This is a genomic window from Methanoculleus chikugoensis, assembly GCF_900095385.1.
GTDB lineage: Archaea > Halobacteriota > Methanomicrobia > Methanomicrobiales > Methanoculleaceae > Methanoculleus > Methanoculleus chikugoensis_A.
The window spans coordinates 1-57671 of the sequence record NZ_FMID01000028.1; the positions used below are offsets into that span (position 1 = coordinate 1).

The window sequence follows — 57671 nt, forward strand, 5'->3', positions numbered from 1 at the left end:
TCTACCGTCTACCTGCACTTTGACGGTGTAAGCCGCGAGACGAACTCGAAACTCGCGAGCGATCAGCGGGCGATAGAGAACTGCGCGGCAATCGGCCTCGGGGTGGTGCTGGTGCCCACGGTCATCAAGGGCAGGAACGACCATGAGGTAGGCGCCATCATCAAATACGCCGCAGAGCGCATCAAGGTCATCCGTGGCGTAAACTTCCAGCCGGTGGCGTTTACCGGGGCTGCAAGCGAGGATGACGTCAGGAACGAACGGATCACCATCCCGGAACTTGCGGAACGGATCGAGGAGCAGACGGACGGCGTGATCAAGAAGGACTACTTCTACCCGGTGCCCTGCGTCGTCCCGATCTCCGAACTCGTCGAAGCCTACACGGGCAAACCCCAGATCACGTTCACCACGCACCAGCACTGCGGCGCAGCGACCTACGTCTTCGTCACCGATGAAGGGATGGTTCCGGTCAACAAGATGGTGGACGTCGACGCCTTCTTTGAGTCGGTCGAGAAGATGACGGCGAACCTCGCGAAAGGCGGGTCGCTCAACAAATACGTGACCCTCGTCGAGGGGGTCAAAGACCTCTACTACTCCACGAGGAGGGCGGAGCAGAAGAACACCGGGGAGTTCATGAAATTGATTGGGAAGGCTCTCATCATGCAGAACTTCGAGGCCCTGCGCGAGTTCCACTGGAACGCCCTCTTCATCGGCACGATGCACTTCATGGACAAGTACAACTACGACCTCTGCCGGGTGCAGCGGTGCTGCATCCACTACGCGACCCCGGACGGCCGCCTGATCCCGTTCTGCACCTACAACAGCGGCCCGGTCTACCGCGAACAGGTCTGGAAGGCCTTCGCGCAGCCCGGGACGGAAGAGTAACTCGCCTGCCCACGCGGAGACGGAGGAGGATCGGTCAACTTCCTCCCCGGCGGTTTTTTTTGTGTATCCTATCTTTTGCGCGAAGTATTGGGGATGGTAACTTCACTGATTCTGGTGGGGGCTATTGAGACAGGGAGGGGGGATGCTCCCCCTCTCCCCGCGAGTCGCCTCCCCCGATGGCGATACTCCCACGGTTCGCTGAACGGGAAGATCTCGGAAAAGGACGATTTTCCGGCTAGTTCCCGGGACACGGCTTCCCACCGGGTATCGCCACGCACTGCCCCCGCCCCCTTGGGGGCGGGGGAGGAGGCCGAAGGCCGGGCGGGGTGGGGGTTACAGATATACCGAATTGGTGGGGGATACCGGGAGAAACCATATGCGGTAGAGACAGGTGAGGGGGGCACGCCCCCCTCCCCGTCAGCCCCACCCCCAATGGCGATATCCCACGGCCCACAGTATTGGGAGGTGCCGGGAAATGTGGTGTATGCGTCCTGGAGCCATGTTTTTCCACCGGCTATCGCCATTACTGCTCCCTTCCAGCGTGGGCGGGGGAGTGCCGGGCGGATTTCTCCCCCTATGAGGCGGAGGCAAGCTTGGCAAAGACGGGGTCATCTTCATTCGTACAGCATGGACACCCAATCATCTGGCCTCGTGCAAGTGTCAGGGGAACGGCAGTTCGTACTCCCCCTCGTCCCGCAGGATGAGGGCGGCGATGGCGAGGTCCTGGATGGCAAGCCCGGTGGAGTCGAAGATCGTGACGACGTCCGGGGACGACCGTCCTTTCTTCCCGATGACGACCTCGCCGAGGGTTCCCGCGATCCGGGCGGGGTCGTAGTGCCCGGTGCTGATCGGGACGTTGATCTCGCCCGAGTGGGCCGCCTGGCCGGGGTCGTCGACGAAGACCTCGGCTCTTTCGAGTATCGCGGGGTCCAGTTCCTGCTTCCCCGGGGCATCCGCGCCGATCGCGTTGATGTGCGTCCCTTCACGGATCCAGTCCGCCATTATGATCGGTTTCGTCGACGGCGTCGTCGTGGTCAGCACGTCGCAGTCGCAGGCACGCTCGATCGGGACGCTCCGGGCGTTGTAGTCGGAGTAACGCGCTGCAAACGCCTCTGCACTCTTCTCTGTCCTGCTCCAGACCAGGATCTCCTCGATCGCGAGCGAGGCAGCCGTCGCCTCGACCTGCGCCTCTGCCTGCCGCCCGGTTCCCACGATCCCGAGGGTGACGGGGTGACGGGGCGCGAGATACTTCGCCGCGATGGCGCCCGCTGATCCGGTGCGCAGCGCAGTGAGTTCGGTGGCGTTGATGATCGCCGTCGGGATACCGGTCGTTATATCGATGATGATGGTGAGCGCCATGACGGTGGGAAGGCCCCTTGCGCGGTTATGGGGGTGGACATTGACGATCTTCACCCCGGCAATCCCCCGGGCCGGGAGGTATGCAGGCATCGTCCGGAAGTCCCCGTTCTCAACGAGCGTCACGTAGACCTTCGACGGCATCTGGACGTTGCCTCTCCCGTGCTCGGCAAAGGCCGCTTCAATCGCCGGATTCACCTCGGCATACGGCGGGTATCCGGCATGAACCGGGTAATATTTCATAGGGCGATCCCCCCGCGAGGGCAGGGTCGCCTCGCCGTTCTCTTCGATCCGATGAAGAGATGCATAGGACTACTCCGGCGGGCGGAGATATCAACTGTTTGGTGCGTTCGTGCGCGCTCCGGGAGATCCTGCAATGCGGCAAAAATGAGTGCGTACGGGTTCTCCCGTACATGGGCCCCGCACGCACCGTCAAAACGGTTCGCCGGGAGAGAGGGGAGTGCCGGAACCGTCCCTTCTCTCACCCGGGGTTATCCTGCATCCCCCGTATCGAGAGCCGGATCAGGCCGAGGTTGGCATCCGGCTTTGCAAGGATGCAGAGGGAGAGATCGCCGTAGGGTGCGATGATGAGCTTCCCCGTCGGTGTCTCGAGGATTATCTGGGAGAGGCCGCCCATCTCCATATCGCCGGTGATGCGGGTGCCGGCACGGAGCAGGTCTTCGGAGACCGCGGCCACCTGCTCGAAGTCCCCGGATCCGAGCGATTGGAGGGCAAATCCCTCGTGGAAGACCGAGACGGCGACGACACCCGGCTGCCGTGCGATCTGGTCGAGGCAACTCGTCTCCACCGACCCAATCCGGGAAGATGGCTTTGCACCGCCCTCGGTGATCAGGCACCCGGCCTCACGGGAGGCTTCCCGGGCCACCTCGGTCTCCCCGGCGGTGTAGGCGATCAGTTCGGATTCAAGCGACGGCCGATCAAACAGGTATCTGTACGCTTCGTCTCCGCTGAGCAGCAAACCTTTGCTGCCGTTCTCGAACGCGGCTGCATAGGGCTTTCCGGTCTGAACCAGGACAAAACCGGTTCCTCCGGTCTCGTTGATGCGGACCGCTCCGGTGAAGTGAGGGCTGATTGAAGCAAGGGCCGAGAGAGGCCCCTGCAGTCGTCCAAGTGAGATGCCGTCGGGTAGCATCGTCTCACAGGGCAGCAGTTATCCGATCCCTGTTCTTCTTCAGTTCGTAGCGGATTCTCCCGACATTAACGTTCGCGTTCGCCACGATAGCGATCAGCTCGTCCTCCGAGAGCGGGGAGAGCAGGATCGGCCCGTTCTCCAGTTCGATGAGCATCTGGCTCATCTCACCCTTCCCGAGTTCGTCGCTCATGGCTTCGGACGTACCCATACCTGTCGACGCCATGGCGCCCAGGGCTTCGACGTCCACGTCCCCGGCAACGACGCTCTCGATCACAAAGCCGTCCCGCCCCGCCACGACTGCGGCGGTAACCCCATCAAGTTTCAGGAATTCTCCCAGAATCTGTTTAAGCATGGTCTATCTCCTCACGTTCTCCGAACGCACTCTATCTTGAGGGGCATCCTCCCGATCGCGTGCGTTGCGCACGAGATACAGGGGTCATACGCCCTGATGATCATCTCGATGCGGTTTGCTGCCCCTTCGGTCAGCGCTCCGTTCTCCACCACCCGGCGTGCCATATCCTCCACGCCGCGATCCATCCCGTAGTTATTCTGGCAGGTCGCCACGATCAGATTGCACCGCTCGATGATGCCGTTCTCATCGACGGTATAGTCGTGGATCAGGGTGCCCCGGGGAGCCTCGATGATCCCGACGCCCCGGCGGTTCACGACCGCTCCCACCGGCGTCCGGATCTCTGAGCCGGTGATGCCCGGGTCGGAGAGCAACTGGACGGCCCGCTCGCACAAGGCGAGGAACTCGATGTAGCGTGCCAGGTTGTATGCGAGCGTGGCCTGGGTGAGGGTGCCGAACCGCTCGCGGTACTCCGCGAGAGCGGCGTCCGCGTGCTCCGTGCCCATCTTCTGCACGATGTTGAGCCGGGCAAGCGGCCCGACCCGGTAGTAGTTTCCGCCTTTGAACCGGGCGAACTTCAGGTACGACCAGTCTTCCGAGTACTCCTCGATGAAGTTCGTGTAGTCCTGACCCGAGAACGAGCCGAGTTGGTTCCCGTCCGGGCCGAGCATCATAGCAGGCCCATCGCAGGTCGAGTAGACCCCGTTGTTGGCCATGCCGAGGAACCCGGTCGTTACTGCCCCGAACTCCGTGTCGACGCCGTCGAGGAGACCGCGAGCGAGATCCCATCCCTCGCGCGCGATCCCGAGCGCCTCATTCGCCATGGTCATCAACTCGTTTCTCTTTCCTTCCGTGAGCGGCGTCGACATCCCGCCGGGCAGCGCGTTCGACGGGTGAATGGGTTTGCCGCCGACCGCCTCCGTCAGGCGCTGACCGAACTTCCTGGCCGCGATCGCCTTCTTTGCGAGATCCGGCGAGTGGCGAGCAAGCCCGATGACGTTCCTGCTCTCCGCTGGCGCGTCGTGTCCCAGGATGAAGTCCGGAGCCGCGAGCATGAAGAAGTGGAGGGCGTGGGAGTGGATGAACTGCCCGATGCTCAAGAGTTCCCGGAGTTTCTTCCCGGTCGCGGGCGGTTCGACGCCGTAGATCTGGTCGGTCGCCTTCGCTGCAGCCAGGTGGTGCGCCGAGGGGCATATCCCGCATATGCGGGGCGTGATCCGGGGTGCCTCCTCGATCGAAGCGCCGATAAGGAACTTCTCGAACCCCCTCAGTTCCACGACCTGGAAGTGGGCCGAGTCGACCTCTCCCCGGTCGTTGAGGTAGATCCTGACGCCGGCATGCCCCTCGATCCGGGTCACCGGGCTGATCGTGATCTCTTTCATCTGCTCCTCTCCTTTACCAGATCCCGGATCTTTGAGTTCTCCTTGTCTTCCATGATCAGACTCCCGATGGTGAAGGCATACATCGTGTGTGCGACGTCGTAGAGTTCCTTCTCCACCTCTTTCTGCGGCTTATCGGTGAGATCCGAGATTCTTCGCACCATCATGCCGTAGATGTCCCGACAGGGCTCGCGAAGGATATCGAGCGAGGGGCCGTTGCACCCGTGGCACGGGACGTTGTTTTTCGGACACGACGCGCCGCATCTCCCGAAGGTGACGCTCCCGAGGCAGAGATAGCCCTGCCCGAGCAGGCAGTGCTCGCGGTCGGGAATACCCTCGTGCCGGCGCTTGAGCGTCCAGTTCTCGACCTGCCCCATCTTCCTGTCGCATTCCGAGCAGACGGACTTGCGCGAGAGTTCGAGGGTGTCTCCCGCGACCATTGCCGGGAGAAGTTCTTTCAGGAACGCCTCTTTCGGCGGGCAGCCCGTGACGTAGTAATCGATCTTCACGAGATCGCCGACCGCGAACGCCCGATAAAGGAACGGCGGCACATCCGTCGGGATAACCCCGTCGGGCTTCGTCGTCGCCGCCTCCCGGTAGACGCAGGAGAAGATGTCCTCGTTCGAGCTCAGCATCGAGAGGCCCGATACGCCCCCGTAGCAGGCGCAGGTCCCGAGTGCGACAAGCGTCTTTGACCGTTTCCGGATCTTTTCGAGGCGCTCGCGGTTCTCTTCGTTTCGGACGGCTCCGGTCACGAACGCGATATCGATATCCTCGGGAGGCTCCTTGACGTCCATGATCACCGGAGAGTAGACGATGTCCGCTTCCGCGACGATATCGAGCAACATCTCGTGGAGGTCGAGCACCGCGATCGTGCATCCCGAGCATCCCGCGAGTTCTTCAATAGCAATCTTCATCGTCCTCGCCTCATTTCAGGATCAGTTTCTTCAGGCAGGCGTTCGGGCCGGTGTGAACGATCTCCAGTTTGGCTTTCCTGCCGGTGATCTCCTCGACCGCGCCGACGACGTACCCGAAGAGGGTCTGGCAGAGCGGGCCGCCCTGGTCGAGACCGTTGCGCCGGAGCGTCTGGCGGACGATGCAGTCGTGGAAGACGAGGTAGATGAACGTCTCGCCGTTCTCCTCGATGATGAACGTCTCCTTGTCTTCGGGTTTCCAGACCTCGAACGAGTACTGGCCCCGGAGCAGGTCGGAGAGTTCGTGAAGCGCTCCTTCCACGTCCTCGCGCTTCTGGAAGTACTGGGCGACCTCGTGACCGAACTTCTTCCCGGCACGGTAGGTGACGGCATTTGCCCCGCGGCCGGCGATCTCCTCAAGCGACCTGATCACGAGGCCGTTGAGTTTCATCACGCCGTGGAGCGTATGTTCCAACTCTTTTGGTTTCGGTGAACACTCGAGGGGAATATCCTCGGCACGGTAGATGAGATCCGAGTGAAAAGCCTCGTGCATCTCATCGATGTATCCAGCGCTCATCAGACCACCTTTCGAAGCATTTCACAGACCTTGATGTCGATGTAGTGTCTCCGGGCAGCGTAGATGCCCCGGTGTTCGAGTGCCTGAGCCGGGCAGATCTCGTGGCAGGAAAGGCATCCCATACAGTTGTTCGGCCTGACCGCGACACTCACGTTGTCCTGGAGTTCGTACACGTGCATCGGGCAGTCCTTGACACAGAGACCGCACCCTACGCACGCGTTCTTATCCACATGTATCTCCATTGCGAGCCTCAGAAGGTGGTTAACACTTCCTGCTATTAAAAGTATATAGTTTGTTCGCTAAGAGCATCTCTCAAGCAGAAGAATATTTCTGATTTTATGCAGTTTTACTCCACTCCGGGGTTGTACAGGGCGTTTTAGAGTTCCTGCAAAAATAACCGTGCCGGCGGCGGCGACGGGAAGGACGCTCTCTCCCTGACGCCTTGCGCAGCCGGAACCGGTATCGGCGGGGTCGGCTCCGCATTGCTCTCCGTGCGAAAACGGATAGATAAAAGGGGGTGATGAGCGTGATAGGCCGTGCCGACCGCAACGATCACGCTTTCGCCCGGAAGAGGGCACGGGCAAGCCGGTCGACAAAGCCTTCCCGGGAAGGTTTTGTCTCTTCCTCGGTATACTCGATGCCGGCTATATCGGCGGAAAGGCGCTTGAAGGCACGGGATGCACCGGACGAGGGGTACTTCACCACGATCGGCGACCTCCCGGCAGATGCGCGCCGGATGTTCGGGTCTTCCGGTATGATCCCGAGCACCCGGACCCCGAGGAGTTTCTCCATCTGTGCGCTGTTGAAATCGTTCCCGGCGGCCGCGACCCGGTTGATGATCGCCCCTTCGACATGCCCGCCGACGGTCTCGGTCAGGATCTTTGTCTTTAGTGAGTCGACGATCGAGGAGATCTCGGGGTTTACGATGAGGATCACCCCGTCGGCAATCGTCAGCGGGATGACGCCGTCTTTGCTGATCCCTGCAGGAGCATCCAGGATCAGGATGTCGAACTCGCTCACGAGGTCGGTCATGATGTCCTTGAGCCGGTCGGGGTTCGATTGCTGGAAGCCCTGCAGGGAGAGCCCGCACGGGACGACCTTCACGCCGAACGGCCCGTCGTAGATGGCGTCCCGGACGCGCGCTTTGCCGGCCAGCACTTCGTGCAGGGTCACCGGCAGGTTTTCAAGCCCGAGAACAAGCCCGAGGTTCGCCATCCCGACGTCGGCATCCAGGATGCATGTCTTCTTTCCGTATTGGGCAAGCATCGGGCCCAGGTTTGCTGTGACCGTTGTTTTGCCGGTACCGCCCTTACCAGACGCAATCGTGTATACTTTTACCATGGTGATCACTCGCTGTTTTGCTCTCTTTGGTCTTACACCCAGTGCTGCAGGGTTTCCCGGATATCCTGCTCGAGTGCGTTCGTCTGTTCGCTGGAGAGCCGCTCCGGCGGATGGGCGATGCCGACCACGGTCTCTCCGCGATAGGAGACGCCGAGGAGTTCCACTCCTTCCTCTTCGTGCAACCTTCCCTGCGAGTAGAGGTGGCTGTATCGCGCGGCCTCGCCCTCGCTGCCGGGCCTCGTCGATCCGATCAAAAGACCGTCTGCGGTTGCCAGCGTCAGGGATGCAAGGCTGTATTTCTCGCTGATCGCACCGAGCGTCTCCCCAAGGCTCCCCATCTTCGCGGGCTCGATCGGCGTTGCGGGAGGCGCGGAGATGAGTTCGGCATAATCCGGATCCGGGGATTCCTCCGGTGTTATGGGAGCCTCTGGAGAACTCTGCCGGTTGAGTGCCCGGGAGATCTCTGCAAGGTAGTACGTAATGCCGGTGAAACCGGCTACCGTTATTATCGTGAGGAGGATGAGGATAAACTGGGTAATGCCTGTTGAATCCATTCTGTTACCAGCTCCTGAAGGTTAGGTCTCTTTGTCCTTGATGAGGTGGTCGAGATGGATCTTCTTGAGCATGTCTCTGCAGTTCAGTTTGAAACTGCCGACCAACTGCTCGACGTCCATCTCTTCCATGTTCTGGACGAGCTCATTGATCTCGTCACCCCCCGATTGAGGCGCTTCGGCCTTTTCCTGCGCGGGTTTCACTCCCGGCATGGGGATATGATGCACCTCTGCGGCCGGCTCTGGGCGACGCCTGGATGAAGAGGCCGCATCGGCACTCTTCGGTGTGGCGGGCGCCGCTCTTCCCGGAGCGCCTTTCCCTGCCGACGGCCGACCGGATCTTCCGGGCGTCTCTATCGCAAACAGGGGATTGAACTCCAGGGCGAGCCGCACCTGTTCAGGCGTCAGAAGGTTCAGTTCTGCCGCCACCTCGTCTTCTTCACCATCCAGCACCGTCTCCAGTGCGTGCTGCCCTTTCATGCCCCCATATTCAGCAAGCACAACCTCACCGTCGTTCAGCACAAGGGTAGCGCTCTCGCTACGCAGAACAATCGTGCAGATCCCGGTGAACCTTTCTGCGTTGATCTCATTTGTCAGGGCACGGGTTGTCGTGGATTTGATTAGACGATGGAACCGGCCGCGTGGCAGTTGCATTCAGAGTGTTTTAGCCTAGTGGTATATGATAAATCTTGTTATTTATTCCCCTCGTAAGAGGCGCCGATATGTAATATTCCAGGTAGTATGGCGATGTCTATCTAGGATCTGCTCTCCTGATCACCTGTCCACTCCCTGAGGATGGTGAGGATCGTCTGCTCGGCAGCCCGGATCCCCTCTTCAACCTCCTGGTCGATATCCTTGCTGAACGCCTGGATCTCGCCTACTTCAATCCCGACGGTCACGATATCCCGGGCATATCCGAGTTCCCGGGCGATCGTCACCACCTCGCCGATCCCGATGTCGTGGAGCGCGTATGCCGGAAGGTCCCACGACGGCGGGGCATCGAACACGATGACCTCCCCGATGCGGTCGCCGACACCCACCATCGCATCGACGATCACCACTTTCTCGTACCCTTCCATCAGAGGTATCAGGCCAAACCCGCCGGTGCCGCCGTCGATGACGTCCACCCCAGGCAATCTCCCGTCAAATAGGTGCATCACCGAGATTCCCGCCCCGTCGTTCCCCATGAAGGGGTTTCCGCACCCGATGATGCATACCCGGTTCTTCTGCATGCTCTCGTCCCTACCGGTTATATCCGTCAAGGTACAAAATGGTACTGAATATTCCCCGACCGTGAACGGGCCGCTCCGGGAGCGGGATGTGAGGCACATGATCTACATCGTACCAAAACCGACCGATACGCCGGACGACAACTCGACCGGCGCTGTTATGCGGGAACTGGAGAAAGCCGACGCCCGATACGGGGTTCTCGATCTCGGTGAAGTCGACCCCCTCGATTCCGGGCTTGAGAACGAACTGATCTGGGTCTGCGGTATCCGGCAGGACGGACACCAGTTCGAGACGTTGAACGTCCTCTCGCTCAATAACCGGGTGATCAACACACCTGCAAGCATTGTTGCCTGCGCATCCAAGGTGATGACGACGGCACTCCTCCTCGCGAACAATGTGAGGACGCCGGATACGGCCTACACCCGGTCGGAGGAGCGGGCGCGGGAGTTCCTTTTGCGGCACAAAAAGATCGTCTACAAACCGCTCTACGGGTATGACGGAAACGGTATCCGGCTCGTGACGGAGCCCGGGGAACTCGGGCCGGGGCCCTGGTACCTGCAGGAATACGTGAAGAACGACCGGGACTTCCGCGTCTTCGTCCTCGGGGGCGAGGCCGTCGGCGCGATAGCCCGCATCTCCGATACCCTGACGCACAACATCCATCAGGGCGGGATCGGGATGCCGGTCGCGATCGACGAGGAGATGCGCGCCGTCGCCGAGGCGGCGGCGGCGGCGATCGGGACCGACTACTGCGGGGTCGATCTCCTCCTCGATCGCGAGGGTTATACCGTCCTCGAGGTGAACGGAACGCCGAACTGGCACTGTATGGCGGCACCCATCCCGAACCTGCTCGCTCGATACCTCATCGAGCGCGAGCGCGAGATGCGTGCCTGAAGGAGAGGGAGCCTTTGGTCCCGGCACCGTATCGGGGGTACGGTGCGCGGATACGGGATCACTGGAGATACTCTATCTCTTTCAAGGTCTTCTCGGCGAGTTCCTTCATCCGGGCGGAGATCCGGCCCGACGACGAGAACTCCACGTCCTTCATGGCGTTCGCAATCTCTGTCCCCAGGACGAATATTGCGTATTTATGTTCCATTTTGCTCTTATGCACCTGAGAAGGCTCTATCTTCAATGCGTAATATTGCGAAAATTTCAGGTCCGGGTTCTGCAACTCAAAAAAGTCTTTAATCTCGGTAAGAATCCCATGTAAGGCTATCAACTCTTCCTTGTGCATATTCTCTCCCAGATATAAAAATGGTGAATATAAATATATATAAATTTGCACCGGGGATAACCGTCACCCTATCTTAATGAGTCTGATGGAGAGCGGGCGCTTTATTATACCTTTAAAGTCCCGGGCAGCCACGAACTCGAAGTCTCTCCCCCCAAACTGATCGAGGAGTTTCTGGTCGATGATACGATCGACGACAACCCCCTCGATGTCGCCGTTCAGGTTCTGGAGTGCGCCCTCGACGTCGGTTGCGTTGGATTCCAGGAGGACGGTGTAGTCCGGTGAGAGGAACCGCGCAATCTTCTTGTCCCGGACGTCGGCCATATGCTCCCCGAGCGTCGAGGGGGGCTTCTGACCCCATTCCCGGAGCGACGGCTGCTCGTCCTCTTCCACATCGGCCGGAGCCCGAATCCCGGTGCGGGCCGCCTGCCCGGGCCGCTCGATCTTCTCCTCGGCGGGGGGCTGGTCGATGACCCCCACCGCAGGCACTTTGTTCCGGAGTGCCTTGACGATCTCCTTGCGGCTCATCTCCTCGACGCTCTTCCCCCGGGGACTGTAGGCCACGAAGTCGATCTCGGCGACCTGGAGGAGTTCGCGAAGGATCAGTTCTCCGCCCCGGTCGCCGTCGAGCAGGGTCGTCGCGGTCTTCTCCTTACAGAGTTCGATGATGATGCGCGGGATGTTGGTTCCTTCGACCGCAACGGCGTTCTTGATCCCGTAGCGGAGCAGGTTGATGACGTCTGCCCGCCCTTCGACGAGGATGATGGCGTCGGAGTCCATGGCGTTCGGCCCCGCGTGCACCCTCTCTTCGCCGAGGTACTCGAGTTTCTCGATCCGGATCGTCTCCCTGACCTCGTCGAGGATATCGTCGCTGTTGATGGAGCCTTCGTCGAAGTCCTCAAGGAGGAGTTCTTTGGCGCGCTCGATGATCCTGCGCCGCTTGGTCACCCTGATGTCCTCGATGCGGTCGACCTTCACGTGCGCCGTGCACGGGCCGACCCGATCGATCGTCTCGAGTGACGAGGCGAGGAGCGCGGTCTCCGCCCGGTCAAGTGAAGACGAGATGAGTATCTCGCCTTTAGTCTCTCCTCGTTTCGTGGTGATCTGAACATCGATCCGGCCGACGCGGCCGGTTCTCTGTAAATCGCGCAGGTCGAGGTCTTCGCCGAGCAGCCCTTCGGTCTGGCCGAAGATGGCGCCCACTACGTCGGGTTTATCTACCACCCCCTCGATCTGCAGGATAAGATGAATAAGATACTTTGTGGTATCCGGTGAATACATGGAGTCTGGCCTCCTTCAGTATGGGTAAGTCTGATGCCGTATCCGCACGGATTCTGGCCTGCGCGGACGTACGGTTAATCATATATCTAGAGTGCAATTACTTAAATAAGATGGCGGGTTCGGCGCAAGATTTTTGTAAAGATGAACCTAAACCCATGGCCCCAAAAGAGAGCATTCGGGCATACCCTGCTCTATCGCCTGTTCACGACAAAGACCGCCCTGCCATGGGTATCCCGCTTTTCCCGTCCGCATCTGCTCAGGTCCCGGAGGCGTTCAGGCGCGTAAGCGCATGAGAGCGCGATATCCCGGCGATTGCCACGGTCTTTGAGGAAGATGTGTGTCCGGTGATGATCTCCACGTCGGCGCGGGGCACGCCGAACGTCGCCGCGAGGAGGTCGGTGATCGCGCGGTTCGCTTTTCCGCCGACCGCAGGGGCCGCTATCTGGCACTTGATGCTCCGCCGCCACTCGTTGTAGCCGGCAGGAAACGTGGAGCGTTTTGCACCCGCCGTGACGTCGAGCGTGACAGTCACCCCGTGCGGGGTCTCGGCGACGGCGTCGGCGTAGAGTTCCATGAGAAAAGTCCTCGTGAAGGATGTCGCCCGACACTAACGATCGGTGTTCACAGGTGGCTTCTGCCGTTCCTCACCCGATCGAACCCATATGCCGGGCGTGCCTGTCGCGCACCTGGGTTGTCCCGCGGATCATGTCCGGGCGTCTCGCCAGATGATCACCCGGGGACCTATAAGGTGCGCTTTATCGGCCTTGTATTATTTATTTTTCGAGGGTAAATATCCTTGCCCGGGGTACCACGCTGCACGGGTTTCCAGGAGATCGCCGTGGACGTAGGCCCGCGTTCCCCCGACGATCACTACTTCCGGGAAGATCGCGTCGAGCCCCTCGAACGGCGACCAGCCGCACTTTGCGTGGAGGTGCGAGGCGTCGATCCGGGTGATCTCGTCCGGGTAGAGGGCGTAGTCCGCCCGGTCGCCCGGCTCGAATCCCGCGCGCGGGATGCCGAGGATGGCTGCGGGTCTCCACGACGTCTTCTCGATCACCGAGGCGAGGGTGATCCGTCCTCTCCGCACCGCCGCCATCAGGAGCGGCACCATCGTCTCGACCCCCGGGATGCCGGAGGGCGCGGTCTCGAAGGGCATCCTCTTCTCGTGGAGCGTGTGCGGGGCGTGATCGGAGGCGACGACGTCTATCCTCTCCCAGCACGACCAGAGTTCGCGCCGGGTCTCCTCGTCCCGGAGGGGAGGGTTCACCCGGGCTCCGGTCTCGTCCGGGTCGAAGGCCTCGCGCGAGAGGAAGAGGTGGTGCGGCGTCACCTCCACCGTGCCGCGCGCGGCCCTGACTGAGGCGGCGGTGCTGAGGTGGCAGAAGTGGAGCCGCAGCCCTGCCGGGGCGAGACCGGCAACCTTCTGCACGGCCCGTGCCTCCCCCTCACCGGACCGGGCGCGGTCGTGGTCGGCGAGCGTCGCCGGCTCCCCGCCGGAGACCTCCTCGGCATGGACGGTCGCGACCCCCCCGAGGGCGTGGATGCGGTCAAACAGCCCTTTAAGCGTCTCCGCATCGAGCCCCTCGCCGTAGCTCGACGGAGCGGCGAAAGTCTCCCCGAACGCCATCGCGCCGGCATCCCACATCCCCTCAAGATCCGCCCCCGGCACGACGCCCGCGTTCACCGCGAACCCGCATACGGCCTCTCCCGCCGCCTCGCGGACACGAGCCCGGAGGAGTTCGGGCGTGGTCAGGGGAGGGACGGTGTTCGGCTGGTCGACGACGACCGTCACCCCGCCGGAGACCGCGCTCGTCGTCCCCGTCCGCCAGTCTTCCTTTTCGGCCTGCACCCCTCCCCGCATGTGGACGTGCATGTCGACCGCACCGGGAAGGCAGGTATACCCGGTGCAGTCGATCGTCTCGCCGGCACGCGCCGGTGCGCCGACGTGCCGGACGATACCGTCGGCGACGACGATATCGGCGCGCCTCCCCGTCGGGAGCGTCACGTTTCGGAGCACCAGGTCGGCGGTCATCGGCAGCACGCTTCCAGGTCGGCCCGGGTCACGTAGTAGACTCCGACCATGTACGCAGGGTGGTAGCGCGTCTTCGATTCCCGGAGCCCGGCGACACCCATATCGCATTCCCGATTGACGTAGGGGTAGCGGTCCTGGAGCGCTGCCGCCGTCTCGGTCGTGATCACCTTGTAGATGTTTCTGTAGGTCTCGGGAAGGGCTTTCTCGAAGTGAACGACCGCCATCGACTCATTGACCGGCCCGACGATTGATATCGCCCCGATGGTGCCGCCGATCCTGATGATACATCCCTCGAGCCCGGTGGCGAAGAAGTTGTTCACGGCAAAGAGGATGGCTTCTTTTTCGTAAGCGAGAAGGGGTTCGGAGTCGCAGTCCCGCCACTCGCACCAGACGACGAGGAACTCCCAGACCTCCTCGATGTTCTCCTCCGTGATCCCCTCGACGGTATACGCGTATTCCCGCCCGAACCGGTTGACCTGGCGGCGGATGGTGGCATAGTTCTTTCCGGCGAGTTTGGCCAGATCTTCTGTCCGGTAGATGTAGTCGAAGAAGTCCCGATTCTCGTGGAGTGGGAGGCCCGGGTAGGCCTCCCGGAGCCATGCTTCGTTTGCCGGGTCGAGAACCCGCAACGGTATATCGCTCCCCTCCCGGAGCGCGAGGTCGACGACGTCCTCGAGGAGATCCGGGTTTCTCGGGCCGATCGGCATCCGGAACGCCGTCACGCCGTCGATGGTGCTCGAGAGGACGATCGAACCTTCGACCTCTGCGAAGCGGTAGTCCGCGTAGTGGTTCCAGCAGACCATGTTCGCGAACGTGTTGTCGCTGTGCACCTGGGGGTACTGCCGGTAGTGCCGCGAGAAGAGATCATGCTCGTCCAGGCTCACGGGTTTGAAGTCGGTAAATCTCAGCATCTCTCACCTGTCCTGTGGATTCCAGCGCATGGGTGTATGTTCTTCCATCTTCCGAAAACCGAGCGCGGTGTAGAACGGCTCCGTCCCGGGTTCGGCGACGAGGGCGATCCAGGCGACACCTTCAGCCGTACAGTAATCGAGCAGTGCAGATAAGATCATCGTTCCGATGCCCCGGCCGCGGTATCCGGGGAGGACAACCAGGTCCTGGACGTAGCCGTCCGAGACCCCGTCCGATATCACCCTGCCCATGCCGACCGCTCTGCCGGTCGCCCGGTCGATGGCGACGGCGAAGGCGAAACTCCCTGCGATGAGGGCGGCGAGATTGGCAGGGTCCCATCTCTCGTCCCACCAGCCGCCCGCCCGGTAGAGGTCGGCGATCGTCTCCACGTCCCAGACGTACACCAGGCGCACCTCGATCCCCGCCTCCTCCGTCATCGTTTCATGCCTCTCCATATCGCGCGTATATGGGCCCGGGTTAAAAATGGGTATGGTTGCCGGCTAGCAGACACGCGGGACCGGGTCGCCGACCGGCGGTTCGATGAACCGTTCCCCGCCGATGGCGGTGCGCATGACCACGTTCGAGCCTTCGACGACCTCGCCGACGATCGCCGCGTCGCGCCCGTAGGGATGCGAACGGAGCGCCGCGAGGACGGCCTTTGCATCAGTGGGCGCGACCCCCATCACGACCTTGCCCTCGTTCGCCACCTCGAGGGGGTCGAGGCCGAGCATCCCGGCGGCGCTGCGGACGCTCGCCCGGAAGGGGAGCGCCTCCTCCTCGATGACGACGCCGACGCCGCTTTTTCTCGCCATCTCGTTGATGGCGTTCGCGAACCCGCCCCGGGTCGGGTCTTTCATGGCGTGGATCTCCCCGGCGGCGAGCGCTCGCTCGACGAGTTTCCAGAGCGGAGCGACGTCGGAGTGGATCTGGCCGCCGAAGTCGAACCCTTCGCGGTGGGCCATGATGGCGATGCCGTGGTCGCCGATGGTGCCGCTGACGATGATCGTATCCCCGACCTCCAGGCCGTTGTCCCGCACCACCCGCTCGGCGACGCCGATGCCGGCGGTGTTGACGATGATGGTGTCGAGAGCGCTCCGCTCCAGCACCTTGGTGTCCCCCGTGACGAGGCTTGCCCCGCACTCGCCGAGCGCTGCGTCCATCGACGCCACGATCCGCTCGAGGTCAGCGACCTCGAACCCCTCGGGGATGACCATGCCGCACGAGAGTGCGATCGGCCGCCCGCCCATCATCGCGAGGTCGTTGATCGTTCCGCAGACGGCGATCCGCCCGATGTCCCCGCCGGGGAAGAAGATCGGCGAGACTACGTGGTTGTCGGTCGTAAAAACGATGTTCTGGCCGTTCAGGGGGATGACTGCGCCGTCGTCCAGCGATTCGAGCCCGATCCCGCCGGCGTTGTTGTGCTCGAGGTTGGTGATGACGCGCAGGAGCTCGCCCATCACCTCGCCGCCGGCACCGTGCATGAGGTTGACTTTCATTCTTCGTCCACTTCTATCTCGATGTTGGTGACTACAATTTCCATTCCTGTAACGATTTCGGGGAGTTTTCCGCATCCGGGGCAGACGAACCGCTCGTCCCCCTCGTAGCCGCAGGAGCAGCGGGTGCGGGCCTCGATGTTGCGACACGAGAGTTGTGCCCCCGAGAAGAGCGGGTCGTCCTCGATGATGACGTTGAAGAGGAACTCCACCTGTTCAGGGTTCACCATCGCCAGTTTGCCGACATCCACAGAGACGCATTTCACTTCTTTTGCGTTGTTCTCGATCGCCGCCCGGCGGGCGGTCGTGTAGATGTCGTAGGCGATGCTGTACTCGTGCATTACTCCTCCATCGCGGCGTAGACCTGCCTGAAGATCTCGCGGGTCTCAAGCCCCTCCTCTCTGCTGAGGCGCTGGATGGCGAACCCGACGTGGACGAGGACGAACTCCCCGACCTTCACGTCGACAAGGTCGAGCCTGACCTCCTGCTGCAGGTCGCCGAAGTCGACGACGCCGATGTTGCCCTCTTTTATCTCGAGTACCTCAGCGGGCATTGCAATACACATTGACCTCTCTTCCTCATCTGTTGTTGTGTCCGAATGTCAAAAAAGATTGACCATGCTGCACGGAGGAGCCCGGGAACAGCCGCATCGACCGGCGCGGTTCTTGCTTCCCCGTATTCAGGTACCTATAGGTCGGTCCGGGCGGGTAAAAAGGTATGTCTATCCCCGGTTCCGGCGGCCCGGGAGGGGCGGAGGGTGGGACTGGCCGTGGTGTGCCCTTCTGGTACTTGTGCCCGGGAGCGTAACGTTATGGGAGTACCGTATCTCTGCCCGCCTGTCCCTGTGCAGTGGACGGTGGTGGCCTACCGCCCGCCGGTGCTCGAGATCCTGAATCAAAACTTTTCGGTTTTCTCATCCAAACTTTCGGCATACCCTAATCGGAGAGCATAATCCCTAGAAATCTGCCATATGAGGCCTATCCTAGGCGTTGAGGGTGAAACGGTTTTCCATTGGGTATCGCCATTGGGGGAGGCGGCTCGCGGGGAGGGGGCGTGCCCCCCTCCCCTGTCTCTACCTTGTACTCGGACATCTGTAACCCCCACCACCCGCGCTTCGCGCTCCTCCCGCCCCTAAGGGGGCGGGCAGTGCGTGGCGATAGGCGATGGAAATCCGTGCATGGGGTTATGCGATATTCAGATGGGAACGACAGTCTGCAGGATGCGATGGCCCGGAGAGTGCGACGTTCCAACGGAACGGAGAATGGAGGGAGAAGGTGGTTCTTGTCAACCTCAAGTATACGTACCTTTCAGACCGGGACCCGGCCGCCCTGAGTGCAGAGCCCTCTTTACCCCTCCCGGCGAAACACTCCTTCCACCTCGGCCCGGGGGAGATCCTCTCCCCTGACCCGCATCCGCCAGCGGTGCGTCCTGACCGAGACCGCCACGAGCGGCGCGAAGAGTTCCGCCGTCTCGGCCTCGGTGAAGTAGTGGGTGATGATGCCCTCGCCCCGGAGGAACGTCCACGGCTCCGTCTCCGTCCCCTTCCCGGCGCGCATATCCTCGACGGAGAACCCCCGGAAGAAGAGCGTTCCGCTGGGCCTGAGAACCCGGACGGCCTCGGAGGCTATGGCCGTTCTGCCCCGCAGGGGCAGGTGGCCGGCGATGTGGACCAGGAAGACCGCGTCGAACGCCTCGTCCCGGAACGGCAGGTGCCGGGCGTCCGCGACGGCGAGGTCGGCCTCTGCCGTCCCCGGGCGGCGCCGGGCGAGGGCGACGGCCTCGGGAGATATATCGACCGCGGTCACGCGCGAGGACTGTCGGGCGAGGGCTTCGAAGGTCTTGCCGTTCCCGCAGCCGATCTCGAGGACGGCGGCATCGGTGGGAATATCGGGGAGTGGTGCCGGGGCTCCTCCCCAGAGACTTCCCCGCCTCCGGTAGTCCTCGTCCCAGGGGGATGGTTGGGCGGTCACTGATCAGTGGGTCGGCGCCGCTCCCGGATAATCATTCGGGCCGGCCGGAGAGATCCTTCTTCCGCACGAACCGGAGCGATGCCGAGTTCATGCAGTAGCGCTGGTAGGTCGGCGGCGGCCCGTCGTCGAAGACGTGGCCGAGGTGGGCGTCGCACCGCCGACAGAGCACCTCTGTTCGGTTCATGAAGAACCGGGTGTCGAGATCCGTCCTGATGTTCCGGTCACAGATCGGTTTTGTGAAACTCGGCCAGCCCGTCCCCGACTCAAACTTCGTCTTCGAGGAGAAGAGGTGGTTGCCGCAGCAGACGCAGACGTAGAGGCCGTCCTCCTTGCAGTCGTGGTACCTCCCGGTGAAGGCCGGTTCCGTCCCTGCCTTACGTGCAATGGAGAACTCTTCCGGCGTCAACTGGCGCCGCCACTCCTCGTCGGATTTGACGACTCTCTCGACCTCTTCCATCTCCCCGGTCACGGCGTTGCAGACCGTCACCTTCCCGGTGGTCTCTGCCTCCCTGATCATCGTCCCGGCCATTGCCCGGAGAGCAGATAAATCGTTCCCCGGCTCGGGATACATTTTCGCATCCGTTATATACCCGCCGGTCGATGAACCATCATGAAAGACCCTCTCCCGGGAAAGAGTTTTGTCATCCTTATCCTCCTCGGCTGCCTCTTCGGCGCTGCCGTCACGGCGGGCTGCATAGGGAATTCCGCAGAGCCGGAGCCGGAGGACCCGACCCCGGCGGCGACACCGGGCGCGTATACCACCTACTCCCCCGCCGGGCCGAGACCGTCGTTCTCAGCCGACGTCACCACGCCCGAGAAGCGTATGCGCACCGACGGGTCCTGTTACTGGACCGTGACGGGAAGGGTGACCAACGACGGTGATGGGCCCGCACGAAACGTCGTCGTCCGGTTCATGCTCGTCGACGACGAGAGCAATATGATCCGGGCGACCGAGACCGTTCTCGCCCCCCGGTTCCAGGCCGGCGAGATGAAGATATTCACCACCAACCCGCTCCCCGGCGACTGCGACCGGCAGTACCATGCCGAGATCGACGTCACGCACGATATTCCGTGAGGCTGCGGGTAAGGGTTATCCGGGATACGGGTTTACAGACCGGAGGAGATGAGATGAAGATACTTGGAATCAATGGAAGCCCCCGCGCTTCAAGGAGCCAGACGCTCCGGCTCGTTCAGGCCGTCCTCGACGGGGCAAAGAGCGCCGGAGCGGAGGTGGAACTCGTGGATGTCGCGAAGCTCCGGATCGAGTACTGCAACGGGTGCACGATCTGCTATGAGCGGGGGGAATGCGTCAGGAAAGACGATTTTGCCGAACTCTACCAAAAGATGCTCGATAGCGACGGGATTGTCCTCGGGTCGCCCAACTACATCAACTCGGTCACTGGCCAGATGAAGACGATGCTCGACCGGATGGCGGACGCCATTCACTGCCAGACGTTCATCGGGAAGTACGGGTGCGCCGTCTCCACGGCGGGCGGTTCCGGGGCGGACGAGGTTGTGGAGTACCTGAACGGGGTCATGCAGACCCTGGGTGCGAACACCGTGGGCGGCGTCGGCGTGGTTCTCGGCGGCGACCCGGAGACGATCGTGCCTGCGGAGGGGCGGGCCTACGAACTCGGCAGGAAGCTTGCCCGGGCCATCGAGAAGAAGGAGACCTATCCCGACCAGGAGGAGTTCCACGCCGAGATGCTGGACCGGATGCGGGCGCTGGTCACGGCAAACAGGGATCGCTGGCACCACGAGTACGACTACTGGAGAGAGGCCGGGCGGATACCCTAACTCCCCTCCTTTGCGCGGATCTCTCTCGCGATCCGCTGCAGCCCCTCCCGGATCCCCGGCTGCTCCTCCTCGCTCTCCGCCAGGTCGAGGGCCGGGAGCACCGCCTCGCCCATCTGGATCAGGGCCCATTCGGCCCGCTTTCTGACCGCGAGCGCATCGTCTTTGAGCGCCTGAATGAGCGGGACGACGGCGCCCTCTCCCCCGATCCGGTCGATGGCCCGGACGGCGTTCGTCCGCACCTCGATCAACGGATCGGAGAGCGCTTCCGCAAGTACCGGCAGCGCGTCGGCACCGACTCGTTCTACCTCGGCCCACCTCCCCTGTGCCATGAGGTGGAGCGTCCGTTCTTCGCCGGTCTCCGGTCTCCAGCCGCCTGCTTCCAGCGCCTCGGCGACCCCCGCCCGGAACGTCCCGTCCCCTGAGCGGAGAGCGCCGATCAGGTGCCGGCGCATCGTCTCGCCGGGATCTTTCAGGGCTTCGAGTGCGGCGTACCTGACCCGGTCGTCCACGTCGTGGAGCGCCAGGACCAGCGGTTCTAAGGCGCTCAGATCCCCGATGTAGCCGAGCGAGCGGGCGGCGGCAACCTTGACTCCCTCGTCCCGGTCCTGCAGCGCCAGGGCCAGCGGCTCAATCGCCTGCTGGCTTCCCACGTACCCGAGAGCCTCCGTCACGGCCGTCCGGACCACGCTGTCGCGCTCGCTCTTCAGGGATCCGCTCAAGGCCTCGATGGCCCGTGTGTCTCCGATATTGCCCAGGTTTTGGGCAGCAACGAGCCTGACGAACCGGTCGCTGTCGCGCAGGGCATCCATGAGCGGTTCGAGTGCCGCCTCCCGCATCTCCCCGAGAACACCCGCAGCGGCGACCTGTATCTCCCGGTCTTCTTCCTTGAGCGCCATGAGCAGCCCTTCGGCGGCAGGACGCCCCATCCTGATCAGCCGGGTGGCGGCGGACGCCTGCACCTCCAGGGACTCGTCCTTGAGGGCGGCGATGAGCACACCGATCTCCTGCTGCTCTTCCTGTCCGGCGGCGACCCCGCCCCGGTTGCCGGGGGCGTCTCTAGCACGCCTCCTGAGGAGAACGGCTGCCGCTTTTTCCCTGATCTCTCTGTCTCTATCGCGCAGGGCGTACTCCAGGGCTCCGTTTGCACTCTCCGCCTCGATCCTTTCGAGCGCATCGATTGCTGCAAGGCGTCCGCCTATCCCTCCTTCGCACAGCATCCTCGCGAGCGGTTCGACCGCGGAGTGCCCGAACTCTCCGAGAACCCGGGCGACAACTGCGACGACCCCCCGATCGGGATCCTCGAGGTGCCCGACGAGGGATGGTATCGACCGGGGGTTTCCGACGATCCCGATGCTTTTCGCCGCCGTTGATCGGACTGTCGGCACCGGGCTTTCAAGTGCCGCTTCCAGCGGTTCGAGCGCATCGGAGCCGGACGCTGCAACGGCCCCGGCCGCAACGGACCTGACTTCGGGGTAGTCGTCACAGAAGAGGCGTATGAGCGGGCCGACCGCACGCGCATCCACTATTCGTCCGAGCGCGGCGGCAGCGGCACCCCGGATATCCGGTCCGGCATCACCGGTGAGGAGGACCAGCGCGTCGACGCCGTCCGGATCCCCGATCTCGCCGAGTCCTTCCGCGGCGGCGATCCTGACCGCATCATGCGGATCGGAGAGCGCGGCGATGAGGTACCCGACCGCCGGCGTCCCAAGGCTGCGTAGCGCTGCAACCGCCGCGGCCCGGATCTCTGCGTCGTCGCTCTGCAAGGCGTTGAGGTACCGTTCAAACGACGCCTTCCCCGATGCCTGCTCCGGTGGTGCGGTTGAGGTCTCCGGCTCCGGCAGGTCCGTCCTCTTCGGCTTCGCGGGAGCAGTACTCTTCTGCTCCGTGTGCTCCTTGTCATCGGTCTCCTGCTCAGCACCCATGTCCGGGACGAGCTCGTCCAGTGAGACCGGTCTCCTCGGTCCCGGCCGGATATTCTCTCCGGCCCATGCCTCTTCGGTCTCCGGTCTCTCTTCCAGGAGCTTCTCGACATCCTCGTCATCTTCCGGTTGTTGGGCGACGGGTTCGGGTGCGAGGTTTATCTCTTTCCCGCTGGTGGCCGGTTGCACCGCTTCCAGCCGTGCCGGCGGTGACGCGCCTCGATGAGCCGGCCGGCTCTGTGGGCTGGAGGCCGACTCGATACGGTCTTCGATTCGCTTCCTGGCGGCAAGCCCCTCTCTGAGTTCCCGGTCGTAATTGGAAGACGCCGTCTGTACTGGCCTTGCCGTGGAGTTCTCCTCGTTGCGCGACCTGATGTAATCCAGCGCAACAGTTGCCTGCTCGCGAATTTCGGGACTGTCCGATCTCATCGCCGCATACAAGGCATCGAGCGCGGGTTGTCCCAGTTGCCGCAACGCTTCGCTCGCGCCGGTGCGGACACCCGAGTAATCGACCTCCAGCGCCCGGATGAGCGGCGGGATGGCCGCCTTCCCCATCCGGACAAGGTCGTTCCACTGCTCCTTCGCGATAAGGTATCCTGCTCGTTCGAGATCGCTCTCCGGAATCCAGTCCAGCCGGTCCAGCGCCCAGGCCGCCTCCATCCGCACCGGATGGTGGAGATCGTCCAGGGCTTTGACCAGGGCAGGCTTCCCGCGGTCGTTGCCGGACTCTCCCAGCGCTTCGGCAGCACGTACCCGGACGTCCGCCTGTGGGTCTCCCATCGCCCTGACAAGCGCCGGAATGACCCGGGAGTCGCGGATCTTCCCGAGCGCTCGGGCCGATTCGCTCCGTATCCGGTGATCCTTGCTGCCGAGGCCCTTGAAGAGGACCGGGACGGCTGCTGCCTGGAGTTTTACGAGTTCCGCCCAGTCTTCCAGGAGGAAGTAATACCACACCTTCTCCGGGAGTTCGTCGGGCACCCACTGCAATGCGGCAAGCGCGCCGGCAGCCTCTTTCCGGACCGAATAGCTCTCATCGCGGAACGCTTCAGCAAGCGGCGGGACCGCCTTTTTGCCCATTCCCCGGATACCTAACACGCCGGCACGCCGGACCGCCGGTTGCTTGTGGCGCAGCGCGAGCAGCAGCGCTTCAAACATCGAGTCGCCCGTCTCCGCGATCGCGCGGGTGATGGATGCCTGCAGGGGAGGGCTTGCCCGGAGAATCAGGGCAAGGAGCAGGGGGAGAGAAGGAGCGCCGCCCGAAGAGAGCGCCTTGAGCATCCGGGCCCGTGAGACGCGGTTGGCGTTCTCGAGACCCTTGAGGAGGTCGGGGACGACGGAAACCCCGAGGGCAGAGAGAGCCCGCGCTGCAGCGGCACGGCTACCGGGGTCTTCACCGTCCAGGGCTACAATCAGGCTGGGACGATCCGCTGTCTGCCGTAACCCTCCGATATTCATCCGGAATTTATCAAAGAATGCCATTTCTGCAGAGGTAGAGTGGGTTATCAGAGGTGGTGTTCAGCCGGATCTCTGTCTATTCAAATCTTATTTGTTATCCGTTGCCAATAAATCTTGCATTTCGTGATTCGCGGCATACCCGGGTTGCGGGGTGGGCTGATCGTATCTTCCGGCGTTCCTCCTGCTCCGATCGACGCGAATTTCAATCGGTAAAAGGTTGTTATCGGGCCGGAGGATCGCCGGCACCACGAGTATGGGAGAGAGGCCGGGCGGATACCCTAACTCCCCTCCTTCGCGCGGATCTCTCTCGCGATCCGCTGCAGCCTCTCCCGGATCCCCGGCTGCTCCTCCTCGCTCTCCGCCAGGTCGAGGGCCGGGAGCGCCACCTTGCCCATCTGGATCAGGGCCCATTCGGCCCGCTTTCTGACCGCGAGCGCATCGTCTTTGAGCGCCTGAATGAGCGGGACGACGGCGCCCTCTCCCCCGATCCGGTCGATGGCCCGGACGGCGTTCGTCCGCACCTCGATCAACGGATCGGAGAGCGCTTCTGCAAGTACCGGCAGCGCGTCGGCGCCGACCCGTTCTACCTCGGCCCACCTCCCCTGTGCCATGAGGTGGAGCGTCCGTTCTTCGCCGGTCTCCGGTCTCCAGCCGCCCGCTTCCAGCGCCTCGGCGACCCCCGCCCGGAACGTCTCGTCTCCCGAGCGGAGAGCGCCGATCAGGTGCCGGCGCATCGTCTCACCGGGGTCCTTCAGGGCTTCGAGTGCGGCGTACCTGACCCGGTCGTCCACGTCGTGGAGCGCCAGGACCAGCGGTTCTAAGGCGTTCAGGTCGCCGATGTAGCCGAGCGACCGTGCGGCGGCGATCTTGACTCCCTCATCCCTGTCCCGCAACGCCAGGGCCAGCGGCTCGATCGCCTCCTTGCTTCCTATGTAGCCGAGGGCTTCCGCCACGGTCGTCCGGACCTCGATGTCGTGGTCCTGGTGCAGGGAGCCGAGCAGGGCTTCGATAGCTCGTTTGTTCCCGATCTGGCCCAGGTTGCGGGCGGCAACGATCCTGACGTACCGGTCGCTGTCGCGCAGGGCATCCATGAGTGGCGTGACCGCGGCCTCGCGCATGTCGCCGAGGATACTGGCGGCAGCAGACCGGATCTCTGAATCTTCGCCCCTGAGTGCATGGATGAGGGCGTCCACGGCGGGGCGTCCCATCATGATGAGACGTGTAGCGGCACTGAGTTGCGCTTGCCAGTCCTTGTCCTTGAGCGCGCCGATCAGGGTGTCGATATTCTCCTGGCCCGACTGCTCGAACGCCTTCTTATCCTCCACCCGGACCTTCCTCGTCTTCTTCGAGGTGCGCTCCTCCTCCTCGACCTGGCTGCCGAGCGTCCTCCGCCAGACGTCGATCACCTGCCGTTTTCTGAGGGCGGCCGCGGCCCTTGTCCTCACTTCCTCGTCTCTGTCATCGAGAGCGTAGCGCAGGACATCGCCTGCACCCTCGTCCGGTATCTCCCAGAGGGCGTCGATTGCGGCAAGCCTCATCTCCTTGTTGCCCGTTCTCAGCACAAGGAAGAGCGGCTCGATCGCCATGGCGTCGAAGGTGCTCAGGGCCCGGGCAACGCTCCACCGGACGTCCGGCGCACTGTCCCCGAGATGCGTGATGAGGACGGGGACCGACTCGGTTGCGCCGATGAGCCCTATCGCTTTCGCCGCCGTCACCCGGACGACCGGTAAGGGGTCGTCCAGTGCCTCTTCGAGTTCCCTGAGTGCGCCACGGCCGAATTCCGCGACGGCATCCGCCGCAGCGACCCGGACGCCGTGGTACCTGTCGCGGAAGAGGTGAATGAGCGGGTCAACCGCACGGCGGTCGCCGATACGGCCGAGCGCCGAGATGACGGCGATTCGCACGTCTTCTCTCGCGTCACCGAGTGCCTGGATCAGCGCCTCGACGGCATCTGCCTCCCCGATCTCGCCGAGCGCTTCCGCGGCGGCGATGCGGACGCCATAGTGGGGGTCGGTTAACGTTTCGATGATGTATCCGACCGCCTCCTTCCCCATGCCCTGGAGCGCGGCGACCGCCGCAGCCCGGATGCTGGCGTCGCTGCTCCTGAGCGCTTCAAGGCACTTTTCGAGCGGCGTCTTTTCGGGGAGCGGCTCGGGGGGTTCCGGCGGTTCAACCGTATCTTTCGCGATGATCGGGATATCCAGCTCCTGCGGCTCCCGGTCCTCCTCCTCGGGCCGGTAGGCAAACTGCTCCTCCTCTCCGGCCTCGCCGGTCTCGACGATCTCCTGCTCAAACTCAATCGGGATGAGCTGGTCCAGCTGGATCGCACCACCGGAAGCCGCCGGGATATCGACCTTCCAGCGTGCCTTGACCTGTGCCCACGCAGCCTCCGCCTGCCGGCTCTCCTGGATGAGATCGCTGAGGCTCACGGGCGCCTTGGGTTCTTCCTGCGTCTGCTCTACGGGTATCTCCGGCGTCTCTTCCCGGGCCGGCGCCGGGGGTTTTTTGGCCGGTTCGTTCGGGGCGTAGTTCGGGCGCCCGAACTGCTTCTCGAACCGTTTCTGGATAGCAAGTCCTTCTTTGAGTTCCTCACTGTACCGGGACTTATCCTCCAGTGCGGGCTGGGTCAGGGTCGCTTCTTTCTGGCGCTGCCGGATGTACTCGAGGGCGGCCAGGGCCTGCCGTTTCCGTGCGGGGTCTTTCGACGAGGCTTCCATATTCAGGGCGTTGAGTGCAGGCTGCCCCAGTTGCCGCAACGCTTCGCTCGCACCGGTGCGAACGCCCGAGTAGCCGATCCCCAGCGCACGGATGAGCGGCGGGATGGCCGGTCTTCCCATCCGGATCAGGTCTTTCCACCGTTCGCCTGCGATCAGGTACTCCGCTCTCTGCAGGTCGCTCTGCGGCACCCAGCCCAGTTTGCCGAGGGCCCATGCCGCTTCCATCCGGACCTGGTGGTGGGGATCGCTCAGGGCGTCGGCCAGCGGGGGTTTCGCCCGGTCGTCGCCGACCTCGCCGAGCGCCTCGATGACACGTATGCGGACTTCCGGCTGGGGGTCTTTCACGGCTTTGATGAGCGGCGGGACAACCCGGGCGTCGCGGATCTTTCCCAGAGTTCGCGCCGACTCGCTCCGTATCCGGGGGTTCTCGCTCCCCAGGGCCTTGAGGAGAACCGGGACGGCCGCTCCCTGGAGTTTGGCAAGTTCCTTCCAGTCTTCCCTGATGTAGTAGAACCGCACCTTCTCCGGGACGTCTTCGGGCGACCATTGCATCGAGGCAAGCACGTTTGCGGCCTCTCTCCGCACCGAGAGGTTGGCGTCACCAAGCGCTTTCGTGAGGGGCGGGATCATCCTCCTGCCCACCCCCTGGAGCGCGATCACCGTAGCGCGCCGGATTGCCGGCTGTTCGTGGTGCAGCGCGGGCATCAGCATCTCGGCCATCGAGTTCTCCGCCTCCGCGATGGTGCGGGAGATGGATGCCTGCAGGTCGGGGCTGGCCTGGAGGACCAGGGCGAGGAGCAGCGGGATAGACGGTGCGCCGACTGAGACGAGCGACTCGATCATCCGGGTTCGCGACGCGGGACGGGCACGCTCGAGCGCCCTGAGTATATCCGGGATGGCGGGAACCCCGAGGACGGCGAGAGCCCGGGCTGCATCGGCACGGTTGCCGGGATCTTCGCCGTTCAAAACCGCAACCAGGCCGGGGTAGTCCTTCGCCTGCTGTAACCCGTCGATCTTCGTCCGGAACTTATCAAAGAATGCCATTTCTGCTGCCGGTAAAATACGTTATCGGAGGTGCTGTCTGAAATCCCGTTTATTTAGATTATATTCGGTATCCGTTACCAATAAATCTTCCATCGTGCGTCCCGCGGTACACCGGGGCCGCGACCGGGTCAGCCCGGGCGATGCGAATCTTTATCGGTGGAAGGCCGGTATACCGGGAGCCTATGATACGCCTTGATATAACCCGGCTGCCGGGGATCGTGAAGGAACTCGCGCCGGAGATGGAGGAACTCGTCTCGCGGATATACTCCTGGTACGTCGAGCCCGGACACCTCGTCCTCACCGACGCGATGCTTGAATGGGTGCGGGAGAAGTACGGCGATATCGAGACGCAACAGATCGTGAGGGTGACCAACAACCAGACCGGCGAGAGCACGCTGTTTAACTCCGTTCGGGCACGCCGGCCTATTCTGACCCCCCGCGCAGAGGAGACGCGGGATCTTTCGGCGCTCTCTGCGGAGGGGCCGTTCGCAGACCCTCTGGAGAAGACGCCGGCCGATACGTTCGGGCGGATCGACGGCGACCACTGGGTCACGGCAAGCAACATCGCCAGGTACGATTACCTCCACGCCGTCATCATCGCAAAGGAAAACGACCCTTTCGTCACCAGCGAACCGCAGGTCGCCGATATGATCAGCGTGGCTATCCGGTGGTGCCAGGACGCGAACCGCACCAACCCCCGGGCGGTCTACCCCTTCGTCATCTGGAACTTTCTCTGGCGTGCGGGGGCGAGCATCGTGCACAACCATGCCCAGGTGCTGCTCACGCACCTCCCCTACGCCGCTCCGGCACGGCTGGAGCGGGTTCGCGATGAGTACCGGTGCCGCTACGGGAGCGAGTACTACGACGACCTCTTCGCCGCCCACACCGCTATCGGCCTCGGGCTCGTCTACAGAGGCGCCCGGGTCATGGCGCACCTCACCCCGAGAAAGGAGCACGAGGTCGCGATCGTCACGGAGTCGCCGCACGATATCGCCCCGGCTCTCGCGAAGGTGCTCGAGTGTTACCGCAACATCGGGGTGCAGAGTTACAACGCGGCGATCTACATGCCCCCGCTCGGGGAGGCGGGGTATTACGTCACATGGGTGGTCGACCGGGGCGACCTCCATTCCCGGACGTCGGATATCGGGGGGATGGAGTTCTATGCCGGGACGCCGATCGTCTCGTCCGACCCGTTCCGCCTGATGGAGCACCTTATGGCTGCCATGCTGCCGTGACGTCAGCAGGGGATCGTCTCGGAGTTCGCGAGTTTTTTATAGACGCCTTCGATCCGCTCGCCGACCCGGCCCCACAGGAACTCTTTCTTCACTTTGTCGAGCCCTTCCCGGCCCATGGCGAGCGCTTTCTCAGGCGAATCGGCCACCCGGGAGAGCCCCCGGGCGATCGAGTCGGGGTGCGGGCGCACCTTGACCCCGTCGGTTCCGTGCTCGATGTTCTCCGAGAGCCCGCCGACATCGGAGGCGACGACGCACCGGCCGGCGCTCCATGCTTCGAGGAGCACAAGCCCGAACGGCTCGTTTCTGCTCGGGATGGCGACGATGTCGCTTGCGTTGAGGAGCGAGACGTACTCCGCGTCGGAGAGCCGCCCGAGGAACCGGACGGGGAGCGACCGGGCCCGGGTCTCGAGCCCCCGGCGCATCTGTCCCTCGCCGACGAAGACGAACTGGCCGTCGGCGTGCTCCCGGAGGTGGCCGGGAGCTGCGTCCACCAGCATGTCGGGCCCTTTCTGCCACGCAAGCCGCCCGATGAAGAGTATCAGCGGGGAGTCGGGGTCAAGGCCGTGGCGCCGCTTTACCGCTTCCGGATCGACGTCCGCCTGGTAGTGGTCGGGCACGATGCCGTTATGGACGACGTCGATCTTCCAGTCCGGGATCTCGTAGAGGGTCATGGCCTCCCGCCGGAGGGCCGTGGAGACCGCGGTTATGTGTTTTGCAATCGATGCACCGTAGCGCTCGATCCTGAATATCTCCGTAAAAGGCCACTCGTTGCTGAAATTGTTCCCGTTTCTTCCAAACTCGGTCGAGTGGTAGGTGAAGATCGTCTCCCTGTTCCGGAGCCGCTGGAGCGCGTCGACCACGTGCCAGTCGTGGAAGTGCAGGAGGTCGAACGGCTGCGTGTCGAACTCGCCGAACCGCTCAAGCATCTTCCGGCTCATGTCGGCACAGTACCGGACGATGTTCTCCCCTGAGGGCCGGCAGTAGTGGTACTGCACCCCGTTGATCTCGGCGTCTCTCTCCTCTCCCCGGGTGAAGAAATGCACCTCATGGTCCCGCGCCAGCGTCTCGGCGAGGTTTGTCGCAGCGTTTGCGAGCCCGCCGACCCGCTCCGCATACAGCGACTCCCAGCAGAAGAATGCTATTTTTTGACTCTCCATTGTCCTCTCCCTGAAATGCTATCCCGGCCCCGTTGCAGGCGTTCCGGCCGATGAGTGATCGGCCCATGCCGTCGCGCCTCATTCTCCCTGAACGTTGATATACCTTTGGATTCTCAAGAAATGGCCTGAAAGGCGAGGGTTCCGCAATCCTGCCGGGGGTGCTGCAGGCGCCCGGTCAGGGAGAGAAGGTTTCTCTCAGGCGCTGCTCGAGCCGGTGGCCGTGCGAGCCCATCCAGTAGAGTTTCCGGCACGTGGGGCACCATGAAAACTCTTTTCCCCGGGTCGACCGCGGGGCGTAGCGTGCCTCGTGGATCTCGCGCAGGGTTGCCGGCCGGAGGCGCGTGTTGCAGAGCGAACAGCGGCTCAGCCGGATCTCGGGCTCGATCAGCCCGAGGCCGGCAACCTGCCGGATCTGGGCCATGATCGCTTCGGACTCGATGTAGACCGCCTGCTCGGCGCCCCGCCGTGCGAGTTCGCGGTCGCGGGTGAGGAGGATCCGGCCGTCCTGGAGGGCGATCTCAAGGAGGAGGGTGTCTTCCCGGGTGCTCCCGGGAGAGAGGGTGTTTGCGCTCATGGTGTCGTAACCCATGAACCGGAGGTAACGGGTGAGGGTTCCGAGCATCCGGTCGGTCAGGAACCTCCGGCGTTCACCGGATCTCTGAGACATACTCGATCCGCCCGCCGCATTCGGTGCAGGTGTGGTCGTCAAGCCCGGTTATCCGGACGGCGTAGCCCGACCGCTCGATGACAGGGCTACCGCAGGCGGGACAGTAGGTGTTCTCGTAGGGGTGGCCGCCGACGTTGCCGAGATACGGGTAGTGGAGCCCGAGTTCTTTTGCCCGCTCGTAGATCTTCTCAAGGACTCTGATATCGGTCGGCCGTGCGTCGAGCATCCTGTAGTCGGGATGGAACCGGGTGAAGTGCATCGGGGTATCGGGGCCGAGGTTCTCGAGCACCCACCGAATAAGTGTCTCCATCTCGTCCATCGAGTCGTTCTGCCCCGGGATGACCAGGGTGACCGTCTCGATGTGCATCCCGAGTTCTTTTGCAAGTGCCGTCGCGTCGAGGACCGGTTGCAGCCGCCCCCCGCAGACCTTCCGGTAGAAGGTATCGGAGAACGATTTGATGTCGACGCGAAACGCGTTGAGCGTCCCTGCGAGCTCGCGGAGCCCCTCTTCGGTGATGTAGCCGTTCGTGACGTAGACCGTCCCGATCCCCTTCTGCCGTGCAAGCGTCCCCATCGCGAGGGGATACTCGTGCCAGATGGTGGGCTCGTTGTAAGTCCATGCGATGCTTGCAGAGCCCGACCGGCCTGCCCGTTCCACGCCCTGCTCCGGGCTGATATCCCTGAGCCCCTCCATCTCCAGCGTCTGCTGGGATATGTGCCAGTTCTGGCAGTGCTCGCAGCGGAAGTTGCACCCGATGCTGCCGAGCGAGTAGCATCGGGTTCCGGGCAGGAAGTGGTAGAGCGGCTTCTTCTCGATGGGGTCGACTGCCTCGGCGATGACCTTACCAAACGTGGCGGCATAGAGCGTGCCGCCGCGGTTGATGCGGACGCCGCAGACTCCGTGTCTGCCCTCCTTGATGGTGCACCGGTGTGCGCAGAGGGAGCAGTGGACGGTGCCCTCCTCCAGTTTCCGGTAGAGTCGCGCCTCGTGCATATGATCACCGCGTGTGGGGAACCATGATAGTTATTGCGGGCTACCGGTCGTCCGGCTCTCTGTCATCATATTCGACGACCAGCGCCCCGGAGTAGCCGCAACGCTTGCAGCGATAGATACAGCCCGCATAACCGCCGGTGACCGGCCAGATGTCCGTAGAGTTGCATACCGGACAGTACAGCCTCTTCACAACAGGTATATGAGTAAATCAGGGATAATAATAGGGTAGGATGAAGAAGATCGTAATTTCTCTGGGCGGGTCGGTTCTGGTTCCTTCGCTTGAATCGAACAATATCGATCGATATGTGTCTGTTCTGAAAAAGATGGCTGGAAAATGCCGGATTTTCATCGTTGTCGGCGGCGGCGGGGAGGCGCGCCGGTACATCGGGGTCGCCCGCGGTCTCGGCGCCGGGGAGGCGGCGGCGGACGAGCTCGGCATCATGGTGACCCGGCTGAACGCGCGTCTTCTCATCGCCGGGCTGGGGGATGCGGCCTACCCGCGCGTCGCGGAGAACTACACGGAGGCGCTGGAGTTCGCAGAGACCGGCAAGATCGTCGTCATGGGCGGCATCACCCCCGCGCAGACGACCGACGCGGTCTCCGCGGTTCTCGCCGAGAGCGTCGGCGCCGATCTCCTGATCAACGCGACGTCGGTCGACGGGATCTACAGCGCCGACCCGAAGAAGGATCCCGGGGCGGTGAGGTACGAGCGCCTTACGCCGCAGGAACTCCTTGATATCATCACCGGGAGCCGGATGGATGCGGGCGCGAACATCGTGCTCGATATCGTGGCTGGAAAGGTGATCGAGCGCTCAGGCATCCCGCTCCTGGTGCTCGACGGCCGCGACCCGGAGAACCTCTGCCGGGCGGTCGTGGAGGGCGCGTTCGTCGGCACCGTCGTCTGCGAAGAGGGGTCGAACCCCCTGCTCTCCTGAACCCTCTCCTTCATCGGCAACTATTTTTGTCCGGCTCTCCAACATATGGAGGTACAGGGGCAGTAGGGTAGCCTGGTCCATCCTAGAGCGTTTGGGACGCTTTGACGGCAGTTCGAATCTGCCCTGCCCCATCAGTCATGAACCGCACGACCGCCTGCGAGGTCCATCGCCGTCTTCTCAAGGAGTATCCGATCGTCGACGGCCAGCGCCATTTTCTCGAATTTTATAACCCCTACGAGACGCTCATCCTTACGATCCTCTCCGCGCAGACGACCGACCGCGCCGTCAACGCCGTCCGCGACGATCTCTTTGCCCGCTACCCGACGCCGGAGGCTCTGGCCCGCGCGGAGCCCGAAGATGTGGAGCCGCTCATCAGGACGATCGGGTTTCACCGCACGAAGGCGCGCCACATCGTCGGGGCGGCGAGGAAGGTCGTCGACGAGTTCGGCGGCGAGGTCCCGCGGACGATGGAGGAACTCCTGACGCTCCCCGGGGTCGGGAGGAAGACCGCGAACATCATCCTCTCCCAGGCGTTCGAGATCAACGTCGGGATCGCGGTCGATACCCACGTCGCCCGGCTCTCAAAAAGGCTCGGGTTCACGGACAGCACGAACCCCGACATCATCGAGCGCGATCTCGTCGCCCTCTTCCCCGAGGAGGCCTGGCGGGACATCAACTACCTCCTGATCCGCCACGGCCGGGCCGTCTGCACGGCGCAGAACCCGAAGCACGCGGAGTGTGTCGTCGCGGACCTCTGCCGGTATTACCGGGAACTGGGGGGCGGGGAGGAGTAGTTCCGCTCATCAGGGGCGCCTGCTATTGCCCTGTATCAACGCACGGCGTAGCCGGCGGTGAATGAGAATCTTTATCCGCCTATCTGTAGTTCCTCCTTTGAGAGGACGATGTATTGTCAGAGGAACCTGTGCAGGGCCGATGATCCGGTGCGGCCCGATAAGGAGGCATACCTGTTCTTCGATACGGAGACCGCCGGCCTCCCCCGTTACCGGAATGCTCCACTGCACGATACGCGAGCCTGGCCGCGATTGGTGCAGATCGCGTGGCTTCTCTGCGACAGTGAAGGACATGCCGGCCGGCAGGCCTGTTTCACCATCCGTCCGGAAGGGTTTACGATCCCACCGGGCGCTGTGAGCGTTCACGGCATCACAACCGATACGGCGATTCGCACAGGTGTTTCGCTCAAGACGGCACTCGACGCGCTCTGCCGGGAGGTGGCACGGTGCGGCACCGTCGTGGCCCATAACGCAGCATTCGACAGTGCAGTGGTCGCCGCTGAGTGCGCGAGAACTGGGTTGGCAAATCCGCTCTGAAGGTACGGGTTCGTGAAGCCCAGGTTCGGGCTACCCTCTCGGTGAACCGGGAACTGATCCTGCTCTACTGGCAGATCGGGCGGGATATTATACAGCGGCAGCAGGAGGAGGGCTGGGGAGCGAAGGTGATCGACCGGCTTTCGGCGGACCTTCGGAGAGAATTTCCGGATATAAAAGGCTTTTTCTTCGCGAAACCTCAAGTACATGAGCGCGTTTGCACGAGCATATCCGGACGAGGCAATTGTGCAGGAGGTGCTTGCACAAATTACCTGGTATCACACGGTCACGCTGCTTGACAAGGTGAAGGACCCGGCGGCCCGGGAGTGGTACATCCGCAAAACCATCGCGAACGGCTGGTCGCGGAACGTGCTCGTGCACCAGATCGAGAGCGGTCTCTGTGAACGCGAAGGACGGGCGGTCACCAACTTTTCGGCGACCCTGCCGGGTGCGGATAACGTGTGGATACATGGGTGTGGTATGGTAGCGCACTGGACGATACCTCTCGCACGAGAGGGAGCCGCGATCGTCGTCCGGGGCGAGGGCGACGATCCCCACGCGCCCGACAGGATCGACTACGAGGTTCGCGGCGGCCCCGGCGGGGTTGAAATTGTGCCACCGCCTGTGGCACAAACGACGGGGAGTCGCCTGCGCCGGAAAGCGGCGACGTTCCGTTCTCGGGAATCAGAAGGCACCGGCACTCCAAGCATGAACGAACCCCGCTACCGAGATCAGGAAACAGTTCAGTGCGGTCATCGGCGACTGCAGGGTGCTCCCTGACGTCCAATCGTCACGGCGATCGACGGCATGGTGCCTCTACACCGGGTCTACGCGGGACTACGCAACATTCTTGATCTTTGCCTTCAGCCCGGACGCGAACGCCTCCATCGAGTCCAGGTCTTTGAACCCGGCGAAGATCACCTTCCCCGACGAGAAGATGAGAGCGGTCCCTGCGTCGCCCCGGTAGATCAGACCCGGGAACTGTTCGGGCTCGTACTCGACCTGCTCCATCCTGAGCGCGACGACGAGTTGCAGGAGCGGGATCTCGATCTGGAAGTCTTCCATGCCGACGATGTTCCTGACCTCCGGTGGCGACGCGAGTGAAGGGTCGATGAGGGGCGAGATACGGGTGAGGAATTCCCGATAGGAGGTATCGACCTCGTCGAGGGACGCAAGGCCGTAGATGATGTATTTCCCGCTCCTGTAGATGGTGGCCTTCCCTCGGGAGAGGAGGATGTAGGCCCCGTGGTAGTTCTCAGGATTATATCGGTAGTTTGTATCGGGGAGCTCCGGCAACCGCTCAAACGAGACAGACTGGTGAAGGTCGCCGGAAGCGACGATGTTGATGATCTTCATTCCCGAAAAGATATGGGACTTACTCCCGGAGATACCTTCCCCCGACCGGGACAAACCGTTCGGGTTTCTTCACTGAATCGTATTTTCGGACATCCTCGAGTTCGAGGGCCATCCAGGGCCGCTTTCGGGGCACCTCCTTCCTGACCCTGGCCCCCTGCCACCGTTCCTGGTTCTTGACGTAGGCTTTTGCCTCCTCCCGGGTGAGGAAGATCGCATCGCCGAAGGTCTCGAAGAACGCGAGGGGGTCTTCGTTGATGACGATCCGCTTGATCGTCGCCTCCCCGGCGTAGCCGGTGTCCTCGTGGGACTGGTAGAAGACGAGCTTCATGCCGCTCCGGAGTTCCTTGAAGACGGTGGCGGGTTTGATGAAGACGGTCTTGCCTTCGGCAAAGAAGCGTTTCATGTACTGTTTCGGGACGGGGAAGGTGACGCCGGTGATCTCGGACATCGGTTATGCCTCCACTCCGGCCCGCTTGAGGATGAGCCGGTAGTCCTCCTCGGGGATCTCGCGCATGGCTATCCTGAGGTGGCCGCTCCACATCGTTTTGTTCGTGATGAATGTGAGATCCCCGATCAGCGGCTTGAACTCAAGGGGTTTTGCGAAGACTGCCACCGGCCTGACCTTCATGCGGTAGGGGAAGACCTCGTCGCCCATCTGCGGAGGGGTGATGAAGAGGCGGGCGTGGTCTTCGTAGGGCTCGGAGGCGACTTCGTAGGCGCCGGTTATCGCGGAGGGGAGGACCGTGTCGCCCTCTTTTTCCTGCCGGACGTATACGAGGATGGTGTCGCCGGGCTTCACCCGCTGCATGAGGGTTTTGTTCCGCTTTGGAACTCCCCAGATGTGCTTCTTATCGAGGATCTTGGCGTTGTCGCGGTTCGAGGAGGCGATCCAGTGGGTCATATGATAGAGTCATTGACCCCACATAATATGAGGTTTGTTTTTGGGATTGATCTTGAGAACCAATTTCCCACATAGATATCTCTCTTACAATGAGCATTTCGCTAAAACATTTCTGAAGTGACCGAAATTTATCAAAAACAATCCCTAACGTTTTTATCGGAGAACAAGGTTATTAAAACATGTGCAGTACCGTATCAGCGTTCAATCATATCTCAAAGATGCAGGCTTTTTAAACGGAGTCGGAGTGCACACCGCCCGAACAATAATGTTCAAAGAGATTTCAACCATTCTGGGCACAACTGATGTAGATACTTCGTTCGATGAAATCAAGGGTAAAGTAATCGATGAGAACCTACTCCAAAAGGCCAGCATCTCCGGGAGACGAAAGTCATTTGCTCATCTGAAGAAAGCATACGGGCTCGATCTCGACATCCCAATTTTCAGAGCGCTCCGCTGGGCATGGACCGTGAGCGAAGAAGGCGAACGTCCACTCCTGGCACTTCTCTGTGTTCTCTGTCGCGATGCATCTCTCCGTGTTTCAGCATCTTACATCCTTACCCTGCCTATTGGAACGTTCGTGGAGAAACAGGCGCTGTCCTCAGAACTGGAGCGCGCATTTCCAAACGTGTATAGCCCGGCAGTGGTCGAGTCGATGACCAAAAACCTGCTCTCATCATGGACTCAGTCCGGGCATCTCCAGGGGTTCCAGAATAAGAGTCGAGCGAAAGCCTCGTCTCACGCCGGGTCAACTGTGTTTGCGCTTTATATTGCGTCTTTGACCGGATTAAAGGGGCGGACACTCTTTGACTCACTCTGGGTTCGGGCGCTCGATGCAACCGATCGCGAACTTCAGGACTCAATTCACCTGGCATCGCGGCGTGGGTGGCTGAAATATCACGAAAGTGGTGGTATGATGGAGATTACTTTAATACCTGAGATATTCGCCGGGGCGAGAGGGCTATGAGTAAGATAGATGATCTGCTCGCGGCGTATCAAAAACAGATCTCGCTCCCCTGGAATGATCTACTATCGCCGCAGGAGAAGGTCTGGTTCTGCATTTACGATCCTTCACAGGAACGCCGGCTCAGGAAGCAGATGGAGGCGTTCGCCATCGTCACCCAGGAGACGGGGCATGACTGGATCCCGATCGACGTTACGTTCCTCTTTGAGCAGTTTCTCGCATCCAACGAGCATCACGAGAAATACTACCGGAATCCCAGGCTCATGAAATTCGAAGAGAAGAACTTCCTCGAGCATCTCTCAAACTACGTTGGGAGCCGGGCCAGTTCGAGCACTCCATCGTCTGTTGTTGCGATCAGCGGTATTGGGGCACTGTATGGCATCATACGTGTCAGCAAGATCGTCGAGGAGATTGTGAAGACCGTCCCGATTCCCGGTCGCCTTCTGGTTTTTTTCCCTGGAGAGCGGGATGGAAGAAACTACCGATTATTAAAGGCACGGGATGGGTGGAACTATCTCGCCACCCCTATTGAGGCAGAGGAGATGGAGTAATGACAGTAAATTCCCTTACAGTCTTAAATCGCGAGGTATTCTACAACGATCCTACGACCTACGCCCTACCAAACGACGGCGTGGCGAGGGTAGGGCCGCTTCCGGAGGACAGAGAGGACAAGCAATGGGCTGTTGCACGTTACGAACTCGAACACTTCGTCTGTGAAGGATCTTACCACGACGGGCTAAAGAGAATCCTTAAATCGTATATCGAGAACCTCGATCAGGGATCACAACCCGCCGTCTGGGTGAGTGGGTTCTTTGGGTCAGGTAAATCGCACCTCGTTCGCGTGCTCGAGTTTCTGTGGTCAGATCTCAGTTTTGTCGACGGGGCCACCGCCCGCGGGATCTGCAATCTTCCATCAGACATTGAAGAAGCCTTGAGAGAGTTAACGACAGAGGCTCGTCGGGCTGGGGGTATCTGGTCTGCGGCCGGGACACTCTCCAGCGGCGATTCAGATGATCCTCGTCTTGCGGTGCTCCAGGTGGTGCTCCGTTCCGCAGGCCTGCCTGATATCCTCGACATCGCACGCGTACATCTCTGGCTCGCGCACGAGGGTATCCTCGACGGCATGCGCGAGAAGTTACGGGCGATCGGGAAAGAGAAGGATATGGAACTGCCGTTCGTTTCGGAACATTTTGCGCAGGCCCTTCTTGAACTGAAACCAAGGTTCGCCGAGTCCGCCACACAGGCAACCGAGTTTCTCAGCAACCAGTTCATCACGGACCGCCAGATGACGAACGCCGAACTGATCGGCCTGATGAAGGACATCTTCCTCCTCAAGGGTTCGGCCAGAGGGCAGGTTCCTCTTGTTCTTCTCGTGCTCGATGAGGTGCAGCAGTACCTGACGATCGGAGAAGGGAGCAAGCAGCTGCTCGCATTTCAGGAGATCATCGAGGCCTGCTGTAAAAGTTTCGGGGGGAAGTTGCTCGTCGTCGCTACCGGGCAGGAAGCCCTCCAGGCGAACGTCCTGCTCCAGAGGCTTCAGGGGCGCTTTTCGGTCCCGGTTCAACTGGAGTCGAAGGATGTCGATGTCGTGCTTCACCAGACTGTGCTTCGCAAGAAGGAGTCGATGAAGAAGCCGTTGCAGTCGGTCTTCGACCAGGTGAACGGGGAGATATCAAGGCATCTCGGCGGGACGAAACTCGCTCACCAGATGGAGGACGACGCCGCCCTCCTCCTCGATTATCCGCTTCTTCCCACCCGAAAGCGGCTATGGGATAGGATTCTGCACGCTGTTGACACCGGCGGCATGAGTACGCAGCTACGCACGCAGCTGCGTCTGGCATACGAAGGTTCCCGGAGCACTGCGCTTGAACCCATCGGGAGCGTCATTCCGGCAGACTTCATCTTCAACCAGTTGAGCACCTACCTGATACGGAACGGGCTGCTTGCGGATGAGATCAACGAGATGATCCGGAAGGAGGATGACGGGACACCGGACGGGAACCTCAGGTCACGCATCTGTGCACTGATCTACCTCATCCAGTATGTCGACGAGTCGTTCGGGGTTTACGCGAACGCACAGACGTTATCCGATCTTCTGGTCACGGATCTCCCTGCAGGGAGCGAGATGCTGCGGAAGAAGGTTCCTGAGCTTCTTCTGGAACTCAATGACCGCGGCGTGATCAGCGATGTGGGGAACCGGGTCTACCATATCCAGACCAAGGAGGGAAAGGCCTGGGACTCGGATTATCGGACGAAGCTTGCGCAGTACAAGGCGGACGATTCGAGAGTCATGTTCAAGCGGGATGAACTGCTCGGCCGCGCGGTTGAAGAAAAGTTGCGTGGGCTCAGCCTGGTCCAGGGGAAGAGCAAGACCCCGCGCCAGACGGAATTTACTGTCTTCGGGTCGCAGAAACCGGAGATCGGCACGAAAGTTCCAGTCTGGATTCGCCACGGGTGGGAGGTGCCGGAGTCCCAGGTGAGATCCGAGGCACAGGAGGAGGGGACCGAGAGTCCCCTGCTCATGGTCTTCCTGCCCCGGATGCACCACAATGAGATCCGGAATGAGATCGCCGGAATGCTTGCCGCCACCGAGATACTTCAGAGCCGGCCGACACCGACGACGTCGGAAGGGCATCAGGCCAGAACCAATATCGAGGCAAAATGCAGGAACCACGAAACGAAACTCACGGAGTATATCACATCCATTCTTGCGAACACGAAGTTGTATCCCGGGGGCGGGAGCCCGGTTGACTGCCCGGATCTGGTCAAAGCAGTCCGCGACGCGGCGCAGAACTCGATCCTCCGGATGTTTCCGCGGTTCAGCGATGCGGATGCCGTCGGCTGGGACCGGGTGATCCCCCGGGTAAAAGCAGATGCAAAAGCTCCGCTTGAGACGATCGGCTTTGCCCGGGCGACTGAGGAGCATCCGGTCTGCAAAGAGATCCTGCACCGGCTGCACTCGGGTCCAAAGACCGGCAATGAGATCCGGAACGCGCTCGACGCTCCGCCGTTCGGGTGGCCGAGGGATGCGATAGACGGAGCGCTCATTGCCCTCTGTGCCTCGGAGCATCTGGTCGCCACACTGCAGCGGAAACCGGTTCCCGCGAAGGAGATCGACCGGAAGAGTCTTGGGAAGATGGAGTTCCGCACGGAGACGGTCGTACTCGAGACCAACGATAAGATCGCCCTGCGGGGTGTCTGCAGCGTCCTCGCGATCCCGACCGAGGGTGTTGCAGAGGTTGAGTCCGCACGCAGTGTGCTCGATGCGATACGTGCGCTCGCCGGGAAGACCGGAGGTAAAGCGCCGCTGCCGGAGCCGGAGGTGCCGGAGTATCTCTCTGAACTGCGGACACTCTCCGGGAATCAGCTCGTTAAAGCGATCGTGGCCCGTCAGTCGGAGATCCGGAGTGACGTCCGGAGATGGCAACAGACGGCCGGACGGATCGAAGAGCGCATGCCTGCGTGGACACAGCTGGCAACCCTGATCGATTATGCGGAGGGGCTCGACGTCCTCGACGAGGTCCGGGAACAGTATGACGCGATACTGGAGCGGCGGAGCCTGCTCAACGATCCCGATCCGGTGCCTCCTCTCCTGCAGAAGATCCGGAGCAGGTTGCGCGAAGCCCTGACCGAGGGGGCGAAGCAGGTGAAACATGCGCAGGAAACCGTGCTTGACGAGTTGCAGGACGACGCCCTCTGGATGCGGCTCCCAGAGTCTCAGAAGGGGGATCTCCTGAGCAGGCACCAACTTGTCGTCCAGTCCCTCCCCTCGCTGAAGGACGATGTGGCCATAATCGGGCAGCTCAAGAAGACGCCGCTTGCCTCGTTCGCGCAGACAGCCCGCCTGATCGAAGGGTCTCTGCCTGAGATCAGGGCGGAGATGGCGAAGCTGCTTGAGCCGAAGACGGTGACGGTGCGGCTCGCATCGGGGGTCGTCGTTAAGACGGAGGAGGATCTCGATGCTTACCTGGCCGACCTGAGGCTCCGGGCAATGAGCGAACTGGAGCAGGGCAACCCGGTGGTGTTGAAGTGACGGTGCTGGAGAAGTCCACCCGGAACCAACTGGACAAGGCGGTGCAGGCCGCCCGCCGGGCCGCGACCGCCGGCGCCGACCGAGCCCTGCGGGCGCTCGCCGTGGACCAGGAGAAGAAGCCGGCGCATCTGACCCCGGAGCAGAGCGAACTGCGCCGCCGGCTCCGTGTCCGGTGCCGGGGGCTCGGGTCATGGCAGGACCTCGTCCGGGCAGTCGCGTATGAGCAGTGGCACCGGATGCTGTTTGCCCGGTTCCTGGCCGAGAACGACCTCCTGATCCACCCGGAGTATCATGCGCCGGTGACGCTTGAGGAGTGTGCCGAGATCGCGCGGGACCGCGGGCTCGACCCGTGGGAGGTCGCGGCCGAGTATGCGGCCGGGATGCTGCCGGGCATCTTCCAGCAGGACGATCCCCTCCTGCTCCTGAAGTATGCCCCGGAGGACCGGGCCGCCCTGCAGGAGATCCTTACGGGGATTCCGGCGGAGACATTCCGCACGCAGGACGCGCTCGGCTGGACCTACCAGTTCTGGCAGACGGAGGAGAAGGCGACGGTCAACAAGTCCGGGAAGAAGATCGAGGGAGCAGACATCTGCGCCGTGACGCAGCTCTTCACCGAGCCGTACATGGTGCAGTTCCTGCTGCAGAACACGCTTGGCGCCTGGTGGCTCGACCGACACCCGGAGAGCCCGCTCCGTGCGGAGTGGGTCTACTATAAGGATCAGGTGCAGCACGACTTCTCAGCGTTCCCGGAGAAGGCCGGCGACCTGAAGATCCTCGATCCTGCCTGCGGCAGCGGACATTTCCTCGTCGAAGCGTTCCACATGCTGCTTGCGATGCGGCAGGAGGAGGGCGAACCCCTTGAAGCGGCGATCGCGGGCATCGTCCGGGACAACCTGCACGGGCTTGAGATCGATCCCCGCTGCATCCAGATCGCCGGGTTTGCCGTCGCGATGGAGGCGTGGAAGGCCGGTTTCCCCACCGACGAGTACCTGCCGCTCCCGAACCTCGCCTGCGTCGGCCTCCCCATCCGTGCGGAGAAGGAGGAGTGGCTGAAGCTTGCCGGCGGGGACGGGCTGCTCGAAGGCGAACTTGAGAAGTACTACGACCTCTTCAAGAACGCCGACAGCCTCGGCAGCCTGATCCAGATCGAGGAGGGCGGCACGCTCGTCCCCGGCGATGTGCTGACGCAGAAGCTGGAGAGGGCGCTAGCAAAGGAGAAGGCGACCGGCGATCCGGTGGCGGAGGCGTTCGGGGAGACGGCGAGCGGGGTGTTGAAAGCGGTCCATTACCTAAGAAAGAAGGACTTCCATATTGTGGTGACGAACCCGCCGTTTTTAGGATATAGAAAACAGATCAAGATATTGCAAGACTATTGTGAACAAAAATATCCCCATTCAAATGCCGATTTAGCAACGTCGTTTTTTGAAAGGTGCAACTCATTCGTGAGACCCTATGGGCAATATGGGCTTGTAACTCCCCAAAACTGGCTATATTTAACCACATATGAGATATTAAGAACCACTTATCTTCATAATCAAATGTTTGGCACGGTTGCTAGACTAGGAGCGAATGCATTTGAAACGATTGGTGGATCTGTTGTTCAAGTAGCATTGATTACATTAGCAAATACGCATCCAAAAGAGGAATCTATCTTTCTCTTTTCGGATCTATTAGCAACTAAATCGACGATTGAAAAGTCCACGGAACTAAAAGAAAATTTTAAAGAAATCCATCAAAAAGATCAATTGAAAAATCCAGATGCACGAATCGGATTGGATGCAGATTTGAGTTGTTCTAAGACGCTGGATAATTTTTGCTATTCAGCACAGGGCATAGGAACAACAGATAACCCTCATTTTGTAATAAAATTTTGGGAGATTGCTGAAATAAATGGAGATTGGGTTTACTTCCAGACTGCAAATAAAACAAATAGTCTAATTGGCGGATATCATTCTCTATTGAGATGGGGGTCGGAATATTTTGATTACATTAACCTACTCAAATCGCAAAACAGGATTGGGGGGGGATGGCAAGCCGGGCGTTTAGCATGGGGTCACAAGGGTTATGCAATTAATGTAACCGGTTCAAAATATGTTACGATTTACTCTGGATGTAAATTTGATACCACGATTGGAGTTGTCATACCCCGTGAAGAGAGATACCTTGCAGCGATTTACCGTTATATTACTTCAACAGAATATATCGATAATTTATTGAAAATCGATCCCACATTAAGCATAACTGAAGGGACGCTAATTAAGGTCCCCTTCGACCTCTCTTATTGGCAAAAAGTCGCTGATGAGATGGGCCCGCTCCCCGAACCCCACTCCGACGACCCCACCCAGTGGCTCTTCAAGGGCAACATCGCCGGCAGCGAACTGCCGCTCCACGTTGCCATCGCCCGGATGCTCGGCTACCGCTGGCCGGAGCAGCCGGCAGACGATCCCGCCGACGCCTTCGCCGACCAGGACGGTATCGTCTGCATCCCGCCGGTCTGGGGCGAGCGCCCGGCGGTCGAACTGCTCCGGAGCATCCTCGCCGCCGCGTACGGGAGCGAGTGGTCGCCGCGGAAGGAAGAAGAACTCCTGCGGCAGGCCGGATACATGAAGAACGGCGGCCTCGAAGGGTTCCTCCGCGACGAGTTCTTCGCGTCGCACTGCAAGCTCTTCCACCACCGGCCGTTCATCTGGCAGGTCTGGGACGGCACGAAAGACGGGTTCTCGGTGCTGCTCAACTACCACAAACTCAACCGGAGGACGCTTGAGAAACTGATCTACACCTACCTCGGCAACAACTGGATCTCGCAGCAGAAGGACGAGGTCCGGCAGGAGAAACCCGGCGCCGAGCGGAGGCTTGCCGCCGCCGAAGCGCTCCAGGCGAAGCTCGAGCAGATCCTCGAAGGCGAGCCGCCGTATGACATCTACGTCCGGTGGAAACCGCTCCACGAGCAGGCGGTGGGCTGGGAGCCGGATTTGAACGACGGTGTGCGGATGAACATCCGGCCGTTCATGGAGGCCGGCGTCCTGCGGTGGAAACCGAACGTCAAGTGGGGCAAGGACCGGGGCACCGATCCGGTCCCGAACTGCTCCGGGACGACGGAGCGGTTGAACGACCTGCACTTTACGCTCGCGGAGAAGCGGAAGGCGAGGGAGAATGCTGGAAGGATTGAGACAGAAAGTCAGTGATTGGATAAATGCTGATCCCTATAGGCGTGGGTTTGGTATTTATAGTGCCCTTTTTATATCGGCATTTGCTGCAGCTTTGTTGATTGTATTAACTTTTCCAGAATTCAGTATCACCGAAGAGAGCGCCCGATCTTTTATTAGCACTTCCAACCAGATCCAGGCAACAATTCTTGCTATTGTAATTTCTCTCACGCTCCTTGCAGTTGAAATGACTGCATCAAAGTATTCGCCGAGAGTCATTGAAATATTCAAGAAAAGTGCGACACTGTGGTTTTTCCTCTTTAGCTACATTCTCTCTATTATAATCGGCTCGATAATTCTCATACAAATCAATGGTTCTAATTCGCCGATACCTACTACACTCGGAACGCTTTTTGTTCTTGTATTAGGGATGTATCTGTCCTTAATGCTTATTCTCTACGTCTTCAATACCCTAGATCTCCTAAATATGGAGAGAATTGTTGAAAATCTCGTGGATTTGATCGATACAGAGACGATCAGTCCGCAAGTTGATCCGTTCCAATCAGTCTTTGATGTCATTTATGGCGCAATTAAGATTAATGATTTTACAACCATGAGCACGGGGTTGACCTACGTTGAAAGACGATTTAAACAGCTTATCGCTAATGGTCCGGCGAATTGGCAGGACGATTACATTTCGTTCCGGCTCTTTGATGATATCAAACGCTGTGGATTCTTGCTCATCGAAAAGAGGGAAGATAAATATGTGTTTGAGATTATCACTCGTTTGAAAACAATTAATGAATGGGCTTTCAAAGAGCAGCGGATACTTGTTCTTAATAGATCTTGCTCCGCGATAGAAGATGTTGCAGTTAAAGCGTGCGAATATAATCTGGTTTCTGTTGTTAATCATTCACTCACAACATTAAAAGAAACAGCCAAATCTATTGGAGGCATTGAGGGATTATCTCAAGATGATGGTATTACGAAAAAATGGAGGCACACATTATTCTCGTTCGTTGAATCGATAAGCAACATTGGTAAAGCTTCGGTTAGGCATGATCTGGACACTTCGTCACAGAAAGCAATTGAAATACTTGATAGCCTTGGAAGGTATGCAATAGAAAAGAACCTTATCTTCGAGGATGATTTTGTCTTTAAAAGAATCGGTGAGATAATACTCGAATATGTAAACCGGGATAAAACTACGTTAGTTAATTCATCGGTTCAGATGTTGCAATTCCTTGGCGAGTATGCCGTCGATCACAATCATAGCAAGGAAGCGCTTTGGATACTGGATGAATTAAGAAAAATTGGGAAAAACGCAGCGCATCAAAAGAAGGCGCAGGTTATCCAGAGGGTGGCAGGTGCAATTCAATCTATTGCCATTTGTGCTACAGCAAAAAAGAGGAGCGATATTGAAGCAAATACTATTGACTTAATTGTGAAGTTTAAATTGATATACCCTGCACTTTTTAAAAGTGGGAAGGGAGTTCAGTTATTTGATTATAACCCTCCCGATACAATCACAATTCCTAAAGAAGAGTATGATTTAGTATTCCAGTACGAGTCTTACCTAGTGGACGAATATCTTCGTCCACCAGACGATTGGGAAGGCGATTATGACGATGATGGAACAATTGTCATCTCGCTCTAACTTACATCAGACTACATGAGGAAATCCAGATGAAACAAACCTTCCTTGACCGGGTCCGCGAATCGCTTACCAGCGCCATGAACGATTACAACCGGGAAGACGTCGTCCGGCAGCAGGTGGTCGTCTTCCCGGACAAGAACGGCGAGTGGGCGCCCATCGTTGCCCGCCTCCGGGACAGCCTCCCCATCATCACCTTCGGCGCCTATGACCCGGAACACCTCACCGGCCCGGCCATCTACCTCCGCTGCCTCGTCGCCCATACCATCGACTCACCCCTCACAAAAGACCAGCCGGTCATCGTGTACCTCCCCGGATACTCACGCGAGCAGCTCCGGAACCTCGAAGACTGCCCCGATGAGATCAAACCGCTCGCCGGCCTCCAGTACCTCGGCAACGTCTGGTCGCAGCGGAACGGGCGCGACTGGACCGTGCTTGCGTTTCTGAAGACGAGCCAGGGCGGCCTCTCCATCCAGGTCCACGACGACGCCGAGACACGGGATGCCATCCGGAGCGCCGCGGCCGTCCTCGCCGACGAATCTGTCGAGTTCCTGAAAGCAAAGGAGCCGCTCAACGCGGCCTTCTTTGACGAACTCCACCACCCCGACCCGAACAAGCAGATCCTCCAGTGGATGAACGCCCCGGCCGGGGAAGAGCAGCGGATGAAGGTCAGCGGCGACTGGGGAGCGTTCTGTAAGATATGCGGGAAAGAGTACGACTTCGACCCGGAGAAGGACGGTGCGTCTACCGCCGCGGAGAAACTGGGCTCTCAGTCCGGCAGGTGGGCGGACGTATGGGAGCGGTTCACGGAGAAGCCCGGGGCCTACCCTGAGATCCCCCGGCTCCTCCGTAGCGTAAAATTGCCCGGCTGGATGCCCTATCCGGACTCATGGCCGCAGTACAACGACGCACGCGAGAAAGAACTCTACCTGGTCTTCATGGCCCTTGCCGAGGCCTCCCCGGAGGAAGCGCGCAGGCAGATCGCGGATCTGGAACGGGTACATGCCCCGCGGCGGGAGTGGGTCTGGGCCGGAATGGGGGAGAGCCCCCTCGCACGGGCTCTCGAACACCTCGCGCACCTCGCGATCATCACAAACGACATGATGTTCGGGGGAACCGTACTCGAGCAGGCAGAGCGCTACGCCAATACCACATGGCAGGCCGACGATGCCGTGGTCCGTGCACTTGAGCAGGCGACGGACAGGAAGAGCAGCGAGGCCGTTGCAGCCGTTGTCAACGTGCTCTACCGGAACTGGCTCGACGCGATGGCAGAGGCGTTCCAGAAGGAGTGGCTGCGGGAACCGGCACCGATGCGCAAAGAGAACCAGGAACCCGTTGCCGGCGAGGTCCTGCTCTTTGTCGACGGCCTCCGCATGGACCTCGGCCATCGCCTCTCTTCGAGTCTGAAGGATGCCGGATACTCCTGCAGCCTCTCCCACCGCTTCAGTGCTCTTCCAACGCAGACCTCGACGGCAAAACCGGCGGTCATGCCGATCGCCGGTGAACTCGTTGCCGGGGAAAAACTGACCCCCAGAACGAAGAGCGGGGCGCTCGCGACGATCACCGCATTACGCAGCATCCTTAACGACAAAGGGTTCAGCGTACTCAGCGACTCCGAGACCGGCGATCCTGCGCACTCCGCCTGGACAGACTGCGGAGACATCGATACGGAAGGGCATAACAAAGGGGCTGCCCTCCCTGCAGTCCTCGACCGGGAGCTCGAGAAGATCCGCGACCGGGCGATCGAACTCCTTGAGGCCGGCTGGCAGCAGGTGCGCATCGTCACCGACCACGGCTGGCTCCTCCTCCCGGGCAAACTCCGGAAGACCGAACTGAAACCCGGGCTCACCGAGGTGAAGAAGGGGCGCTGCGCCGAGCTGCGGGCCGACGCAGAGACCGACTACCCCGTGGTCCGGTGGTTCTGGGACCACAACATCCGGATCGCTCTGGCTCCCGGAGTCTCCTGTTTCGAGGAGGGGAAAGAATACGAGCACGGCGGCCTCAGCCCGCAGGAGACTGTCGTGCCGGAGATTGTCGTAAAAATCGGTGCGACCCGCAGCAAGGGTATCGAGATCGGCCAGATCCGGTGGGTCGGAATGATCTGCAGGGTTCATGTTGACGGTGCCGAAGGCTACACTGTCGACATCCGGTGGAGACCGGCCGATACAGAGAGCAGCGTCACGACCGGCAGCCGTACAGTCAGCATCGAGGGCAACGCCTCGCTCACCGTCGAAGATAGCAGCAACGAAGGGAAAGAGGCCTGGCTCGTCGTTCTGGACAGCCAGAACTCTCCCGTAGCACAGCGAGGTGTCCGAATAGGACTGGAGTGATAGAATGGTGGATCTTGACACGCTTGATGCAAAAGTAACAACGGCGTTTGAAGGCTACGTGGTCCGGAAGGACCTCGCCCAGAAGTTCCGTGGCGGCTACCCCGTTCCAACCTACGTCGCCGAGTTTCTGATCGGTAAGTACTGTGCGACCACCGACGAAGCAGAGATTCGCGAAGGCCTCGCCATCGTCCAGCGGCAACTCACCGAACGGATCGTCCGCGCCGGTGAGAACGAACTCTTCAAAGCCCGCGCCCGCGAGCAGGGCTCGGTCAAGGTGATCGACCTGATCACAGCCCGGCTCGACACGCGCTCAGACACGTTCGTGGCCACCATCCCTACCCTCCTCCTCAACGATGTCTACATCCCGGCCGAGATGGTCTACGAGAACGAGCGGATGCTGACCGGCGGGTTCTACGCCGAGGTCGAACTCGAGTATGGCTCCGGCCCCGGCGAGGGCAAGAGCGGCCGACCGTTCTCCATCACCAACCTCCGGCCGATCCAGCTCTCCAAGCGAAATGTCCTCAATGATCTGGCCCGTGGCCGCGAGGAAATGACCACCCGTGAGTGGAAAGACTTCCTGATCCGCAGTATCGGCCTTGAACCTTCTTCCTTTGACGAACGGGCGCAGAACGTCCTCTTCCTTCGGATGGTCCCGTTTGTCGAGAAGAACTACAACTGCATCGAACTCGGCCCGCGGGGCACGGGCAAGTCCTATCTCTACCAGCAGATCAGCCCCTACTCGCACCTCGTCTCCGGTGGCAAGGCGACCGTAGCCAAGATGTTCGTCAACAACGCCTCCGGGCAGCGTGGTCTCGTCTGCCAGTATGATGTCGTCTGCTTCGACGAAGTCTCCGGGATCAGGTTCGACCAGAAGGACGGCGTCAACATCATGAAAGGCTACATGGAGTCGGGCGAGTTCAGCCGCGGCCGCGAGAGCATCCGCGCCGAGGGCGGCATCATCATGCTCGGGAACTTCGATGTCGACGTCGAGCACCAGCAACGGATCGGCCACCTCTTCGGCCCGATGCCTCCCGAGATGCGAGACGACACGGCCTTCATGGACCGGATCCACAGTTACATCCCGGGATGGGATTACCCGAAGATCCATCCCTCCATGATGACCGAACACTACGGGCTCGTCAGCGACTTCCTCAGCGAGTCCTGGCGGCAGCTCCGGAACGGCAGCCGGCTCCACCTGATCACCGACCGGCTCCTTCTCGGTGACGCACTGTCGGGCCGCGACCGTCGTGCGGTCCTGAAGACGATCGACGGTCTTCTCAAACTTCTTTATCCGTCACCTGACTGCGAGATCTCAGATGACGATCTCGAATGGGCCACTCGTATTGCTCTCGAGTCACGGCGCCGGGTGAAGGAGCAACAGAAGCGTATCGGATCGGCTGAGTTCCGGAACACGATGTTCAGCTACCGGCTCGGGCCGGATGGGATTGAGCAGTATGTCACCACCCCGGAACTTCACAGGGAGAACGCGATCAGCCCCGAACCGCTGCCGCCTGGACAATGCTGGGCCGTAGGGCCTGGCGAGGAGGGAGGGGGTAGCGGCCTCTATAAGATCGAGGTGACGGTCACACCCGGCTCAAGCATCAGGTTGATCAACGTCAAGGCGCCGGCAGGGCTTCGTGAGAGCCTCCGGGCGGCCGAGCAGGTGCTCTACACTCAGGCTCGCCATCTGGTTGGCGATCACGATCCTGGAGATGCCGAGTATTCGGTCCAGGTGAGATCGATGACGCCGGTCGGCGCTGGCGCATCTCTCTCGGTCTCGATCCTCATGGCTCTCGCCTCGGCCACGCTCAACAGGAGTCTTAAGGGAGGCATGGCGATCGCAGGAGGTATGAGTGTCGGGGGCACTATCGAGCCTGTATACCATGCGCTCGACATGGCAGAGCTTGTGGTCGAAAAGGGAGCGACCATGCTCCTTCTCCCTGTTGCAAGCCGCCGGCAGATGAACGAGATGTCGGACGAGTTAGCAGCCCGGCTCACCGTGATCTACTATACCGATCCCCGCGATGCGTTCCTTAAGGCGATAGGAGAGTGAGTGGAACATGGTGGAGCCACAAATATCACTCTGGTTACCACCACAGTTCCTTCTACGTGCTTAACCAAGGATCCCTGCCTCTAGGAGAGCGAAAACAAAATGGAGCTAGATACCAATTAGATGCTTGAAAAAGTTGATAGGAGCGCTTGTAATCGGGCAAAATCCAAAAACCTAAATTAATCCTCACCCTATCCTCTTTTCCATGGGCTTTCTCGATAAACTAGCAAAGACGCTCGACCTCTGGCTGGCGGACGAAGAAGCGGAAGACGTCAACTACCAAAAAGGGACGGACTTCGAGAAATATGTCGCAGGCCTTTTCACCCGGAGATCCGACTACTTCGCCATCAGCGACTGGACGCGAGACAATCACGACAAGAGCAAGGGCATCTATGTGGAGTCCAACACCAACCCGGATCTCGTTATTCGCTACAAGCCGACGAACGAGAAGTTTGCCGTCGAATGCAAGTACCGCTCCGGATTTTACAGGAGCCAGAAGATCAATGGGCCCGTCGTCAAATGGGCGGCTCCCGACCAGATCAGGAGATATAACGCCTACTCCCGGTCGAACCGCATCCCTGTCTTCGTGGTGATCGGTGTCGGAGGCAGCCCGAAAAAGCCGGCCACGATGTTCTGTATCCCTCTCGGAGATGCGAAATATCCCGAAATCTTCCCGAGCGTCTTTGAAAAATACGAACGGGACCCCGGAAAGACCTTCTTCTGGCGGGACGGGATGCTGAAATAGTCCCCTCACCCGGCCGAGCCCCCCCCACAATCACCGCCACCACCCTCGCCGGGCCGATCGCGCCGCCCCCGCCCCGCAAACCGCGGCCCCGGCAGCCCCGCGGGCCCCGATCGTTGTGCGGCAGCGGTGTCGCACCACCTCTTTTGTGCGACACAAAACTTATTCTATGTCGCACAAGATCGGTTGTGGGTCATGGGTGTCGCACAAATTCCGTTGCGCGTCATGGTTGCCCTGCAACCGTCCCCGGGGCATGGAATACGCCGGTGCATACAACGTTGCATGGCGAATCGATCCACAGGACGGCTCGCAGGTACCGGGGTATTCACAACCGGTCTCCTTCGGTGATGGCGAGCAGGCGCGGGAAGGCATAGGTCGCGGCACGCCTTCCCCCGCCCTCCGCGAGGACGGCGATGATCCCGTGTTCCCGGAGTTGCTGGAGGATCCGCTCTGCCGCCCTCCGTGGTATCGCCGCCTGCTCGAAAAACTCAGCCGAACTGAAGATCGGCGTCTTAAAGAGCGCATCGAGCGCGGCGACCGCATACTGCGACCGGGTCACCTCCGGCACCGTCTGCTTCATCTCGTCGTAAAGGTCGAGGATTGCCGTTGCTTTCCGGCCGTTCGCCCCCGCCTGCTCCTCGATGGCGTGGAGGAAGAACGCGATCCAGCCGTTCCAGTCCCCGTCCCGCGAGACCGCGAGCAGCCGCTCGTAGTAGACCGGCCGGTTCCGCTCAAGGTAGGCGCTGATATAGAACATCGGGCTTCCTATCAGCCCCTTATCGTACAGGATCAACGGCACGAGCATCCGCCCGATACGCCCGTTGCCGTCGCAGAACGGGTGGATGAGTTCGAACTGGGCCTTCAGGACCGAGAGTTGGACGAGAACGTCCAACTCCCCGCCCTGCAGGTATGCCTCCCAGTCCCCGAGCGCCCCGGAAAGATCCTCCGGCGCCGGCGGGATATAGATCGCGTGCTCGATCTGGGCGTCCCGCCCGATGAAGTTCTGGATCGTGCGGACGCACCCCGGTTCCCGGTCCATGCCCCGGCTGCCGGAGAGAAGGACCCGGTGCAGGTCGCAGACGAGGGCTAGATCCAGCCGCCGGGTCTTGAGAGCTTCCACCGCGGTATTCAGCGCCTCCCGGTAGTTGATGATCTCCCGGATGTCGGCAAGCGCCGCATCGCCGATCGGCTCCTTCGGGTTCGCCTCAAAGCGCAGGACGTCTTCGAGCGATGCCTGGGTTCCCTCGATCCGTGACGAGAGCACCGCCTCCTGGGTCAGGAGCGGGGAGAGGAGGAGCCGCGGGTTCGGGATCGCCTGGAGGATGCCGTCGTACCGGGCGAGGGCGCGGTTCGCCGACGCAATCCGGGGGATATGGGCCTCCCAGTCGATGCCTGCCGGGGGCAGCGGCTCCGGGACGTAGGGTTGGACCGTCACGCCGTCTCTGCCTCCTGGTTATCCACTCCTGTCATTCTTCACCCTCCGCAAGGTCGTAGTTCGTCCGTACCACCCCGATATCGTGCTCGAGACTCACCATCTGCTTGCCGTTCATCAGGGCAATCGGCGTCCTGTCCGGCTGCTCCGCGTCCTGCCGTATAACTATTTGATGGCGAGAGAGTGTATTAAGAGTGCTTATTTACGATTGCGCGGGTTCCAAACCGACGGATCCGCCGGCCATCTCGCCCGGTATAAACGATTCAAACCCGGACCCCACTGGTCCTATACCAAAAAGATGGATCTCCCGCCCTCAAACAATCGCGCCAAACGCCGCCTGGCCGACAACGTAGCAGAGCCCGGCCACGATCGCCGCCGCCGGGATGGTCAGGACCCACGCGGCGACGATCTCGCGGACCACGCCCCACTTGACCGCCGAGTAGCCGCGTGTCGCGCCGACACCCATGATCGCGCCGGTCGTCGCATGGGTCGTCGAGACGGAGATACCGAAGATCGTCATCAGCGAGAGGACGCCCCCGGCAGTGGCCGATGCCGAAAACCCCTGGTAGGGCCGGATCTTCGTGATCCGGTTGGCCATCTTGTCGATGACCCGCCAGCCCCCTAAGAACGTCCCGACCGACATGGCGAGCGACGACGCCAGTATGACCCAGAGCGGGACCGAGAACTCGGCGATCAGCCCGCCGGCAAGGAGCATGGCGGTGATGATGCCCATCGCGTTCTGGGCATCGTTCGCGCCGTGGCCGATCGCCTGAAACGACCCCGAGAATATCTGGAGGTTCCGAAAAAGGCCCGATAGGCGCCGCGGATGATAGTTGCGGAAGACATTGACGACGAGGGTGCTGAGGGCGAACGCCACGATGAACCCGAGCATCGGGGAGACGACGATGAAGATCAGGATCCCGAGGATGCCGCTGATCTTCAAAAATCCGGTTGCCATGGCGAGCGGGATGACCGCCGTCACCCCGATGAGTCCGCCGAGGAGGAGGTTCCACGGCTTGAAGTCACCCCGATGATACGCAACCACACCCGTGACGACCGCACCGAGGACCGCGCCGGTGAGCCCGTAGAAGAAGACCTGCTCGACCATATCAAGCGACGGCCAGAGCACCGCCCCCGTCCCCGCCGCAGCGATTCCCGTGCCGAGGAGGCCCCCGATCAGGGCGTGGCTGCTCGATACCGGGATCCCGAGGAACGATGTCACGAGGACCCAGAGGACCGCACCGACCAGGGCCACCAGGATCAGCGTCGGCGTAAGGAAGGAGGGGTCGACGATCCCTCTTCCAATGGTTGCCGCAATTGCCGTAGTGAAGAGGAGAGGGCCGAGGAGGTTGAAGACCCCCGCGAGGAGGACCGCCTGCAGGGGGGTCAGGGCTTTTGTCGCGATGATGGTGGCGATCGAGTTGGCGGCATCGTTCAAGCCGTTTGCAAAATTAAAGAGGAGGGCTAGAAGAATGCCGAGGATGACGATCGGGTCCATAGCGCTCAGGAATGTCTGATGGCTATGTCGCTCAAGACGTTGGCGACGTCTTCACACTTATCGGTCGCCATCTCCAGGTTCTCGTAGATGTCCTTGAGCTTGATGATGGTGATCGCATCCTTCGTCTTGAAGAGGTCCATGATGGCATGGCCGAGGACGTTGTCTGCGATGTTCTCCAGGCGGTTCACCTCGATGCACCGTTCCTCGATCAGGCCCGGATCCTTGATCGACCGTATGCCGGTGACGGCCTTCTCGATCTCGACGACGCTCAACTGGATCAGCTTTGCAAGTTCGATCATCGAGTCGTCGGTCTCGGTGATGCCGTAACTGTACATCTGCTGTGCGGTGCCGTCGATGTAGTCGAGAATATCGTCCAGCGCTGAGGCGAGGCGGGAGATCTCTTCGGGCTCAAGCGGCGTGATGAACGTCCGGTTCAGCTGCTCGTAGATCTGGTGCGTGATGTCGTCTCCCCGGTGCTCGATCTGCTTCACCTGATAGCACTTTTCTTTCACGTTCTCGAAGTTCTCGACGAAATCAACGAGAAGATCGGCTGCGGAAACGACTGTTCCGGCCATCTCGTCAAAGAGGTCAAAAAAAACCTTATCCTGAGGGACTACCCACTCCTTAATGCCCACAATGATCGGTATAAGTTTCTCCCGCCAGGGGCTATATACCGATCGGTCATGCCGCCCTTCCGGGCGGCAGGAGACGGCGAAACGGGGACAGAGGAAGTTCAAGGCCGCCCGGTGAGCGCATCGACCGGCCGTCCGACGTTATGCCGGGCGAGCGGGACGCCGCCGGTCCCGCCCCTCACTCCGAGACTTTCACGAGGTTGTCGCGGATGAACTCGATATCCGCATCCTTTGCCGCGATCTCGAAGAGCATCGTCCCGTAACCGGGGCAGGGCTTCGTAAACGGCAGCAGAATCTTTCCCTTCCGGATCTGGAGGCCGACGAGCATAGGTTTTTTTAAGAGCATCCGGATATCCTTGAAGACGAATCCCGGTTCCATCTCGTAGTATTCTTTGCTGTGCTTTCGCACGTAGTCGTTCACCTGATCGGGTGTCACGTCCTTGAGAAGCACCAGTCCACCCAGGTTGTTTACGCAGCGCGATGCCATCTATAAATAATTCGCATTTAGGCGAATAAACTTTGCGTAACCTCCCGGCCCGCCGCACCAGGGCGTTGCGCCGTGTTGCTCCCGGTACCGGACGTCCTTTTTCCGGCGAGGGAAAGGTTATCGCATACCGGGCTGATACCCAGGTATGAAGCCGTATGGTATGCCGGCCCGCTCGCTCCGGGCCCGTCTCTTCCTCCTGGTGGCTTTCTCTGCCCTCCTCATCATGCCCTGCTCCGTCTCGGGCGCGACGCCCCCGCCGCTTCCGTCTCTCACGCTCTCGATATCGAACGACACCCTCTCCGGGGACGAAGACCTTGTTATCTCCGCCGCCTGGAGCCGGGACGCGAGTTTCTACCGTCCCCCGGGAAGCGTCGACGTGCTGATCTACAGCATCTCTTCCGGATCGCCCGTTGCAGGCTACACGATCCTCGAAGACGATCGGGTGGCCGCCGACGATACCACCCGGTATTTCCGCGGGACGGTGCCCTCCTCGGAGTTGCCGGAGGGGAAGCTCCTGCTCGTCGCCACCGACCCGGTCTCCGGCGCTGAAGCCCGCGCCCTGATCGACGTCATCGAGCCGGGTCCGGATTACCCCGGCGTTCAGGCGAAGCGGTATGCCGAGACCGCCTTCTTCGCGGTTGCGGCGATCCTGCTGGCCGTCCTCGTTGCCGGTCTCGGCCTGCTCTTGCGGCGGTCGTGAGGGGGAGGGGGTGCCGCTGCGTCCCGGCGCCCCCTCATCGGTTCCCTTAATGTCTGCAGAAAACCAACTGTTCTTTACGTGAATCGCGAACCGGCAGTAAAAAAAGTTCTCTACTGGTGCGACCAGTGCAACGTCCCCCTCATCGGGCGCACCTGCTCCTGCAAGGCGAGGGCCCGGGAGATAGAACTCCTGCAGCCGCACGACGTCCGCCCGGCCCTCGCGGCGGATACGGCCCTCATACGGCGCCTGCTCTCCGACCGGTTCGGCGATGTACCCCTGCCTCGCGTCGTGCTCCTGAACAAGACCGGCGGCGCCGACCGGGCGGACCTCGTGATCGTCCACGGCGACCGGCTCGGCTGGCTCACGTTCGACCCGATCGCGCGGAAGTTCAGCCTCGATATCGCTCCCGAAGCACTCCCGTACATTCTGCCGTATGCAACGAGAGGCATCGTCGATCTCGATGCCGAGCCCGCTGTGCGCGCGCATAAGGGCCGTATCGGCGGGAAACGGTTCGCCCTGGCGACCGGGGTGCCCGACGGGACGGTCATCGTCGCCTACAAGAACCGGTTCGGCACCGGCGTCGTCAAGGACGGACAGGTCCGGGTGAAGGAACTCGTCTCTGTTGCGCCCCGCACCCGGCCCGACCCGGGCTGGGACGAGGTGATCGAGAAGAATCGCTACCACTTAAAAAACCTTGAACGCAACGCCGTCCGGACCATCAAAAAGCACATGAACGACCGGCCGTGCGCGAACGTCTCGTTCTCCGGCGGCAAGGACAGCACCGCCGTCCTCCACCTCGCCCGCAAGGCAGGGGTGGAGAAGGCGTTCTTCATCGATACCGGGATCGAACTCCCCGAGACGGTGGAGTTCGCGGCGTCGCAGGACGTCGAGATCATCAGAAAAGGCGGCGACTTCTTCCAGGCGGTCGAGAAGGCCGGGCCGCCGGGGAAGGACCACCGCTGGTGCTGCAAACTCCTCAAACTCCACCCCTTGAAGATCTACCTCGCCGATACCGGCCCCTGCGTCACCATCCAGGGGAACCGCTGGTACGAGTCCTGGAACCGGGCCGACCTCGACGAGACGAGCCAGAACCCGGCAAACCCCCTGCAGCTGAACGTCTCGCCGATCCGGAACTGGCGGGCGCTCGAGGTCTTCCTCTACCTCTGGTGGCAGGAGGTTCCCATGAACCCGCTCTACGAGAAGGGTCTTGAGCGGATAGGCTGTTACCTCTGCCCGGCGGCGCTCGAGAGCGAGTACGAGGGGCTCCGGGAGATGCACCCCGACCTGACGGACCGCTGGGACGAATTCCTTGTCCGGTGGGCGGAGAAGAACGGGTTGCCGGATGCCTACCACCAGTGGGGGCTCTGGCGGTGGCGGGCGCTGCCCCCGAAGATGCGCGAGGTCTGCCGGGAGCGGGGGATCGCCGTGAACGAGGATTTCACCCTGAAGGAGGCCCCGGTGAAGAAGGAGGCCCGGGCGGCAATCATGAAAAGTATGGATACCCATGAGCCGGCACCGCCGGCAGAGATCGAGTCCGTCGCGGACGGGATCAGGAAGGACTTCCCGATCCTCGGCGACATCATCTATCTCGACAACGCAGCGACGAGTTTCTCGCCGGAGCCGGTGGTTGAGGCGGCGGTCGAGTTCGAGCACCGCTACCGGGCGAACGTCGGCCGGGGCGTCCACCGGCTGACCCGGATCGCGACGCAGCGCTACTGGCACGCCCACGAGAAGGTGGCCCGGTTCGTCGGCGGTGAGGCAGGGGTGACGGTCTTTACGAAGAACGCCACGGACGCGATCAACATGGTCGCGCAGGGCCTCTCCTGGAAGCCGGGCGACCGCGTGGTGACCAC

General features: G+C 61.2%; 53 protein-coding genes, 1 tRNA gene and 1 pseudogene (1 of these 55 running past the window's edge). 21 read left to right on the forward strand and 34 right to left on the reverse strand.

The window, feature by feature from the left end:
• Nucleotides 1-882 (forward strand): annotated as a pseudogene (locus L21_RS05740) (radical SAM protein); the annotation flags it as partial.
• 660 nt (nt 883-1542) lie between these two features.
• Here L21_RS05740 and L21_RS05745 read toward each other — a convergent pair.
• From L21_RS05745 to L21_RS05795, 11 genes are all read right to left on the reverse strand, one after another.
• Complete coding sequence (locus L21_RS05745; protein WP_074369544.1) at nt 1543-2481, reverse strand: ornithine cyclodeaminase family protein; 939 nt, start codon at nt 2479-2481, stop codon at nt 1543-1545.
• A gap of 238 nt (nt 2482-2719) precedes the next feature.
• Nucleotides 2720-3391 carry a roadblock/LC7 domain-containing protein gene (locus L21_RS05750; RefSeq protein ID WP_074369545.1) on the reverse strand — a complete coding sequence of 224 codons (672 nt, stop codon included), beginning with the start codon at nt 3389-3391 and terminating at the stop codon, nt 2720-2722.
• A 4-nt stretch (nt 3392-3395) separates the two neighbouring features.
• Nucleotides 3396-3743 carry a roadblock/LC7 domain-containing protein gene (locus L21_RS05755; RefSeq protein WP_067075881.1) on the reverse strand — a complete coding sequence of 116 codons (348 nt, stop codon included), beginning with the start codon at nt 3741-3743 and terminating at the stop codon, nt 3396-3398.
• 11 nt (nt 3744-3754) lie between these two features.
• Nucleotides 3755-5122: a Ni/Fe hydrogenase subunit alpha gene (locus tag L21_RS05760; protein ID WP_074369546.1), complete on the reverse strand. Its 1368-nt coding sequence runs from the start codon at nt 5120-5122 to the stop codon at nt 3755-3757.
• Nucleotides 5119-6036 (reverse strand): NADH-quinone oxidoreductase subunit B family protein, encoded by a 918-nt coding sequence (locus tag L21_RS05765; protein WP_074369547.1) that lies wholly within the window; start codon nt 6034-6036, stop codon nt 5119-5121. The genes L21_RS05760 and L21_RS05765 overlap by 4 nt, the downstream gene beginning before the upstream one ends.
• Before the next feature lie 10 nt (nt 6037-6046).
• Nucleotides 6047-6610 carry a hydrocarbon binding protein (contains V4R domain) gene (locus L21_RS05770; protein ID WP_074369548.1) on the reverse strand — a complete coding sequence of 188 codons (564 nt, stop codon included), beginning with the start codon at nt 6608-6610 and terminating at the stop codon, nt 6047-6049.
• On the reverse strand, nt 6610-6852 hold the full coding sequence (locus L21_RS05775; protein ID WP_074369549.1) for a 4Fe-4S dicluster domain-containing protein: 243 nt from the start codon (nt 6850-6852) through the stop codon (nt 6610-6612). Before L21_RS05775 ends, L21_RS05770 begins: the two co-directional genes overlap by 1 nt.
• A gap of 310 nt (nt 6853-7162) precedes the next feature.
• Entirely contained in the window at nt 7163-7951 is a 789-nt protein-coding gene (minD, locus tag L21_RS05780) for a cell division ATPase MinD (RefSeq protein WP_074369550.1), read from the reverse strand.
• A 32-nt stretch (nt 7952-7983) separates the two neighbouring features.
• Complete coding sequence (locus L21_RS05785; RefSeq protein ID WP_074369551.1) at nt 7984-8505, reverse strand: hypothetical protein; 522 nt, start codon at nt 8503-8505, stop codon at nt 7984-7986.
• A 21-nt stretch (nt 8506-8526) separates the two neighbouring features.
• Nucleotides 8527-9156 (reverse strand): DUF4388 domain-containing protein, encoded by a 630-nt coding sequence (locus L21_RS05790; RefSeq protein WP_074369552.1) that lies wholly within the window; start codon nt 9154-9156, stop codon nt 8527-8529.
• A gap of 101 nt (nt 9157-9257) precedes the next feature.
• A complete protein-coding gene (locus L21_RS05795; RefSeq protein ID WP_074369553.1) occupies nt 9258-9734 on the reverse strand; it encodes a hydrogenase maturation protease in 477 nt (158 codons plus the stop codon).
• Between the two features lie 97 nt (nt 9735-9831).
• Here L21_RS05795 and L21_RS05800 point away from each other — a divergent pair, with 97 nt between their 5' ends.
• On the forward strand, nt 9832-10626 hold the full coding sequence (locus L21_RS05800; protein WP_074369608.1) for an ATP-grasp domain-containing protein: 795 nt from the start codon (nt 9832-9834) through the stop codon (nt 10624-10626).
• A 58-nt stretch (nt 10627-10684) separates the two neighbouring features.
• Here the strand turns inward: L21_RS05800 and L21_RS05805 are convergent, their stop codons facing one another.
• From L21_RS05805 to msrB, 11 genes are all read right to left on the reverse strand, one after another.
• Nucleotides 10685-10969 carry a UPF0058 family protein gene (locus tag L21_RS05805; protein ID WP_074369554.1) on the reverse strand — a complete coding sequence of 95 codons (285 nt, stop codon included), beginning with the start codon at nt 10967-10969 and terminating at the stop codon, nt 10685-10687.
• Between the two features lie 63 nt (nt 10970-11032).
• Nucleotides 11033-12247, reverse strand: a complete 1215-nt coding sequence (gene dnaG / locus L21_RS05810; RefSeq protein WP_074369555.1) for a DNA primase DnaG — start codon at nt 12245-12247, stop codon at nt 11033-11035.
• Nucleotides 12248-12503: 256 nt separating this feature from the next.
• Nucleotides 12504-12821: a DUF167 domain-containing protein gene (locus tag L21_RS05815; RefSeq protein ID WP_074369556.1), complete on the reverse strand. Its 318-nt coding sequence runs from the start codon at nt 12819-12821 to the stop codon at nt 12504-12506.
• A 195-nt stretch (nt 12822-13016) separates the two neighbouring features.
• Nucleotides 13017-14279: a dihydroorotase gene (gene pyrC / locus L21_RS05820; protein ID WP_074369609.1), complete on the reverse strand. Its 1263-nt coding sequence runs from the start codon at nt 14277-14279 to the stop codon at nt 13017-13019.
• Nucleotides 14276-15190 (reverse strand): DUF2156 domain-containing protein, encoded by a 915-nt coding sequence (locus L21_RS05825; protein ID WP_074369557.1) that lies wholly within the window; start codon nt 15188-15190, stop codon nt 14276-14278. The genes pyrC and L21_RS05825 overlap by 4 nt, the downstream gene beginning before the upstream one ends.
• 3 nt (nt 15191-15193) lie before the next feature.
• The gene (locus tag L21_RS05830) at nt 15194-15625 is read right to left on the reverse strand and encodes a GNAT family N-acetyltransferase (RefSeq protein ID WP_074369558.1); all 432 of its coding nucleotides are present in this window, start codon (nt 15623-15625) and stop codon (nt 15194-15196) included.
• Nucleotides 15626-15688: 63 nt separating this feature from the next.
• On the reverse strand, nt 15689-16684 hold the full coding sequence (hypE, locus tag L21_RS05835; protein ID WP_074369559.1) for a hydrogenase expression/formation protein HypE: 996 nt from the start codon (nt 16682-16684) through the stop codon (nt 15689-15691).
• Entirely contained in the window at nt 16681-17022 is a 342-nt protein-coding gene (locus tag L21_RS05840; RefSeq protein ID WP_074369560.1) for a hydrogenase maturation nickel metallochaperone HypA/HybF, read from the reverse strand. Before L21_RS05840 ends, hypE begins: the two co-directional genes overlap by 4 nt.
• Nucleotides 17022-17246 (reverse strand): HypC/HybG/HupF family hydrogenase formation chaperone, encoded by a 225-nt coding sequence (locus L21_RS05845; RefSeq protein WP_074369561.1) that lies wholly within the window; start codon nt 17244-17246, stop codon nt 17022-17024. The genes L21_RS05840 and L21_RS05845 overlap by 1 nt, the downstream gene beginning before the upstream one ends.
• A gap of 781 nt (nt 17247-18027) precedes the next feature.
• Complete coding sequence (locus tag L21_RS05850) at nt 18028-18651, reverse strand: class I SAM-dependent methyltransferase (protein ID WP_074369562.1); 624 nt, start codon at nt 18649-18651, stop codon at nt 18028-18030.
• 31 nt (nt 18652-18682) lie between these two features.
• Nucleotides 18683-19168, reverse strand: coding sequence for a peptide-methionine (R)-S-oxide reductase MsrB (msrB, locus tag L21_RS05855; protein WP_074369610.1), 486 nt, complete (start codon nt 19166-19168; stop codon nt 18683-18685).
• A gap of 93 nt (nt 19169-19261) precedes the next feature.
• Here msrB and L21_RS05860 point away from each other — a divergent pair, with 93 nt between their 5' ends.
• Together L21_RS05860 and L21_RS05865 are read left to right on the forward strand one after the other, a co-directional pair.
• Nucleotides 19262-19726 carry an FxLYD domain-containing protein gene (locus L21_RS05860; protein WP_074369563.1) on the forward strand — a complete coding sequence of 155 codons (465 nt, stop codon included), beginning with the start codon at nt 19262-19264 and terminating at the stop codon, nt 19724-19726.
• Between the two features lie 53 nt (nt 19727-19779).
• On the forward strand, nt 19780-20448 hold the full coding sequence (locus tag L21_RS05865) for a flavodoxin family protein (protein ID WP_074369564.1): 669 nt from the start codon (nt 19780-19782) through the stop codon (nt 20446-20448).
• Here L21_RS05865 and L21_RS05870 read toward each other — a convergent pair.
• Both L21_RS05870 and L21_RS05875 read right to left on the reverse strand, forming a co-directional pair.
• Entirely contained in the window at nt 20445-23846 is a 3402-nt protein-coding gene (locus L21_RS05870; RefSeq protein WP_074369565.1) for a HEAT repeat domain-containing protein, read from the reverse strand. The two genes, L21_RS05865 and L21_RS05870, sit on opposite strands and share 4 nt — an antisense overlap.
• A 254-nt stretch (nt 23847-24100) precedes the next feature.
• A complete protein-coding gene (locus L21_RS05875; protein WP_083608823.1) occupies nt 24101-27583 on the reverse strand; it encodes a HEAT repeat domain-containing protein in 3483 nt (1160 codons plus the stop codon).
• Between the two features lie 182 nt (nt 27584-27765).
• On the opposite strand from L21_RS05875, the gene L21_RS05880 reads away from it, so the two are divergent.
• Entirely contained in the window at nt 27766-28818 is a 1053-nt protein-coding gene (locus L21_RS05880) for a hypothetical protein (RefSeq protein WP_074369567.1), read from the forward strand.
• Nucleotides 28819-28820: 2 nt separating this feature from the next.
• Here L21_RS05880 and L21_RS05885 read toward each other — a convergent pair whose 3' ends face one another.
• From L21_RS05885 to amrS, 3 genes are all read right to left on the reverse strand, one after another.
• Nucleotides 28821-29975, reverse strand: a complete 1155-nt coding sequence (locus L21_RS05885; protein WP_074369568.1) for a glycosyltransferase family 4 protein — start codon at nt 29973-29975, stop codon at nt 28821-28823.
• 175 nt (nt 29976-30150) lie between these two features.
• Nucleotides 30151-30642, reverse strand: coding sequence for a Mut7-C RNAse domain-containing protein (locus L21_RS05890; RefSeq protein ID WP_074369569.1), 492 nt, complete (start codon nt 30640-30642; stop codon nt 30151-30153).
• Nucleotides 30623-31636, reverse strand: a complete 1014-nt coding sequence (amrS, locus tag L21_RS05895; protein WP_074369570.1) for an AmmeMemoRadiSam system radical SAM enzyme — start codon at nt 31634-31636, stop codon at nt 30623-30625. Before amrS ends, L21_RS05890 begins: the two co-directional genes overlap by 20 nt.
• Nucleotides 31637-31866: 230 nt before the next feature.
• Here amrS and pyrH point away from each other — a divergent pair, with 230 nt between their 5' ends.
• The 6 genes from pyrH (at nt 31867) to L21_RS13535 (ending at nt 34676) form a co-directional block, all read left to right on the forward strand.
• Complete coding sequence (gene pyrH / locus L21_RS05900; protein ID WP_074369571.1) at nt 31867-32571, forward strand: UMP kinase; 705 nt, start codon at nt 31867-31869, stop codon at nt 32569-32571.
• 56 nt (nt 32572-32627) lie between these two features.
• A tRNA-Pro gene (locus L21_RS05905) sits at nt 32628-32702 on the forward strand.
• Between the two features lie 6 nt (nt 32703-32708).
• Entirely contained in the window at nt 32709-33365 is a 657-nt protein-coding gene (gene nth / locus L21_RS05910; protein WP_074369572.1) for an endonuclease III, read from the forward strand.
• A gap of 108 nt (nt 33366-33473) precedes the next feature.
• Nucleotides 33474-33899, forward strand: a complete 426-nt coding sequence (locus L21_RS05915) for a 3'-5' exonuclease (protein WP_074369573.1) — start codon at nt 33474-33476, stop codon at nt 33897-33899.
• Nucleotides 33900-33940: 41 nt separating this feature from the next.
• Nucleotides 33941-34195, forward strand: coding sequence for a DUF1016 N-terminal domain-containing protein (locus L21_RS14395; protein WP_256712476.1), 255 nt, complete (start codon nt 33941-33943; stop codon nt 34193-34195).
• Entirely contained in the window at nt 34104-34676 is a 573-nt protein-coding gene (locus tag L21_RS13535) for a DUF1016 N-terminal domain-containing protein (RefSeq protein WP_256712478.1), read from the forward strand. Before L21_RS14395 ends, L21_RS13535 begins: the two co-directional genes overlap by 92 nt.
• A 57-nt stretch (nt 34677-34733) precedes the next feature.
• Here the strand turns inward: L21_RS13535 and L21_RS05925 are convergent, their stop codons facing one another.
• Genes L21_RS05925 through L21_RS05935 form a run of 3 tightly spaced genes read right to left on the reverse strand, consistent with a single transcriptional unit; the run spans nt 34734 to nt 36153 of the window.
• The gene (locus tag L21_RS05925; protein ID WP_074369574.1) at nt 34734-35252 is read right to left on the reverse strand and encodes a TBP family protein; all 519 of its coding nucleotides are present in this window, start codon (nt 35250-35252) and stop codon (nt 34734-34736) included.
• 19 nt (nt 35253-35271) lie between these two features.
• Nucleotides 35272-35700: a DUF365 domain-containing protein gene (locus L21_RS05930; RefSeq protein WP_074369575.1), complete on the reverse strand. Its 429-nt coding sequence runs from the start codon at nt 35698-35700 to the stop codon at nt 35272-35274.
• Nucleotides 35701-35703: 3 nt separating this feature from the next.
• A complete protein-coding gene (locus L21_RS05935; RefSeq protein ID WP_074369576.1) occupies nt 35704-36153 on the reverse strand; it encodes an EVE domain-containing protein in 450 nt (149 codons plus the stop codon).
• Between the two features lie 181 nt (nt 36154-36334).
• Between L21_RS05935 and L21_RS05940 the strand changes: the two genes are divergently transcribed.
• The 8 genes from L21_RS05940 to L21_RS05975 all read left to right on the forward strand — a co-directional run bounded on the left by L21_RS05940 (nt 36335) and on the right by L21_RS05975 (nt 51072).
• Complete coding sequence (locus L21_RS05940) at nt 36335-37117, forward strand: hypothetical protein (RefSeq protein ID WP_143727220.1); 783 nt, start codon at nt 36335-36337, stop codon at nt 37115-37117.
• Complete coding sequence (locus L21_RS05945; protein ID WP_074369578.1) at nt 37114-37665, forward strand: BREX protein BrxB domain-containing protein; 552 nt, start codon at nt 37114-37116, stop codon at nt 37663-37665. Before L21_RS05940 ends, L21_RS05945 begins: the two co-directional genes overlap by 4 nt.
• On the forward strand, nt 37665-41147 hold the full coding sequence (gene brxC, locus L21_RS05950; protein WP_074369579.1) for a BREX system P-loop protein BrxC: 3483 nt from the start codon (nt 37665-37667) through the stop codon (nt 41145-41147). The genes L21_RS05945 and brxC overlap by 1 nt, the downstream gene beginning before the upstream one ends.
• Nucleotides 41144-44332, forward strand: a complete 3189-nt coding sequence (locus tag L21_RS05955; RefSeq protein ID WP_074369580.1) for an Eco57I restriction-modification methylase domain-containing protein — start codon at nt 41144-41146, stop codon at nt 44330-44332. The genes brxC and L21_RS05955 overlap by 4 nt, the downstream gene beginning before the upstream one ends.
• Nucleotides 44301-45950, forward strand: coding sequence for a DUF2254 family protein (locus tag L21_RS05960; protein WP_083608826.1), 1650 nt, complete (start codon nt 44301-44303; stop codon nt 45948-45950). Before L21_RS05955 ends, L21_RS05960 begins: the two co-directional genes overlap by 32 nt.
• A 29-nt stretch (nt 45951-45979) precedes the next feature.
• Entirely contained in the window at nt 45980-48277 is a 2298-nt protein-coding gene (pglZ, locus tag L21_RS05965; protein ID WP_074369582.1) for a BREX-1 system phosphatase PglZ type B, read from the forward strand.
• Nucleotides 48278-48281: 4 nt separating this feature from the next.
• The gene (gene brxL / locus L21_RS05970) at nt 48282-50330 is read left to right on the forward strand and encodes a protease Lon-related BREX system protein BrxL (protein WP_074369583.1); all 2049 of its coding nucleotides are present in this window, start codon (nt 48282-48284) and stop codon (nt 50328-50330) included.
• Between the two features lie 202 nt (nt 50331-50532).
• Nucleotides 50533-51072: a hypothetical protein gene (locus L21_RS05975; RefSeq protein WP_074369584.1), complete on the forward strand. Its 540-nt coding sequence runs from the start codon at nt 50533-50535 to the stop codon at nt 51070-51072.
• A 322-nt stretch (nt 51073-51394) separates the two neighbouring features.
• Here the strand turns inward: L21_RS05975 and L21_RS05980 are convergent, their stop codons facing one another.
• The 4 genes from L21_RS05980 to L21_RS05995 form a co-directional block, all read right to left on the reverse strand.
• The gene (locus L21_RS05980) at nt 51395-52504 is read right to left on the reverse strand and encodes a Fic family protein (RefSeq protein WP_074369585.1); all 1110 of its coding nucleotides are present in this window, start codon (nt 52502-52504) and stop codon (nt 51395-51397) included.
• A 310-nt stretch (nt 52505-52814) separates the two neighbouring features.
• Nucleotides 52815-53999, reverse strand: a complete 1185-nt coding sequence (locus tag L21_RS05985) for an inorganic phosphate transporter (RefSeq protein ID WP_074369586.1) — start codon at nt 53997-53999, stop codon at nt 52815-52817.
• Nucleotides 54000-54004: 5 nt separating this feature from the next.
• On the reverse strand, nt 54005-54634 hold the full coding sequence (locus L21_RS05990) for a DUF47 domain-containing protein (RefSeq protein ID WP_074369587.1): 630 nt from the start codon (nt 54632-54634) through the stop codon (nt 54005-54007).
• Between the two features lie 175 nt (nt 54635-54809).
• Nucleotides 54810-55118 (reverse strand): DUF1894 domain-containing protein, encoded by a 309-nt coding sequence (locus tag L21_RS05995; RefSeq protein WP_074369588.1) that lies wholly within the window; start codon nt 55116-55118, stop codon nt 54810-54812.
• Nucleotides 55119-55263: 145 nt separating this feature from the next.
• Here L21_RS05995 and L21_RS06000 point away from each other — a divergent pair, with 145 nt between their 5' ends.
• Nucleotides 55264-55818, forward strand: coding sequence for a hypothetical protein (locus L21_RS06000; protein WP_143727221.1), 555 nt, complete (start codon nt 55264-55266; stop codon nt 55816-55818).
• Between the two features lie 78 nt (nt 55819-55896).
• Nucleotides 55897-57671 carry the 5' portion of an aminotransferase class V-fold PLP-dependent enzyme gene (locus L21_RS06005; protein WP_074369590.1) on the forward strand. Its footprint extends 865 nt past the window's final position, so only the first 1775 of its 2640 coding nucleotides appear in the window; it begins with the start codon at nt 55897-55899; the stop codon falls past the right edge of the window.

Excerpts from the sequence above, each read along its gene's own strand:
- L21_RS05745 (WP_074369544.1), bottom strand. The coding sequence starts at position 2,481 with ATGAAATATTACCCGGTTCATGCCGGATACCCGCCGTATGCCGAGGTG.
- L21_RS05750 (WP_074369545.1), bottom strand. The coding sequence starts at position 3,391 with ATGCTACCCGACGGCATCTCACTTGGACGACTGCAGGGGCCTCTCTCG.
- L21_RS05755 (WP_067075881.1), bottom strand. The coding sequence starts at position 3,743 with ATGCTTAAACAGATTCTGGGAGAATTCCTGAAACTTGATGGGGTTACC.
- L21_RS05760 (WP_074369546.1), bottom strand. The coding sequence starts at position 5,122 with ATGAAAGAGATCACGATCAGCCCGGTGACCCGGATCGAGGGGCATGCC.
- L21_RS05765 (WP_074369547.1), bottom strand. The coding sequence starts at position 6,036 with ATGAAGATTGCTATTGAAGAACTCGCGGGATGCTCGGGATGCACGATC.
- L21_RS05770 (WP_074369548.1), bottom strand. The coding sequence starts at position 6,610 with ATGAGCGCTGGATACATCGATGAGATGCACGAGGCTTTTCACTCGGAT.
- L21_RS05775 (WP_074369549.1), bottom strand. The coding sequence starts at position 6,852 with ATGGAGATACATGTGGATAAGAACGCGTGCGTAGGGTGCGGTCTCTGT.
- minD (WP_074369550.1), bottom strand. The coding sequence starts at position 7,951 with ATGGTAAAAGTATACACGATTGCGTCTGGTAAGGGCGGTACCGGCAAA.
- L21_RS05785 (WP_074369551.1), bottom strand. The coding sequence starts at position 8,505 with ATGGATTCAACAGGCATTACCCAGTTTATCCTCATCCTCCTCACGATA.
- L21_RS05790 (WP_074369552.1), bottom strand. The coding sequence starts at position 9,156 with ATGCAACTGCCACGCGGCCGGTTCCATCGTCTAATCAAATCCACGACA.
- L21_RS05795 (WP_074369553.1), bottom strand. The coding sequence starts at position 9,734 with ATGCAGAAGAACCGGGTATGCATCATCGGGTGCGGAAACCCCTTCATG.
- L21_RS05800 (WP_074369608.1), top strand. The coding sequence starts at position 9,832 with ATGATCTACATCGTACCAAAACCGACCGATACGCCGGACGACAACTCG.
- L21_RS05805 (WP_074369554.1), bottom strand. The coding sequence starts at position 10,969 with ATGCACAAGGAAGAGTTGATAGCCTTACATGGGATTCTTACCGAGATT.
- dnaG (WP_074369555.1), bottom strand. The coding sequence starts at position 12,247 with ATGTATTCACCGGATACCACAAAGTATCTTATTCATCTTATCCTGCAG.
- L21_RS05815 (WP_074369556.1), bottom strand. The coding sequence starts at position 12,821 with ATGGAACTCTACGCCGACGCCGTCGCCGAGACCCCGCACGGGGTGACT.
- pyrC (WP_074369609.1), bottom strand. The coding sequence starts at position 14,279 with ATGACCGCCGACCTGGTGCTCCGAAACGTGACGCTCCCGACGGGGAGG.
- L21_RS05825 (WP_074369557.1), bottom strand. The coding sequence starts at position 15,190 with ATGCTGAGATTTACCGACTTCAAACCCGTGAGCCTGGACGAGCATGAT.
- L21_RS05830 (WP_074369558.1), bottom strand. The coding sequence starts at position 15,625 with ATGACGGAGGAGGCGGGGATCGAGGTGCGCCTGGTGTACGTCTGGGAC.
- hypE (WP_074369559.1), bottom strand. The coding sequence starts at position 16,684 with ATGAAAGTCAACCTCATGCACGGTGCCGGCGGCGAGGTGATGGGCGAG.
- L21_RS05840 (WP_074369560.1), bottom strand. The coding sequence starts at position 17,022 with ATGCACGAGTACAGCATCGCCTACGACATCTACACGACCGCCCGCCGG.
- L21_RS05845 (WP_074369561.1), bottom strand. The coding sequence starts at position 17,246 with ATGTGTATTGCAATGCCCGCTGAGGTACTCGAGATAAAAGAGGGCAAC.
- msrB (WP_074369610.1), bottom strand. The coding sequence starts at position 19,168 with ATGATCAGGGAGGCAGAGACCACCGGGAAGGTGACGGTCTGCAACGCC.
- L21_RS05860 (WP_074369563.1), top strand. The coding sequence starts at position 19,262 with ATGAAAGACCCTCTCCCGGGAAAGAGTTTTGTCATCCTTATCCTCCTC.
- L21_RS05865 (WP_074369564.1), top strand. The coding sequence starts at position 19,780 with ATGAAGATACTTGGAATCAATGGAAGCCCCCGCGCTTCAAGGAGCCAG.
- L21_RS05870 (WP_074369565.1), bottom strand. The coding sequence starts at position 23,846 with ATGGCATTCTTTGATAAATTCCGGATGAATATCGGAGGGTTACGGCAG.
- L21_RS05875 (WP_083608823.1), bottom strand. The coding sequence starts at position 27,583 with ATGGCATTCTTTGATAAGTTCCGGACGAAGATCGACGGGTTACAGCAG.
- L21_RS05880 (WP_074369567.1), top strand. The coding sequence starts at position 27,766 with ATGATACGCCTTGATATAACCCGGCTGCCGGGGATCGTGAAGGAACTC.
- L21_RS05885 (WP_074369568.1), bottom strand. The coding sequence starts at position 29,975 with ATGGAGAGTCAAAAAATAGCATTCTTCTGCTGGGAGTCGCTGTATGCG.
- L21_RS05890 (WP_074369569.1), bottom strand. The coding sequence starts at position 30,642 with ATGTCTCAGAGATCCGGTGAACGCCGGAGGTTCCTGACCGACCGGATG.
- amrS (WP_074369570.1), bottom strand. The coding sequence starts at position 31,636 with ATGCACGAGGCGCGACTCTACCGGAAACTGGAGGAGGGCACCGTCCAC.
- pyrH (WP_074369571.1), top strand. The coding sequence starts at position 31,867 with ATGAAGAAGATCGTAATTTCTCTGGGCGGGTCGGTTCTGGTTCCTTCG.
- nth (WP_074369572.1), top strand. The coding sequence starts at position 32,709 with ATGAACCGCACGACCGCCTGCGAGGTCCATCGCCGTCTTCTCAAGGAG.
- L21_RS05915 (WP_074369573.1), top strand. The coding sequence starts at position 33,474 with ATGTATTGTCAGAGGAACCTGTGCAGGGCCGATGATCCGGTGCGGCCC.
- L21_RS13535 (WP_256712478.1), top strand. The coding sequence starts at position 34,104 with ATGAGCGCGTTTGCACGAGCATATCCGGACGAGGCAATTGTGCAGGAG.
- L21_RS05925 (WP_074369574.1), bottom strand. The coding sequence starts at position 35,252 with ATGAAGATCATCAACATCGTCGCTTCCGGCGACCTTCACCAGTCTGTC.
- L21_RS05930 (WP_074369575.1), bottom strand. The coding sequence starts at position 35,700 with ATGTCCGAGATCACCGGCGTCACCTTCCCCGTCCCGAAACAGTACATG.
- L21_RS05935 (WP_074369576.1), bottom strand. The coding sequence starts at position 36,153 with ATGACCCACTGGATCGCCTCCTCGAACCGCGACAACGCCAAGATCCTC.
- L21_RS05945 (WP_074369578.1), top strand. The coding sequence starts at position 37,114 with ATGAGTAAGATAGATGATCTGCTCGCGGCGTATCAAAAACAGATCTCG.
- brxC (WP_074369579.1), top strand. The coding sequence starts at position 37,665 with ATGACAGTAAATTCCCTTACAGTCTTAAATCGCGAGGTATTCTACAAC.
- L21_RS05960 (WP_083608826.1), top strand. The coding sequence starts at position 44,301 with ATGCTGGAAGGATTGAGACAGAAAGTCAGTGATTGGATAAATGCTGAT.
- pglZ (WP_074369582.1), top strand. The coding sequence starts at position 45,980 with ATGAAACAAACCTTCCTTGACCGGGTCCGCGAATCGCTTACCAGCGCC.
- brxL (WP_074369583.1), top strand. The coding sequence starts at position 48,282 with ATGGTGGATCTTGACACGCTTGATGCAAAAGTAACAACGGCGTTTGAA.
- L21_RS05975 (WP_074369584.1), top strand. The coding sequence starts at position 50,533 with ATGGGCTTTCTCGATAAACTAGCAAAGACGCTCGACCTCTGGCTGGCG.
- L21_RS05985 (WP_074369586.1), bottom strand. The coding sequence starts at position 53,999 with ATGGACCCGATCGTCATCCTCGGCATTCTTCTAGCCCTCCTCTTTAAT.
- L21_RS05995 (WP_074369588.1), bottom strand. The coding sequence starts at position 55,118 with ATGGCATCGCGCTGCGTAAACAACCTGGGTGGACTGGTGCTTCTCAAG.
- L21_RS06000 (WP_143727221.1), top strand. The coding sequence starts at position 55,264 with ATGAAGCCGTATGGTATGCCGGCCCGCTCGCTCCGGGCCCGTCTCTTC.